We start from the raw sequence: 57,671 nt of genomic DNA on the forward strand, positions 1-57,671 counted from the left end.
CAATCGATGGGCTGCCGAGTTCTTGATCCCCGCAGCAGAGCTCGCCCGGTTCATTCGTTCCGGAGACTTTTCTGACGATGCGGTCGTGGAGTTTGCAAGCGAGCAGGGAATTGCGCCTGGCATTGTGGTGGGGCAACTCCAGAAGAGAGAGCATCTCACATACAGGCAGTTGAACAATCTTAAGCAGCGGTTTGTTTGGGAAGAGTGACGCCTGTTGCGGTGACTGCAAAAGCGTTCGCGCAGCCTCTATTCGCCCAGCTTAGATAGAAAGTCCGAACAGCGAACGTTTCTTCTGCCAAATTCCCGCTAGCGAGGTGGTGCTCTGCAATGTGAAGCGAAGAAATATGACACAGATGAGTTAATTCGCTGCCGCAATCACACTCATCCAGGTGCGACTCCCGGCTCCAAAGGCCGTCCCCACCCACACGATAGAACCAGCCCCGGCGTGCGTTTAAAGTTCGCGATAAACGGATCAATGAATTCAGCATCACCGCTCCCCAAACCGCTCTGGCTGAGAGTGGCTTTGACGGACGAACTCTCTGAGTCGCGATGAGCTTGCTAGCGTTAGCGCCGTGCCAGCTCGCACGGCCCAACGGCATCCACTCGAAGCGGGGCCCGGGGAACAGCAACCCGACGACCCAGGATTCAAGCCCTCGGACCGCCGAGAGTCCCCTGTGCCTTGATGAGGGGCTGAGCTGTCGGGGCTGCGCGCCATGACGGGACGTTTCGAAACTCGCTGGTTTCCTTTTATTCGCGATGCTCTTGATACCCAGCTGTTGGGTTTTTAGTCGATATAGCCGGTCCCGGCAGAGCTCCGCGCGTGCGGGGCGCCCATGATGTAGGACGCGTCCCGATGGAAACGAACTGGCACCGCGTGAAGCTGGCGAGTCCCCAGCCCAGCGAGTAATCAACAAGCCACGCACAAGAGAAGCATCAGCAAACGGTATGCCGCGGCATTGCTAGGGCTTCCGGCCGTACAGCGCGGGCGGACGCGTTCGCCGAGCAAACCCCAATCGTCTGATGTGGGTAAGATCGATGATCGCGGGAAAAATCTTCGAGAGAATACCGCATTTGTGCGGACTCCCTCGGATCGAAAGTCTATCCGACTTGGTATCTTGTCTTGGAGTGGCCGACATCGAGCTCGCGCGAGAGAAAGGGCAGCTCGGTCCTCCAGATTGCGTTCGACTGCGATCTGCTCTTGGGAATTAAGGCGTGCAGTAGGGTCCAGCCACCGTCGTACGGCCGCGATCTCGTTCCGCAGGAGTGCTGGATCGACGAGTCGGCAGCCCACGACCGTCACGTCAGGAACAGTCTCGAACGTTCAGTCGGGTAGTGGCCGAGACATATCCGACATCTGGCACTGCTGGTGTGCTGATGGCACTGGCGCGAACGTAGACGAGCCGAGATCACATGTCCCCAGTGGCTGGATAAGCAGGCTGCAGCTCGGTGAGCTCGCAGGCGTGAGGTCGCAAAGCTTCAATAAAGTTGCCGGATTGCCTGACGCGGTCCGCGCGTCCGTAAGCATTGAAGCGCGCGTCCGGTGGTGACGACCTGCAGTCGACCGGTCACGAGAGTGAGGTGCGAGCATGCGGCTTTATTGCGTTCTAAGGAAATGAGTGAAGAAAAAATGCGCAAGGGGGCGCATGGAGAACATAAATCGTCGACATCACAGGTTTGATCCTCAGCATCTAAAATCTCTTGACGATTCAAGAGAATATTCGATAAATCGCGCCACTACTGTAGGTTACGTTCTCAATTTTCAGGGCGGTGTCCGATAGGAGATCTCCGGTCAATTTGTTGCGCGCCGCCCGCTATCTACCGCGCAGGCCTTCGGACGAGGGCTAGTACGAGTTTGTGGGAATCCAAGCTTATTTGCTCGCTCGGGACTATCTCCGATGACAGTAAGGGAAATCGACGCGATGACTGTGCCCGAGCAGCTCTTTACATTGCTGCGCAACCTCCGGTGGATTGCTGTCTTTTCGGTACTCATCTCAATATTGCTGTACTTGCCAGATCAGATTCAAGAGCTCTACCGGATAGCCGCTGACGACATTGGGTGGGTAACCCTCAAAGAGTTCGTCGCCGTGGGCGTGATTGCGCTAACGATCTGGGCAGCCGCTTTTCAGCTTAGCGCCGCAACCCTGCCTCATATCCCGCCCGCTAGGGGGCGCGTGGCGTTTTATATCAAAGTTGCACCCATTGTACTCGGAGGGTTGCCGATCATCGCCGCGACGGCAGGTCAACTCGCCTCGCGGCCGGCTGAAAAGATCGGTGAAGTCGAGGAGGTCGGCAGCATCTTCCGCATTCAGGACCAAGCGCTCGCCTTCGAGCGGAACATGCTGCTCATCCTTGCGCTTGCCATGTTGATCCTGCTCGCCTCGTTTGTTGTATTCGCCTGGCGGATGGGATCAAAGCATCGCTCGGCCGCACTCGCGAACCGAGCGAACATCGCCTATTTCATCCGCTATAGATTTCTCGCGCTCACGATCGGCGGCATCGCCCTGTTGACGACCGGGTTCGTTTTGTTTCCGGACAGGCTTGCACAATTCGTCGGATCGTTCGGCGTAATCGCTCTCTTTTCGATGTGCGTGGCAGGTCTCACCACCCACTTTGCACTGCTGACGATCAGGTTCAATTTTCCTTTTATACCGGTTGTGTTTGGCGGCTTGTTCCTGGTTGCCTCATTGTTCGGAGGCGATGACCACGGGCTACGCAGCGTGGCCGGAGCAACCGGCCCATCAGAAGAGATGCGCATTTCTGCAGTCGAATCATTTCGCGATTGGCTTCGGCAAAAACCGCGCCTGGCCGAGGCCGAGAGGCTCGGGGAATATCCGGTATTCATTGTGGCTGCCCAGGGCGGAGGCATCTACGCAGCCAACAATGCGGCGCGCTTTCTTGCCAGGATGCAGGATCTCTGTCCGGCATTTCGGCAGCATCTGTTTGCGATAAGCGGCGTCTCCGGAGGGAGCGTCGGCTCGGCAATCTTCGCAGCTGCGCTTCACGCCGACAATGCGCCACTTGATATGGTTGCTCTCGACGTAAAGACATGCCCGAAGATCGCCGACTTTCTGGCCGGCGTCGGCCGGGCCGAGGATATCGATGCCCCTGGGCACGTAGAACAGCGCGTTGCAAGCATCTTGGAGACTGATTTTCTCTCGCCCTTGGTTGCCGGTTTTCTATTTACCGACTTCACCCAGCTGTTTTCTCCGTTCGCTATCCCAAGTTTTGATCGCGCGCGTTTTCTGGAGTACACGCTGGAGAATGCTGCAGACAGAATGCTCAAGAACCGCAAGGGCGCTGGCGACCAATCCAATCTGCTAAAGGCCGACTTTCAGTCACATTGGACACCTTCCAACAATATGCCGGCGCTGTTGTTGAATACGACGGATGCCGGTAGCGGCAAGCGAGTTGTGATCTCGCCATTCGATATCGACCCGCTCCACGCGAAAGACAAAGACCTCTGTATTCTCTCGATGCTTGATCGTGGCGGCACAGGAGCCGATCAAACTGTCAAGAGCCACTCGCTGCGGATTCCGCTTAGTGCCGCGGCCTTTACCAGCGCTCGGTTCCCATGGATGACGCCGGCAGCGACGGTCTCCTTGCGGAACGATTGTATTACCGCCAATCCGCAGGCGCGCCTCGTGGACGGCGGATATGTCGAGAATTCCGGAATAGAGACCGCGCTCGATTTGATTGAGCGGCTCAACAGCATCAAGGGCACCTCCGACGCGCCAAAATTCCGGATTTATCTGCTGTCGCTGGTGAGCGGTCAGTTTGGAGACCACGGCTCTTTCATGTTCGGTGAGCTCATGGAGCCGGTGCGCGCGCTCTTGAGCACGCGAAGCTCTCGAGCCTATGTTGCGCTTAATCACGCCACCAATATCGATCGTCGGCCGGAGAGCGAGGTAACGCCCAGCGTGCAACGCTTTCCAACGTTCGGTCGAATAGACATAACAGGCTCGTTTTACAACCTGCCGCTTGGTTGGACGCTATCTCAGAAAACGGAAGACATCATCTCGCTAAGCAGCGGCCGCTTTTGGGATTGTGTGCCGAAGGATGACTTCGATCAATCCCGCAAGAAGCAGAGCAACGCGGATTGCTTGCAAGTGAAATTGTTTCACCTCTTGAACGGATCCGTCGCATCTGCATTTGAGGCGCTTAGGGACGCCAAGCTTGCAAAGGCTGCTTACGCCGATGAGTTGCAGAAGGAATACAGGCCCGCTTCAAAGATCAAGCCGCAGCCGTTACTTGCTTGCTATGAGAGCAAGTGGTTGCAGGAGCATGGCTATCAGAAATACCAGGATAAAGTTTCTGCGTACGAGCACCAGCTGGCGCAGTCGATCAAGGACCGTTCGCCGGCTCCTGCGCCCGTGTCGCCATATCGAAAGAGCTATATGGCTTATTTCCAGGCCGAGCAGGTCAAGGCGTTGCTGCAGGAATGGGACCGCATCGAGGAGAGCGATCCACGGATCCTGGCCTATATCCTCGGGGCAATCTCCTACGACAGCGCCGATTTTACACACAGCAGCGAAGACTTCTCTTACAGCGCGGTCTCTCAACTGCCGCGCAAATGGCGCGATCGAATAGAAAAGAACAACGCCGACCTCGCGGCCGCGAACAAATCGCCCGTCGGCATGGAGGCGTTGCTCAACCATCCGAAGGAATTGGCCAACTTTGTTCTTGGTTACGAGGGCAACCCGTTCGGAAACCAGGTGGGGACGGACGACGGTTGGCTGTTTCGTCCACGAGGAATGTATCAACTGGTGGGACGCGAGCAATATCAGGAAGCGCAGAATCAAATGCAAAAGCTCGGAGAACTGGCGGGGCTTGATCTCCTCACGCTTCCCGACGCACTGCGCGATGCGAAGATCTCAGCCAAGGTCGCCTTTGCTCACTTTCGGCTTCATCCCTATCAGAACCGAACGCTGTTTGAGTTGCTTAAGGATCCGTCGAAGGACTGGATCGCCGTGCGCGCGCTTCAAACCGACATGGAGCATGGCCCTGTCGATAGGGAGCGTGTCAATGCAAGAAGCCAGATGTTTCTCGGCTGCATTGAGGAGGCGTTACATCCGACGCAACTCAAGACATTGCAGAGCAAATTTTACGGCAGCGAGTAAGCATCCTGATCCCCGGCCGCGGGCGGGAATTATGTGACTGAAAGCGATGTAGATCGGACTTTCGAGTTTTTAGTCCTACAGGGGAATTGCTGACGATGGCAAAAGGTGAGATCCGCCGGTCAAAACTTGATCGGCTGTTTACAAGTCTGCCCGCAGCGGGGCTGATCGTCGCCGTTGCCTTGGGAGCAGGAACAGCCCGGGCCGAGACGCCATCGAAGCCGCTTTCGGCCAACGACGTGTCCATCCTGTTTCCTCCACCGAAAGCGTCACCAGACCTCGTCAATCTGATCGCGGTGTCCGATCTCACTGGCCCCACTGGGGCTCCGCAGCGGCTTTTCTCTGATGAGGATTTCGCGCGTTTTATCGCAAACGCCGAAAATCCAGAACACAAAGGCGTGCCGGACTCGGGCGCGCGCCGCATTGAGCTGCCTGATATCGTGAAAAAGATCGATGCCTGGTTCGTTGCGGGAATCCGGATCGATCCGGGAGCCCCGGGATTATCTGCTGATGTCATCGCCCAGTTTGGCCGGCAACCGCAAATCCGCCTGATCATTCAGCCGGTGACCAATGGACCCCAAGGATTCAAGGTCCATGACACTGCCGGTCATCTTATCTTCAGTTTCAACCTCGAGCCTGATTCACCTCTTGATGGTTGTGGGCCATTCCCGCGATTTAAACCTGACGATCAAGCTTTCAAGGCAATCGTTCATGACGTTGCATCTTTGCGTGATCAACTTGCGGCGGGAAAGTTCGGCAATGTCAAGGTCTCGACTGCCGGTGACATGAACGTGCACCCGGGCCTTATCGGTGCATCCGCAAAACCGTTTCGTGATGCCCTCAAAGCTTTGCTGGAAAAGCATCTCTCGCCGCAGCGTCTCAACACCATGGCTGTCATGGGAATTTCACCGCCCGAACCCTGGGTTTTCGTCTCGATGCTGAGGGTTCCGCAGGTCGGGTTGATACCAGTGCCTGGCCCGACGCTCGACGGCCTTCATGCCGCGCAGATGTTCAGCATCGTCGGCCAGACGCACGTGGTCCCGCGGCCCGTCACGAACAACCAGAATCCGACGACGTGTCGGCACGCGACGCTGCAGAATCCTCCCTTGCCGCTTGCCAATCGTAAGGGTGTTTCGACAGCCGATTTCATCGATGCGAACGTGCCAAATGGCCGCGTACTCGAGATCGTCAATGTCATTGCCGATACGAAGAAGAGTCATTTCTTCAATACGGACTGCGTGAGCTGTCACACCGAGACAGCGCAGCCGCTGGCCAGGAAAGTGCAAGGCTTCGCGGTGCGTGGGGTGAGCCGAGCCGTTCTACCGAAAGAAGACTGGAATGTTCGCAATTTCGGTTGGTTTCCCTCGTTCTTGCATGGTGGCCCAGCGGCCGCGACCATAACGCGACGCGCGGCAGCCGAGACCGCTGACGTCGTCACCTTCATCAATAGCCAATTGCTGAACAAGTAATAAGCGCATTGCTGGCTAGCGCGCTCGCGCGGCAGCAGGCGCATTTGAGATTCAAGGAGAGTTTAGGATGGGGGCACGTTCGTTCAGCTCTTGGGTGGGGGGCGTGGTGAGGCGGTGGCCTCATGTCGTCGCTCTCTTGTTCGCGATTGTGTTCGTCGTGGCGGCGCCAATAGGGATGGCGTATTTCGCGCCGGAGAAGCTTCGCGATGCGGCGCTTAAGGTCAAGAATGACGCAAATCTGGTGGCGCAATTGCTGCCCGCGACACTGCCCGCACCATCGAAAATCGATAGCGCATACTGGCTGCCGCAGAACTGGAGTGCGCGGCAGCGTTACTGGTTCCACCACACGTCCCAAGGCACGGCGACTATTCCCGTGCCCTATAGATGGTTCCTGGCTCTAGAACGTCCTGAGTTGTCGGTCCGTTACACGAGCCTGACGGATAACGAGTATCTACGACGCCTTGGTTTTATCCCAAGTCCGAGCTCAAAGGACTTCGACGCTAGCTCACCTGCGCACGGCTATCAGGAGGATGCCAAGGGCGTTAGCTCCACTTGGACAGCTAGCACGCCTGACAATGCCAATGGTTTGCCTGTGGGTTTCGCGATCCTGAAAGGGGGCGTCGACCCGACAACAGGAAGTTCCTACGAAGATCAGATCGGACTAACCTGCGCCGCCTGTCATACCGGGCATCTCGAGTACAAGAATGTCAGCATTCGCTACGATGGCGGGCCGGCGATGGTCAATCTTGGCGAGGTTGAACGGGTCATTGGGTTATCGATCGGCTATACGCTGATTTTGCCGTGGCGGTTTGAACGCTTCGCCGACCGGCTGGAAAGCATTGAAGGTCGAAGCGTCGACCGCGGGAAGCTTCGAGGTGATCTGGAGCGCGCACTTCAAAAGATCAAGAAGCAAAAGGCCGCAAACGATGGCCTTTTGACGAGGCAGGGCGTGACGAACCTCGACGAGGGTTTCGGTCGGCTTGATGCCTTGAACCGGATCGGCAACCAGGTCTTCTACACCAATTTTCTCGATCCAGCGACCGGAGAACTCCCAGATCCGCTCCTCAAGGGCAACTTCGCGCGCAACGACGCCCCCGTGAGTTTTCCGCCAATCTGGGACACGCCGTACTTCCTTTGGGCGCAGTATGACGCCTCTGTTCTCAACGAGCTTGTTCGCAATTCGGGCGAAGCGCTCGGCGTCAGCGCGAAAATCAATATGAGGGCACCCGCGCCGGGACGGCCGCTATTTGAATCATCCATCCATCTATCGGACATTGCGCGTTTCGAGGAGCTTTTGCGCGGTACCGATCCCTTTTCGTCGGCGGAGGCAAGCGGCAGGAAATTCAACGGGCTTGTCGCGCCACGATGGAAGGATGCGCAGGACAGGTTCAGAGGCGAGCCGGCCTGGGCCATTGACGAAAAACTCGTTGAGAAAGGTCGCGATCTTTATCGCTCGCACTGCTTTGAATGCCACCGAGGGCCCGTCAACGATCCCGCATTCGACGCAAAGTGGCCGGAAGATTCGTTCTGGAAGCCGGAGAACCCAGATCGCTCTGCGAAGGGCGAGAAGAATTGGGTGGAGATCGGCGGACGCCACTATTTCAACGTTGCTCAGCTGCCGGTGAACGTGATCGGCACCGATCGTCAACAATCCAATGTCCTGACGACGCGGCGTGTTCACTTACCTGCGTCACTCGGCCTCAATCCGACCGATGACCTGAACAAAGCCTGGGGATGCGGCCTTCCGGCCGATCCGGCGCCAAACCCCTTATTTGTGCTCGCGCTGATGGATGTCGTGGGCAAGACGATCGATCAATGGAACCTCGCGAACAACTCTTCCGAAAAAACCAAGCAGCAGATGTGGGGGCCGAGGAAGAATTGCCAAAACCCGCGAGCATACATTGCAGCGCGGGGGCGCCGTAACGGCAAGGACGAAGATGTCGTTGCCCTTGAACCTCAGTACCGCGCGCGTCCGCTTGACGGTATTTGGGCAACAGCTCCGTATTTGCACAACGGGTCCGTGCCGACGCTGAAGGACATGTTATTACCCGAGGGTCGGCGGCCGAGCTCTTTCTGCGTGGGCAGCCGCAAATTCGATCCTGTTGACGTCGGGCTTGTTGCGAAAGTACGAGCGAACGACGCCTGCGCGGCTGGCCTGACGGACTTCAACGTATCTTTGCTTGGGAATAGCAATCGCGGGCATTCTTTTGAGGGCAAGGAAACCGACGTAACGAAGCTGCCGCCTGGGGTCATCGGGCCAGAATTGACCGACGCCGAACGGCGGGCGCTTCTAGAGTATTTGAAGACGCTGTAAGGAGACCGTCACGCTGGAAGCTCGGCGCTCGCCGTCCTACGGCAGAACCAAGTCGATTTTCTTGGGAACGCCTCGTAAACACTTGAGGACATGTCGCTCAAGGTCCTGCGTGGGAGTTGCCGGAATTCCCTTCGGGGATCGGATGACGGCGGCGGTCCTTGATTCGATTGCGGGTCACGCCGGGCTTGGCTGATCAATTCGATCAGAAGGCTGAACTCTGGCCAGGATTAGAGCCTTAATCAGGAGGAGAGGCGTGATCTTCTTCGGTGCTGCTAACTCAGGAGGTGCTCCCGCCCTCGAGCTGGTGCAGAGTGCGCAGACATCTACTCAGAACGTGAACTGGATCGCACGCGCGGGCTAGTCTAGCGTCATCGACAGAGCTGGTCGGGTTCACGCATTGAATAGTCGCCGATGATTGATGATGCGCCACGAGCGGACATATTCAACCGCGAGGTCAGCTTAGCGCGTACAAGACCACCAGGCTATCGAACCACTTGTCCGGAGTGTGTCGGCAATCTTCGCTAAAGACACCAGACTTGATGACGCGCGACTTTCTTCATTGTATGATCATGCAACCTTAAGTGACGAGGTTTAAGAGCCATCCATTGCCGTTCACATTGGTGCAGTTGATAATATTTATGTCGTGAAAGTTGCCGTTCAGTGCAGTCTTTGCACCGCTCCATTGGAGGAGAACTTCTATGCTCAACTCCGAAACCATCGCCTGTCTCCGTCGGATTCTGGATGAAGTGTGCAAGGGGCTGTCGCGTGACGAGACCGGCATCCGAGCGCACGTCGCCTCCAAAATTCTAGAAGCCGCCTCTCGCGGCGAGACGTCCATCGAAGTTCTCAGGCAAGTTGGGCAGAACGCCTTGACCAGTGCTCCCTCGATGTGGCTACAGCAAGGTTCTCGTCGATCTTCATCCGAAAGTAGCGATGGCGGCGAACCTGCCGGCTCAACCAAACAGGATTAAGCACGCCGATCCGAATCCCATCAGCAAAGCGTCCGCGAGCTGGAGCCATTCAGGGCGTGCGTCGTCGTAGAAGGCCGATCCGGAACGGCTAAGCGCGTGAAACGGCATTGTCGTAAACGGAATCAATTAAGGGTTGGCCAGCGGATCTCGCGACGCGGGATCATTGGCAGGGATTGACCAAGCACCCCGCAAAGAACCTGGGGCGATTTGGTGCGCAGAGACTGCGACCAGCGCAAGTTCGAGTAAACTATTCTGGCTGGGGGCGGAAGCGCGCCGGAGGCTCAAGGGAAAAATATCAGGCCGTGCGATGTCGCGTTCGCGAATTAGAACCATTGAGCAACCTGTCGCGAACTGTCACTCCGGCCCGTCGAGATCGTCCGACTGCTACATGCCGCGCGGTGCTGACTTTGATCGGATCGCGCGGAGAGTGCTGGACACTCGCTAGGTCTTCGGGAAACGTGCCCCTGCAGGAAGGCTCTTGGCGATCAAGCGAAGGGGCGAGGTGATAAAATGCGGTCCGGCGGACCTGATCAGCGAGCCAACCGGAGCAGGCGAACGGAAAGCGCGAGAAGACCGGCGAAGCGTCGGCTGCTTGCATCGCAGATCCGGCTGGACCGCGGCGATTAGTTCGGACTTCGCTCTTGGTTTGTCGCATAGCTTTGCGTCATCCAGCAGCTTTGACGAACAAGTACGTCAAGACGGTTGGGTCGTCGGTCGCGCATGACGTCAGCGAGCCTGGGAAGCGCGCAACTGACAAGCGGTCAGCAATTCAGTTCGCGCCTATGCAACAAGCTGACCGTTACCCCTGCTTGTTGTTTGCGAACCATAGGTGGCTGTCTGTTTCAGTATCGAAGCTAACCAAGTCGATTTTGATGTTACTTTGGCCTCTTCCTCATGTTCGAGAGCTTCTCGCCTGCGCTGCTCTCGGTTACTACGCCGCCACTGGAACTAATTTTGCCTTGTCGTCAGCTCTGTGAAGGTGTCGGTGCGAGCGTTCCGACGCGCTATTGAGCTGTCCGATCCAAAAGGTCGTCGAGCCGCATTCGCCAAAGTACACGGCAAAACTGACGGCTGCGCCGCGACATCGTCCACTCCACCGAACTCGCTTAAGGAGCCAGCCATCTGCCGATAAGCAGGCCTCGTTCAATTTTATGAGAGTTGCCCAAATTGAACGGGACTTTGCCCCCGTCCATTCTCCATCGCGCAGAGCCAAGCTGCTAACGCCCCCGCCGGTGAGCCCCTATCTTAAGCGGGCAATGCGACCGATCTGCCAAGCGGACCAGCAAGACTCAAAGCACAATTTCGCGCGGCGCGAGCTGCTTACAAGCAGCTTTGGCTGCATATGCAAGTAAGCTTAACGGAGTTTACTGCGGCTTGTGACGAACCTTAGGTGTTGAAAGGGGCTTTGTTGCGGCGATGCGCATCTTGCACGATGGCTCGGCCGCGTGGATGCGTTGTTATCCTGCTGGTGCATTCTTTCATTGTCTTCTCTGAAATCCAGCATTTTTGGTGCGTGTGTGATGATGCTCACGCGCCTTAAGGTTATTTGACGAAAGACGGGGGATCTTAGGAGGATGGATTCTGGCTCTGATCTTGGATCGGGCACTGCCTTCAGCCTCATGCCGCCAATAAGGGCAAAAATAGCCCGCCAGAATTTGCGGCTAGCAATGTGAGCGCGAAGTCGCTGCATTGTCTCGCGGTCGCACGGTTTTCCTGCGGGGCTCTGTCTCTATTTTGTGCGGTCAACCGCCCGGAAGCTAACCGCGCTCCGTAAGGAAAATCTACGCCGCCGGACAGAGCCAAGAACGTAGGTCACAGCCCTGCAGACCTGCATTCGGTGACGAGCGCAGATTTCGCAAATCGAGGGATTGAGTCCGTTGTGATAGGCGCGATATTGCATGCCACTTGGAGCGCGTGAGCCGGGGATGATTTGCAAGGCGCCCCCTCGCACAAGATCACTGAGGATGATTTCCGGTGCGACAAAAAGGCATTTCCCTGTCATGACTGCCGGTAGAGCAAGATAACTGTGATCGTACCGCGCGCCCGCTCGTATGGCGTGGCTGTCCCTCAAGGCTGTGCTTGAGGCCCGGATCCCGTAATTGCCATAAATCATCATCTGGACGTCCTGCTTGCTGGGGACAGGGATTACCAAGTTTCCGTTCGGCGCCTCACAACATCAAATCAGTTCTCTGGCGGCGCGAAGTGCGCAATTCTTGTTCAAATTCCGACAGCGGCACAAAGCCCGTCGGGTTCAAAACACTGGTCGCCGTGAACTGCCGTTGAGCTATTCAAGCGCAATTAGGCACTTAATGCGCGCAGACGATGCTGGCACAGACGTTGCTACTAGGTGCAGCAGTACTGAAAGTGCGGTTGTCTCGCCGCCAACGATCCAGCTGGGGGCTCTCGTTTTCCAGCTGATCCGCAAAAGACATTCGACAAGCAGGCAGTCTTCTGGGCACCCGAAGTGCTCTCGACCGTACTGCCTGTGCGGGCGGCCAACTCCGTGGCGCCTAAAAGCTACCAGCTCGATTTCGGCAATCTGCCGGGTAGCGACCTTCGTCGCGCGCCGGATGGCTGGCATGCCATCGTGTCGCTCGGAGGCGCGAAGCATAGCCTTTGGCTGAGGAGACTTCCGGCGAGCGGGTCTGCTGTCGTGCTCGACCTGCCGCTCGAAGCGAATTTGGAGCTTCGCTTGCAGGCCGCACGTCGATTTTGGCTCGCCCTTGAGCATCGGCCGCTCGGAACGCATCCTCTTGCTTTGCCGGCCTGATCGAGGGCGCCCCGCAGGCCTAGCATTATCTCTTGGAACGGCAGAGCGCGGTCGATCTGTCGATCAACCTGCCGGCACCGTATGTGAGAAAGCCGCAGGCGGCGGGCGACTCTGCCGCCGGATGCCGATACATCCAGCCTTTGGGGGGCTGACGATTGAGATCGCCAGCGATGAGGCGATTCACGACCGCGATTTTCTGGCCGAGATCGCTCGCGAGATGACTTTGCACAATATCGGCCTGTCGATCGACAATCTCGGCGCCAACTGGCCGGAGCTGATGGGACTCAGGATTCCCTTCATCGAGCTGAAAGCCGACCGGCAATTCGTCGCCGGCTGAGGCAATGATCGGCTGAAACGCACGATGTGCCGTCACGTCGTCGAACTGGCGCAGGGCTACGGCGCGCGCGCCGTAGCGGAAGGCGTCAAAAAAGGGGGGCCGATCTGGTGGCGTGAGCGAGCTCGGCTTCGACCTCGCTACAAGAGTGGGTAGGTGCCAAAGCGAACTCGGGGGCCTACCGTCCGCCCGCGTTCCTCTGCCGATCATCGAGGAAACAGAAGTGAATGAAAGAACGAGAAGCCAAGATACGGACGGACCGTTATGACTGGCGGAATCAGGGTGGTTACGCAATGCACACCTCGATCAGGAGCGTTGGCGCTCTGATTTGAACGCCGCAGAAGCGACGAATGGCGGGGCGCGTGCCTACGGAAAATCAACCAGGCAAAAATCGGTCTGTGGAACGTCAACCGCTCAACGCGATCACGGCGATCGATCGACTTGCAGGATCGGATCCGGAGAGGGTTGCGCTGAGGTACGGCGCAGACGAACTCACATATGAGGCGCTACGATTAAGATCGGATGCCCTTGCAAGGACCTTGCGAGAGCAGGGCACTCAAGGGGCGGTTGTCGGTTATTGGGGGGAGCGGGACCTCGACTGGGCGACGGCGGTCGTCGCAATATTGAAAGCTGGATCAACGTACCTACCGCTCGATCCATCGTTACCGGCTTCTCGTACATCATTCATGATCGAGCAGAGCCGCTGCGCTCTGGTGATTGGCCGAGACCAGCCGGCTTCGCTGAGCCTATTGCAGGCGAGCAGCAAAGGCGCCACGCAATTTGTAGCGATAGCGGCGGCGCTGCGCCAGGGCGAGACTTCGTCTGTGGTGCCATCGCCGAGCGAGGATGGACTCGCCTACATTCTGTTTACGTCTGGTTCGACGGGCCAGCCTAAGGGCGCAATGATTGAGCGCGGCGCCCTAAACAATCATTTGGCGGCAAAGATCGGCGATCTAAGTCTCACTCGGACGGATTGCGTCGCGCAAACGGCGTCGCATTGCTTTGATATCTCGCTGTGGCAGCTTCTGGCTGGGCTTTGCGTCGGAGCCTCTAGCGCGATCATTGATGATGCAACATTGAGATCGCCATTGTCCCTCCTCCAAGCAATTCAAGGAAGCGGCGCTTCGGTTATCCAATTCGTTCCGTCGATGCTCGCAGTGTTTGTTGAGTATCTGCAGTCGCTTGCTCCGGCGGAGCGAGCTCTGGATGGTTTGCGGATTATTTCTACGGTCGGAGAACCGCTAACACCCGGATTGGCACGTGCGTGGCTTGGCTTATATCCCCGCGTCCCCATTCTCAATCACTACGGGCCGACCGAGTGCGCGGACGGCGTTACGCATCGTCTGGTTTCCGTGCCGCCTGCGCTGGCTGAGCTTTATGTACCGATCGGCAGACCGATTCACAACGTTAAGGTTTACGTCGTTGACGGACTGCGGCTGTGCAACGTTGGGGAGGTCGGCGAAATCTGTGTGAGTGGCGTTGGTGTCGCTGCCGGTTACGCCAATGACGATGTCCGCACCAAGGATGCCTTTGGGCCAAACCCGTTCTCAAACGATCCGTCGTTCCGGCGCCTATACCGGACAGGTGATCTTGGGCGCCTTCGTTCCGACGGCCTTTTGGAATGTCTCGGTCGACGGGATCGTCAGGTCAAAATTCGCGGGCACAGAATCGAGCTGGGAGAAATCGAAGCTCGTTTGTCCGCTCATCCCTCGGTGCATGGCGCTGCCGCAGTCGCCTCCGTCTGCGCAGGCGTAAAGCTCACGGCGCGAGATATAGCCCGAGGTGAGGCGGAAGCCGGACCGCGGCGAATTATCGCGTATGTGTCAGCTCCAGCTGAACTGGCGGAAAGCGAGCTCCAGAACTTCCTTGCCGAGGCGCTTCCCAGCTACATGCTCCCAGAAAGAATCATCCACGTTGACGGTATTCCACTGACCAGGAACGGAAAGGTCGATTTTGGAGCGTTGCCCGACCCGACCAGTGTTCGTCCTCCATTGCCAACGCCATTCGAGGAGCCGCAAACAGACCTCGAAGCCCGACTGCGTAAAATCTGGTCCGCCATTTTGCGTATTGAGAAGATTGGTGTGAATGACCAGTTCATAAGCCTCGGCGGAGACTCGCTGCGGGCAATGCTCATATTGGGACAGTTGCAGACTCTGCTCGGAGTGAAAGCGGATTTCAGGATGGTCCTGAATGGAACGATTCGGTCTCTTGCCGCTTCGATCGCGGCTCCAGCCGAGTCCAAGCCCTGCACAGCCCTGACGTACGGAAGGCTCAGCCGATCGCCTCTGACGCGAGTTCAGGAGCACCTATGGTTTCTCTCCCAGCTCGATCCATCTGCCAGGAACTACATCATTCAAGGCGGCCTGCGAATTAGGGGAAGCATCGATCTAGCTCGGTGGAATCGCGCCTGGACCGATGTCGTTCATTCCCACCAGGCACTTTCGGCCCGCTTTATCGACGAAGACGGTCCGGCTCAATGTTTTGATGCTCCGCCATGTACCAGTCTCGCATTGACTGATGCATCTCACCTCACGTCGCAGGAAGCTGAGGAGCTCATCGAACAGCTCCGGCGAACGGAGCTGAACGACAGTTTTGATCTCCGGCAAGGCCACTTGTTTCGCGCGCGCATGGTCCGGCTTGGTCCCGACAACCATCTCATATTGATCACCGCTCATGAAATCATCGTCGATGCCTGGTCCATCTCTGTGCTGCTCAGAGATCTTCAGCAAAGATACGTAGATGCCGTGGCGTTTGGCCCAGAGAACCGTGCGTCACTCTCGAGCTACGCGATGTGGGAAACACAACACGTTCCGCCAGAGGTGCTGGAGAGCCAACGTCACTATTGGCGCCGTCAGATTGGTGATGATCCACCGGTGCTTTCGCTTGGAAGGGCGCGCCCGCAAACAAATTCATACCGCGGCGGCTCGCATCCAGTACTTCTTGGCAGCGATCTATCCAGTCGGGTAAGAGAATTCGCGCGCCAAAATAGCTGCACCACGTCGACAACACTGCTGGCGTGCTTCCAGCTGCTGCTACGAATGTATAGCGGTCAGGACGATATTATCGTCGGCATGCCACACGCTGTACGGGATCAACGTGGCAGCGCCGACATCATCGGCTTTTTCCTGAATATGCTGCCGATCCGTGCCGCGATCGATGCCGGTCAGTCCTTTGCTGCTCATGCCACGCGCATCCAGGGCCTGGTCAGCGATGCCATCGCAAATTCGGCCTATCCATTCGGATGGATGGTCAGGGACACAAGGTTATGTCGCGAACCGGGTCGATCACCGATCTTCCAGGTCATGTTCAACATGTACTCCGAGGCCGCCGAACCCGCTGGTCGGGACGAGTTGACTCTGACATTCCGCGAGTACGACACAGGCTATGTCAAATTCGACCTAACATTGTACGCGCAAGATCACGACGATGAAATTGCGCTCCAGCTGGCGTATGCGGAAGACATATTTTCGAGTGATTTAGTTGTTCGCATGGCCAACAATCTGCGCTGTCTGATTGCCGCCTGCGTTGACAAACCGCTTGCGCCTATCGAGGAGCTGAGCTGCCTCAGCGCGTCAGACGTCACCCTACTGAACTCGCTGGAGGGGGGCAGGCAGCCATATGAGGCTGAATGTCTGCTTGTTGAAGCCTTCGAGCAGATCAGTGTCTCCAGTCACAGCAAGGTAGCATATTTTGGCGAGTTCGGGGAGGTCACATTCGGCCAGCTGCGTGAGCGCGTAGCAGCTATCAGGTCCTTCCTGCGGGATTTGGACGTGGGCGCTGGCGATATGGTCGCCATGCTGGTCGACCGGTCGCCTGACGTTGCCGCTGTTATGCTGGCGGCGCGAGCTTTGCATTCTATGGTCGTGCCGATACCGCCGGATTATCCGCCTGATCGGATCCAACATATCCTGCGAGATAGTCAGGCAAAGGTGTTGGTTCACGCAAATACCACGGAGACTGGCTTTGACATACCTTCGATTTGTCTATTGACGTTAGACAGGTGCAGGGCGCTGACGGATAATTTCGAATCCAGCGACTCACCCTCAGATCACCAAATTGCGAGCCTTATATACACGTCGTCCTCAACAGGGCGGGCGAAGGGGGTTCTTATTCCGGAATCGGCCATTCTCAATCGGCTGAACTGGATGTGGCGACGCTTTCCCTTCGATAGTACCGACGTGATGATTGTCCAGAAGTCCGCTTTCCTTGTTGCGTCCGCTTGGGAGTATTTTGGTGGGCTTCTGAGAGGTGTGCCCACGCTGATCCTCGCCCAAGGGCAGGTGCTAGATCCGGATCTCTTGTTGTGCAGTTTGGCAAAACATCGTGTGACACGCTTTTTTGCCTCTCCGCCACTCCTGTCCGGTATGATCGGGTCCCAGGAACGGCAACCGCAAAGGACCGCCTTGAGATTGGTCACAAGCAGCGCCGAACCGATGCCTTCCTCGCTGCCCGCTCGCTGGCGCGGGTCTTTTCCAGGCGTGCCCTTGTGGAACTTCTATGGTGCGACGGAATGTGCGTCCAATGCAGCCGTGCACGAAACATCGGATGCCGATGACAACTCGGCGCTTGTGCCGGTGGGGCGGCCAATCGACAACGTCAAACTCTACTTGCTCGATTCACGATTGAAGAGAGTGCCTGTTGGAGCCCCCGGCGAACTGTGCACCGCGGGCCGCTGTCTCAGCGCTGGGTATTGGCGGGATCAAGATCGGACTGACCGATGCTTCGTGCCGAATCCGTATGATGGCGGACAATATAATGTGCTTTATCGAAGTGGGGACATCGCACGCATCTCAACCAGCGGCCTTCTCGAGATTTGCGGCCGATCGGACAACCAGATCAAGGTAAGGGGCTTTCGCATCGAGCCGGAGGAGATCGAAGTTGCCCTTGAGTCTCATCCGGCAATCGCAAAGGCCGCGGTCTTCGCAGAAGGCATCGATGAGGATCGCCGCTTGACGGCGAGCGTGGTGCCCGCTCGGGAGAATCTAAGCACTGGAGAGATTCTCGCCCACCTGCGCAACAGATTGCCATCTCCCATGGTTCCCACAGCCTTCAGGTTGGTTGACAGTGTTCCCCTGACGACAAGCGGAAAGATAGACCGTGCTCGCCTTTCCTCCGTTCCTTACCGCGAAATAGAAACTAGTCCATCTGCTGAGCCCCGCACCAAAAACGAGCGAGTTCTTGCTCGGATCTGGGAAGATCTATTAGGCGCCAAGGGGGTAGGAATCGACAGCAGTTTCTTTGATATCGGCGGCGATTCTCTTCTAAGCGTACGTTGCGTCACGCTGGCGCGCAAAGCCGGGCTGAATCTCACCGTCAACCAGCTTTATCGAACACCGACCATCAGGGAGTTGGCGGCCGGGGAAGCGGAGGCGGCACCCCACAACGTGGCTTCCGCTGACGGCTTACTGCCTGTGCCCCCCGTAATATCGTTTTGGAATTCTCTTGTCGGCTTTGACGAGCATTTTAACATCGGCGATCTGTTCTTCTTGCGCGGTGGGATCCTGAACATCAAGATCCTGGACCGCGCTCTCGCCCATGTCATCGAGAGGCACGAAGGCCTCAGGCTCCGCGTTGCCCGAACCAAAAATGGACTACGGCTGGGGATTGGGCCTTGTCCGGCCGAGCGTATCGTGGAGGAGATCGATCTCGCCCGGATGACCGGCCCAGACCAGCGCAGGACAATCGAGAGCGTCTCGGCAAGACGTCAACACATGTTTCGGTTTGACGGCCACATGCCTCTTGTTCACGTCACGGCCTTCCGTACTTCGGAAAGCGGCGATTACTATCTGCTGGTGCTGATGCATCATTTCGTAGCGGATGGGATGGGCTATCGGCTATTTCTGGAAGCATTGGAGGGCGCATACCAAGATCTTGCTGCAGGCCACGATGTGAATAGTCCCGAGACCGTACAAAGGCTCTCTCCCTGGTTGAAGCGCCTCGAGCACTACGCGAACAGCGAAGCGCCAGACGAACTCAAGCACTGGGAGGACATCGACTACGACCAATTCAACTTGCGTGTGAGCGACGCGTCATCGCGCGGCACGAGTGTTGCAGAAGGAAGCGCGAGAGAGCTTCACGATGCAAGTGTCGGAGGTCGTCGGGAGGCTGCGAACGGCCGTTCGCTAGATCAGGCCAAGTACCATCTTGAGATCGACGGGGAAGCAACAGCGGGTCTCCTCAGTATTGGAGCCAAATCAGCGCATTGTCAGGACTTTGATGTGTTTCTTGCTGCCCTGTCCGGTGCGTTTGGCGCCCTATTCGGCAACTATTCGCTCTGGATTGATAGCCTGACCTCGACACGAGGTCGGCTGTTTGACGATTTCGATTCATCTCAGATCATTGGCCTTATCAGCGAGCTCGTTCCGCTTTCATTGAATGTCACAGGAAGGGAGTCGCGTTCCGACCGTGCTCGTTTAATATACCGGCAGCGCAATGCGCTGCCGCGTGGGGGAATAGGCTTTCGGGCGCTGAAATTCCTAAACCGAGATCCAGCCATGCGGTGTCGGCTCGATCGCCTGCCACTGCCCAGAATTGGGGTGAATTATCGCGCTCGTTTGCAGCGCCATTTCCCACGCCGTTTTCTAGACACAGGCCCTTACCCACTTTGGATCGGCGAACACATGCATCAAGCGGCGGCGATCCACGTCTTCTGGTTCGATGTCGGATATCAATCCGGCGATCTACAGATCGACGCTACGTATGATCCCAGCATCGTCGATTATGAGGTGACACGCCATCTTTGCACGGTCTTGCAACAGGAGCTGTTGCAGACGATCAATGAATTCGTAGCGCTGAGGACGTTGTGAATCATGGATGACCGGAATGCGAAGCTCGTCGTTAAAAGCGATCGCGATGCGATGCCGAAGAAAAGCCGGCACGTGGATCTATCGGACCAAAAGCTCCCGAGCCTTCTCCTTCGGCTTGCCATTCCATCTGTTATCGGGTTGTCGATCAACGCGTTACAGCAGCTCCTCAACGCTATCTTTGTTGGCTCACTTGGTGCGCAGGCGATCGCAGCCGTGAGCATGACTATGCCGATCATTATCCTGCTCGCGGCGGCGGGAGAGGGGATCGGTGTGGGTACTGCATCGTTCATATCTCGTCATCTTGGTGCTGGTAATGAGTTGGAGGCTAGTCGAGGTGCGAGTACGGCACTCGCGCTCGCCGCTCCGATCGGTGTGATCATGACGGTCGGACTGCTTCTGAGCCTACGAGGCATCTTCGTCGCACTCGGGGCAAGTCCAACCATCCTTCCCATCGCGCTCGACTACGCCACGATCCTTTTGCCGGGGTCCACTTTGATGCTCCTAAATATTGTCAGCGGCTTCATCGCAAGAGCTGAAGGCAACACACTATTCAGTATGTGGACGATGCTGAGCGCTTTCATATTGAACGCCTTGCTTGATCCCATTTTTATATTCTTACTAGACTTGGGTGTGCGAGGCGCGGCCCTCGCAACGCTCCTATCTCAGATCGCTGCGATAAGCCTCTACATCGGATATTTTACCAAGGGGTGGGGCACTGTCTTCGTCAGAATCTCTCAGGTCTCGTTGCGGGTAGATCGCATCAGAGAGCTCGCGCTCATTGGGGCGCCGGCGACCGCGACAAGTATCTTATCTGCTCTTGCCGGTATGTTCTTGTACGGAGCCGCTGCCCGATTCGGTGACGAGTTCGTCGCGGCGGTGGGAATAGCTGTAAGAATCCTGACAATCGGGGCGCTACCTATCACGGGTTTTTGTATCGGCTCTCAAGCTGTCCTGGGGTTCGGTTGGGGCGCCCGCGACCTTGCCCGTGTACTGAGGGTCGCGAAGTTCATGCTGTCTATCACGGTTGCGCTTTCCTTTGCGTATTCCGCAGCCGTTATGCTTTTTGTCCGGCCGTTGGTCAGGTTGTTCAGCGATAGCGATAAGGTCACCGAAATTGCCGTCTCGACCTGCATCATCTTTCATCTGTTTTTTGGACTCTTCGGTATTCAGAGTTTCGTGACGACAATGCTTCAGTCGCTCGGCAGAGCACGCCTCAGCGCGGTCGTGTCTTTCGCGAGGCAAGGATATCTCTTCATACCGGCCGTACTGTTATTCCCTGTCATATCGGGCTTTAGCGGAGTGTTGGCCAGTCAAGCCATCGCTGAGCTGGGCGCCGGAATGATCGCGCTGTTTGTCATGTTCCGCCAGTTCGCTGAGCTCAGACAAGGGGACCGGCACATTCAGCCTGGAATCGAAAGTGCTCTTTCATCTGATAAGGAGATCATCGGAGCCGGCATTTAATCTGCATGGCCGGCGAGGAGATGGCTCCAAAATTAGTGTGATGAGCAAGAGCGAGTCGCTATGTATCGGTCTTTATCGCTGCGATCGCGACGAAGGCAAAGCCGAATGTTGCACGCGCGAACGTCGTGCGCGGGTGGCGCAGCGCGGCGAGGTCGACGTCGCGCCTGGTCTTGGCGAGCACTCGATCTCAAGCCAAGGATAAGAGAGAGCGATCATGAGGAAGCTACATCCGTGGCTTATGATCTGAAATCCGACCGCCCTTCAGTGTCGTGTCGCTCATAGTGAGGCAAGATAGCCAGCCGGAATTTGCGGCTTGCAGTCTGAGAACGCAAAGACGCCTTCGGAGCGATATTCCTGGCCGTGGGCGCTCTGTTTCGATTGTGTGCTCAACTACCGCGAAGCCAAGCGGCAGGCACGCCGTAAGGAAGATCTACGTCTCGGGGTAGAACGAGAGTAAGCGTCGGTGAGAACGACGCTTACGAACGAAAGACACGGCATCACAGGGACGACCTGCATTCGTGCCGAGTGCAAATTTTGAAAATCGAGGGATTAAGTCCGTTGTTTAAGCTGCATCGGAAGTTGCAGCCTTCTTACTTTGCGCTTCTCCCGCTAGTCCAAGGCATGACAGTAAGTGATCAGCTGAAGAAACGTCGCGCATTGAACAACTCCAAGTCGCAAAAATATGATTAGGAGCCCGTTGAAGTAGTTTATTGTATGTTATACATCTTTAGATAGATTTTGTTTCGAGGCGGTGGGTCCTATCCGCTTCGCGAGTGCATGCCGCGAACCAGTTCTAATCTTCATCGTGCGCATGAGGCCTTGCGGGATGAATGAGGTACGACACAGTCGTTGTTCGAGGATTTTCCAACCATGAGTTCTGGGACGAGGCGAACGTTGCACGAGCTCAAAAAGAAAGCTGGTTTCGTTTCATGGACTGGACATGGATTGCGTCTATGATTTGCACTGTTGATTAGGCTGCAAAAAACGATCTGGTGGCCTCATATGCGAGTGTCCTTCGACGAGAACGCGCCGTGTCGACACGCAGAGGGAGTGGGATTCTAAGGTGCTGGTGGTGTGTATCGGAATTCAGTCGCCTAATTGAACGGCGCGGTGACACGCGCTCAGAAAATGCGGGTGTGTAGGCATCAAGATCGTTTTGCCGGGTTTGTCGCCAGACGCGACCACCACTGAGCTTGTTTAGACATCCACAGAAGGAGGCGCCGTTATGAGTGCAACAATGGCTGTTGAAAATGTTATTCCGCGAGTAGACATCGTCAAGCGCGCGGACCGGCTTGGTGCCGAAATCAAGAATATCGCGCTGTCGGACGATTTGCCTGACGATATCATCGTAGCGTTCAACCGGCTTCTGCTCGAGCATAAGGTCATCTTCTTCCGTGATCAGGGACATCTCGACGATGCACAGCAGCAGCGTTTTGTTCTCCGGCTCGGCTCGCTGATACCGAATCCCACAATGGCGGACACAACGGGCGGTTTAACGATCCAGGAACTGTCTGATCGCGCCTGCGGTCATCTCAACGAGATGAACGATGAGCGGGTCCCCGCAGCCATTTCGGTGCTGCGGCTCGCAGCCGTCCCGCCTTTTTGGCGGCGACATTGCTTGGCCGAGCAGGGCGGCCGCTTATCTTGATCTTCCCGATCCCCTGCGGATGCTCGCAGATAACCTCTGGGCTATGAGCTTCGTCGCATCTGATCTCAGTGCGACCGAGAGGGCCACCGAAGCCAACAAGCGGCCTTGGTGCGGCGTATCCACTGGAACGATCTACGAAACGACACATCCGATTGTTCGTGTTCATCCCGAGACCGGCGAACGTATGCTATCGCTCGGTCGCGCCGTGAACAACTTCGTCGGCCTGCAGCGCTATCCTAGCCAAAGACTGTTTGAACGGCTGCAATCCTATCTCATTGCGCCCCGGAACACCCTATGCTGGAACTGGAAATCAGGCGACGTCGTAATCTGGGACAATCGCGCGACGGAGCCGTACCCTGTCAACAAAATCGGCAGTCCTCACTGGGCCCTGGGCCAGCTCGCGATTGACGCCCGCGTACAGCACGTGAAGAGGCCAAAATCAAGGGCTGCAAAGGCTGCCTGACATTGTCCGCTTCTCTCGGATTTCGTAAGACGCCTGGAGACTAAGGCTAAGTTGCGGCCCTGGAATGTCGAGCGGAGCCGGCCTTCTTGTGCACCCGACCGGCTAACGCGCGCAGTTGCCACCTGCTCAACGTCTTCCAGGCCCATTAGCATTAATCTTCAGGCAGCCTCTCTGCTCGCCGGTCAAACCGATGGCGATGCATTTTTGATGATCTGATGCAACCGTTGGCTCTCGCCCAGCGAGCAGCATCCCCTTCATCATCTCGGGATAGTCAGGCCCGGCCTAGCTCACATCCAATTCAGAACATATTCGCCACCATGTGGCGACGCGTCGGGTGGCCGGTTTCGCCCCTGCAAGGGCACCACACCTTCCCGATCTTCGGCCAGCGGGAAGGTCCCCATCCTCAAGCCGCACGTTTACGGCGAGCGGCGCAAGCCCTCATTTTGAAGATGCTCGGCCTTACGACGGCTGACCCGGGGGGGCGCTAGGCGGAACCCTGCTGGGACGACATCGGCTGGCGCAGGAGAGCGGAATCGTCGGCTGTAGATCGAAGGGAGCACGCGCGCCGCTCCGGCTCGCTCCCTCCCGTCCTTACTTGAAACATGGCACCCACAATTATGTCCTGTTCCGACAGGGGGGCGCCGGTTTGCGTCCTCTAGGCATCGGCTTGGGGGGCATCGCACCCCTGGCCGGCTCAGCGAACAATTCGGACAAGTGAATACCCAAGGTCACGGCGATACGGTCCAGGAGATCAATGGTCGGGTTCTCTTTCTTCTGCTCAATGCGCCCCATGTATGAGCGGTCGATCCCGGCATCATAGGCCAATTGCTCTTGCGGAATGCCGCGCTCTACGCGGATCCGGCGCACATTCCAGGCCACAAGCGCACGAGCGTTCATGCGCAGAGGCAGCCATTCCGATGATTATGAAACCACTGGTTATAGCCAGACTATTACGATAAGCTCGCACGAGCAGTGGCCGTCCTCCCCAATTGCTTCGAGGAATCAGCGCGTGCCGTCTTCTCGTTGACCCTCATAAGCGTTCTCGTGGGGCAATAGCTTGCCGTTAGCGGCAGAGAGGGAATCGCGCTCAGAGGTAGCCTGCGGCGTTTTCGCGGGACCCCGACTATATAGGACGAATGTTCGAATGTGGCTCGAAAGGGAAACGAATATTCTCCAGTTCGCTGGTTCTGGTTATTGCCTTTCACGAGTGCGACCGGGCCTGTCATCACGGACCACCAAGCCTTCCGCCAGGAACAGCAAGGACAACCTAGTTTCAGGGCACATCTGCAATCCCTTCCAGTATGGATTGCGATGAAAAAGGGAAAGCGCTGGATAGAGCCGCCAGGTCAATGTGAGCCAATATGCGATTGCCATCTCAGCGCGAAAAGGAGGTCGGTGTACGACCAATGGGCAGGTACCAAAACGACCTCAAAGTAGTTATCGTTGCTCTGATTTCGCTAGATTTTTCAGCTGGGTAGGAGTTTCAGGCAGTGCCAGCCGAGCCGAAGATCGCAGAATTGGCGCCCAGCGTCGACGAGCTCACGTCTTATGACAAGGAGCACGCTGTTGCCTATATGCGACTTCTTGATGCGGAAGCGGATAAGGCAGATTGGCGCGAAATCGCGCGAATTGTGCTTGGGCTTGATCCCACCGCTGAACCGGATCGTGCGCGACGCACATTCGAAAGTCATCTGACGCGGGCCAAGTGGCTAGCGCGCCACGGCTATCGCGATCTGCTACGTAGCGGTTGGCCAAAACAATGATCAGCGCGGATGTCAGGGGCGCCGGAATGCGTCACGATCGCAAAAGTTGATCATTCCATCGATTAAGTGCGTGCCAGGCGCGTACACGATAAGCAAGCACCGGAAAGAGCCACAATCATCGGATGCATTTTGCCGCGTCTGAAGATTTTGCGGGAAAGGTGCGATGCCGGATACTGACTGGAGATCTGAGGAAGCGTACAGAGGTCTAAAGACGGCAGATGCTGCGGACCTGGCCTGGGAGTGGCTGCGCCGGGATCGCGACTACCAAGACGATTATAAGCGGTTATCCCGCCGCGAACGTTCAAGCGCAGCGGCGGGCGAGTTCCGACGCAAGTGGGGGCTCTCGTTTCCCTGCTGATCCGCAAAAGACTTTCGACAAGCAAGCAGTCTTTTGGGCACCTGAGGTGCTGCCGACCGTACTGGCTGTGCGGGCGGTCAACCGCATTGCGCCCAAAAGTGATCAGCTCGATTTCGACAATCTGGCGGGCGGCGAGCTTCGCCGTGCGCCTGATGGATGGCATGCGATCGTGCCGCTCGGGGGCACGAAGCATCGCCTGTGGCTAAGAGAGCTTCCGGTGAGCGGATATTCTGTCGATCTGCCGCTCGATGCCGATTTCGAGCTTCGGTTGGAGGCCGCGCGTCGATTTTGGCTTGCCCTTGAGCGTCGGGCGCTCGGAATGCCTCCTCTTGCTTTGCCTGCTTTGAAGCAGCGTCGGCTGATCCTTGCGCTGCGCGCAGTGGATGGATGGCAGGAAGGAAATAGTTACCGCCAAATCGCGCAAGGCCTGTTTGGAAGCCATCGTATTGCCGAGCGCGCCTGGAAAACAGACGATTTGCGCAGCCGAACTATTCGACTTGTTAAGCTAGGGCGGCGCCTCATGCGCCTTCGCTGGCGAGCATTGCTCGACAGACGCAGGGGCAGGGATGACAAGTAGTGGGTTGCGGCGATAAATGGCCTACCTTCCGTTCTGCCAGCCAATTCTTCTGCTGCCTGGCCCGCTGGTGGACAGGATAAAATCTTTGCCCTCCGATATCTCATTGTTGCCGTCTTGATTGCTCCAACAGAGGGGCGTTATCTCCGTAGGCTTTGCGGATTATGCTTGAATAGTTTTCTTGAGTTGAGCGCTCTCGACTTGAACATCGATTTCCCCCTGCAGCGGATTGAGGGACCTCAGGCAGCCTGCGCAAGTGCTACCTTCTTGCAAAGACGAGCCAGCCAACGGCAAAAAGAACGTGCGATCTCGGGGTGCGCGCCGCGATCTACGGCATAGGCGCGATAATGCATGCCACTTGGAACGCGGGTGCCAGGGATGACTTGCAAAGCGCCCCCTCGCACTAGGTCACTGACGATGATTTCCGGCGCGACAAGAAGGCATTTTCCTGTCATGACGGCCGGCAGAGCAAGATAGTTGTGATCATACCGCGCGCCCGCTCGTATGTCGCTTGAAGAGAGGTTCATGGCCCTCAGCCATGTCGGCAGGATGTCGGGGCGGGATGTGATGTTCAGTATAGGGGTTGAGCGAACAATCGAGAGCTCTTTGCCCCCGACGAGATTTGGCGGGCCGACGCACACCAGCTCCTCTTTGTAGATTTCCCAACTGTCGGCGGGCTCAATGACGGAAAGATCCCGTGTAATCAAAATATCGAAATCATCCGAAGATCTCGGCGGCGCCAGGGAGCTGACGATGTCCACGATAACGCCACCCGCTTCGGAAGAGAAAGCCTGCAGATTTGGAATAAGAAGAGAGAAAGCAAAGGTCGATAGTGACGTGCGGACCACAATCCGATTCGCTCCTGCGCCTGCACGGCGTCGCATTCTCTTCGCGGTGAAGCTGACTGTTTCGAGCGGCTCAGACACTGCGTTTGCGAATAGCCTCCCGAACTCGGTCAAATCACTGCCCCGTCCACGCCGCTCGATGAGATCAGCACCCAGGTAATCCCGCAGTACAGCCAAATACCGGCTGACCGAACTTTGCGTTGTTCCCAAAGTGGTGGCCGCGCGCGTGACGCTGCCTTCACGGGCAACGGTCACAAACGCGCGGATGGCATTTAAAGGAACTTCCTCGTCTTGAGTCGCCATTGTCTGCTCCGGCGCCAGAATGAACATCCATCACATTATTCGATGCCCATAGCCGGATCGCCGCGTATATGGGGCGGTCACGCATGAAATCCTCGTGGGAGCGTGATACCTGCGCCAGTACCGCACAAGATCTGCGTCTCAGCTGGTGTTTGTCAGGGGCTAAGTCCTTTTGCCGCGTGCCGGCTTCGGCTTGCGACCTTTAGGTAAGGTTGCCGGTGGCGGCGCGCCCTTGGATGGCCGAACAAACAGCTCGGAGACAGCTACGCCGAGCGTCTCGGCAAGGCGATCGAGAAGATCGATTGTCGGGTTCGCTTGTTGCCGCTCAAGTCCGCTCATGTAGGAGCGATCAATTCCTGCATCGTAAGCCAATTGCTCTTGCGGAATACCGCGCTGGACGCGGATCCGGCGCACATTGTAAGCCACAAGCGCACGAGCTCTCATGCGCGAAAGCAGCCATTTCGATGGTCATCAAACCACTGGCTATAACCTACCTAAAACATGACCAAATTGGAGGTATTCGCTCGAATTATTCGATGCGTTTCACTTTCCCGGACGCTAGTGGCGCGGGCCGTAAGAGCGCTTAAATCGACCGTCTAAGTTGCGGCGGCGCGGCATCGGGCGCTGGCGTTTCACAGCGACATCTACCCGAGAATCGACGGCGTTACCTGGTCACACAGGTCGACTGGAACGTTTCGACGATCCAGGACGGCCTCGTCTACGTGCACAATCAGGGCGCCGAGCGCCCGTTGCCAAAAGGCTTGGGCACGGTGGTCCGAGGAACACGACCCTCTTGCGGGAGCGTGGTTGATAATCTTCTCCTGGCCGACATCTTCGGAAGACCTTGGACAGGTCCAAAGGGGCAGCCTGCGCGCTGCCAATTCGAGACGAAAGAGCAAGCCGTCTTTCTCGCGGCGAAACCGGTCCGACCCTGAAGGTGACCCCGGAGGCTCACGACACCGACGTTTTCTCGTCCCAAGTTGGTACAATATTTCTCCCAGTCACTTGCGCCGGCGTTACACCCACGAGTTCTTCATAGAGACGAGGATCAGTCGCGCCCTCGGTGTTGATCAGGAAGACCCGTGCATTCTGTCCAAGGCCGGTCATGGACCGCGATGTCTGGTCCGAGGCAATCTTCAGCAGTCCTGCCAGACCTGCCCCGCCACTTTCCCCAGCAACGACAGCTGGATCGCCATCCACAGGGTTTGCCAAGCGCTTCATGACGCTGATAGCGTCCTCGTCGTCCATCGTCATGAAGGAATCGGCAGCGCGCGAAAGGATGCGCCATGCGACGAGGGACGGATCGTAGCATTCAAGCATCGCCATCACTGTTGACGCCCCATGCTTCACCTTAATGGGAGGGCCAGCTCGAGCGCTTTCAAACAGGCAGGCCGCGCGCGAAGGCTCGACGACGGTGAAGAACGGCCTGTTATCAGCAGCCAGAACCCAGAAATGTCCTGCAATTGCAGCAGCGGCCCCACCCACGCCGGCTTGAACGAACACGTGGGACTCGGCGTGCCGATGAAGCAGGCTCGAGGCAAAGAGGCGGTAATTGCAGCAGATGCCGTCATCGGAACTGCTCTCGGTCGAGTGCTACAGCTCTGGATTCTGCTGTCGAAGAGCCTGCGCGATGTTCTATCCGTGACATCAAGCTAGGCGATTCCTGACAGTTACTACGTTCGATTCCGGTTATAGTCACTGAGCAAGGACTCGTTGGCGGTACGGTCAGGTACATCGTCCTTCCACCGAACGGAGCCAAACGGGCGCTCTAGCATGCGCCGGATGCGCACGGGCTCTGGACCGACGTGAAAGGACGTAGCTTGACGATCTAGCGCGCGTTCTGAATGCGTCGAGCGGTTGCGTTGACGTAGATAATCAAGCCACGTCGGGCAATGGTAGCGTTCTGTCCACAGTTCAGGATCAGCGATATCGCGAGCAATGGACCAGCCATACGCACCATTCCGCTTTCGGAACAGCTGCACATCTTGCATTACGTTGTGAAAGGCCCGCGCATTCTCTTGTGCCACGCGGTATTCGATTTCAATCACAACCGGTCCACTGCGATGGGTTAGCGCAAGCCGAACCTCAGGATGCGCGAGCGCTTCAGCATCCTCGCTTTGCAGGTTTATGCGAGGCATACGCAGCCAAAGCCCCAATAGTGGAGAAATTAACATCAGCACTGCTGATATCAAAAGCGCCGTCTCGACACCGGCGGCATCGGTCAAACGACCCCAGCCCCAGCTACCGACAGCAATGCCTCCTGAGCTTGCTGCTTGGTAGGCTGCGAGCGAGCGTCCCGCGACCCAGCGCGGCGCCGACAGCTGCACGCCAATGTTGAAGAGGGCCCAGGAGATCATCCATACGCCCCCCGCAAGGACAAGAGCGGCTGACGTTAGAAACAGCTCGTGGCTCAACGCCACTGCGAGAAGCGCCCCACTCATTGACACTGCGCAGGCGCGAATTGCTGCTTCACCGCTCAGGCGCTTCCGTACTTCGGGTACATATAGCGCTCCAATTACCGCGCCAAGTCCGAACGCGCTGAGAGCTATCCCGTAGGTCTGAGCGCCGCCTCCAAGGAGATCACGGGCGACCAGCGGCATTAGCGCGATGATGGCGCCTCCGATCACGCCGGTGATCATAGAGCGAATCAGCACGATTTTGATCGAGGGCGAGTTAGCGATGTAGCGGAGCCCCGAAACGATGGCGCGGTTTAGTTTTTCGGGCGGAAGATATGACGGTTCGGAAATTCGCTTCCACAAGAACAGTGCAACAAGCAATGGCAGATATAGCAACGCATTTAGCGCAAACGAAGCGACTGCGCCGGCTGCCGCAACCACCATGCCGCCGATCGCCGGTCCCACGCTGCGCGCGATGTTGTAGCTGATACTGTTCAGCGCGACCGCAGCTGGAAGTGCTTCCGCCGGCACTTGCTCGCTAACTGAGGATTGCCAGGCAGGATCCATCAGAGCGACACCGCTGCCGATTACAAAACATAGGATCAGCAACGAGTCTGGCGTGACCATCCCTAGCCAGGTAAGTGCCGTCAGCGCGGTCGCACCAGCGAGCGACATGCCGAGCGCGACAAGCATCACGATCCGCCGGTCATACATATCCGCAATTGCGCCTGCGGGCATCGAAATCAGCATAACCGGTAGCAAAAGCGCGGTCTGAACGAGCGCGACTTTATCCGCCGACGTTGTCATCTGTGTCATTGCCCACGCTGCGCCGACGCTCCGGATCAGGGCGCCCAGGTTGGTAAGCAGACTCGCGAGCCAGATGCGCCGAAAGGTGAGGTGGCGGAAGGGCGCTGTGATACCTTCAGTGCTAATTGTTCGAGGCTTGAGAGGGGTCATCTAGCTTGCTGCCTTACCCCGGACGGTTCGGCGAATGAGGATGAAGAAGGGCTGGTGGCAAACGGGAGGTCCGGCGTCATTCGACTTGCGCTGTTTAGATGTAAGAGAAACGTCAAAATAGTCAGCTTCACGCCAAGAGTTCCGCCTCTCACGATCCCGATCCTGACGAGTGAACCTTGCTCTTTCCCTGCAAGTGCGCGCTTTCTCGACGCCTAGTATTGATTCCAAAAGTTGATTTCCTCGTGACAGGCGCCGCCGAGCGCGCCGCGGCGCCTTTGGCGCGCAGGTGAAGCGCAGCCGGTCTTCTTAGATCTGCACGGCGATGTGAACGCATATAGGTGAGGCCATACTCTGAAAGGTTTGAAAATTTCACCGCGCGTAGCCGCTTAGAGCACAAATTGGGAGGAAACTTGCAGCGTTTTACTCGCACTGCGCGACGAAAAAGGGCGCTAGCGAGGCGGGCTGGCCAAGCCGACATCTCTCGTTGGTGAGCGTTTGCAAGTTCATCGGACCGAGTCATTCAGCTCGCGCCACGAGCGCCCCCGATGAGCGGTTGGTGTGGTAGCCTGGAGGTGACGCCACTCAGTCGAAAGTTGCGCGCACCAATGCGCGAAGACCTGCGCTCGTTTCGTAACCGGTATCGCTACACGATGCCCCGACTTAGTAATGGAGCAGGTAAGCCGGGTCTGGTAGTGAGACCCTCTCTTCAATCCTCGGATGGAGCCTCAATTGGAATAGCGAATCCGGCTTTTACCCGATCCATGACCACCATGGTCTTGAAGCCCTTGATATCGGGGTTCTCACGAAAAAATCGCCGCGTGAACTGCTCATAGTCGTCCATGGTGCGTGCGGTTATGTATAGGACAAAGTCAGCATCGCCTGTCACGTAAAACCCATTGACGACTTCAACGGATGATTTGATCGCCTTTTTGAATCTGTCGATTATATCCGAGCGCTCCCGCTCCAATGTCACGAGCACAAGCATCTGAATAGGTCTTCCGACCGCCTTGGCCGAAACGATCGAAACGTCCGCCTCGATAATGCCGTCCGAGCGAAGCCTCTTTAGCCTGCGTTGGCACGCGGTAGCCGAAAGCCCGGCCAGTTCGCCAATTGTCTCGGATGTGAGACGGTTATTCTTTTGCACGATCTCCAGGATGTGAGCGTCGATTCGGTCGTACCTCATAACAGGCTCCAGGCTAAAGAGGAAATTCTGCAAAAGATCACGTCTTTCCGCAGAAAAACATCTCAGATCAGACAAATGTCTTCGAAAAACACCTTTATGACATCAGTATCGTCGATCTAACGGCAATTACAAGAAATATGCTGCATGGCTTGCAAAAACGCCCTTCGAAACGCCCTTCGTCCCGTATGCAGACTTCTCCAAGATGAGCGTCAGCTGGGCGCACAGCAATTGGCGTCGCTCCGCAGCGGTCGCAAGTCGACGCGACTTGAGCTCGGCGATGCATCTCGGTGTTTCGGGACGACGTGTCGTTGGATCGGGTCGGTTTTACGCTCGGGTGAGCGGCGCGGAACGGCTTTGGTGCGCCTGATTCGCTCCGCGCAAAGCTGCGTCCTATGCAACGGCACTTCACGGTGTGTACCGCATGTGCCTTGCTAAGAAACGACGTCGCTCATGCAGCCCCATCTGGTCGGCGTCAATTCGGGAACGGTCGCAACAACTGCGTCATACGAAGGCTATTGGAAGCAACGTGCCAAGTGGTCCACAGGATCTTACCTAAACAATGAATTGCGGGAACCAAGTCGCCCGGTACTGAGGGGCGCATTATCCTTCGAAGGCGACTGCAAATCCCGCTTCGGCGCTGTCACAAGCGACATGCTCCCGCCCCGATATCGGCGGGAGCATGGACCAGGACCCACTCAACAGGATCAGGGCACGGATGCGCTCAGCCGAGTATTGCTGCGCTCTGTCGTAATGACATCAGCGATCATTTCAGCTGTGACAGCGGATAATGTCCAGCCGAGATGGCCATGGCCGGTGTTGTAGAAAACACTCGGGCGTTTGCCTCGGCCAACCCTCGGCATCATGCTAGGTGTCATAGGGCGCAAGCCCGCCCATGGCACCACCTGCGCGGTGGACACATCCGGAAACGATCGCTCTACCCACCGTATCAGGGGCTTAATTCGGTCCCAGCGGATGTCGCGGTTTTCGCCATTAAACTCGGCGGTCCCCGCGACCCGGAAGCGATCTTCTCCTAACCGGCTGGTCACGATCTTGGTGGCCTCGTCCAGCAGGCTGACACGAGGCGCAGCCTTTTGGCTCGTTTCGTCTCCCAGCTCTACCGTGATGGAGTACCCCTTGACGGGATAAATGTTTATGCTGTCCCCCAGCATTGAAGCAATGCGGCGGCTGCCGACCCCCGCGCAAACCACTGCGCGTTCGGCATTGAGTTCTTCCTTCAACGAACCTCGTTTCCAGTGTACGACCACACCGTCTCGGTCGCACCGCATGCCGCAGATCTCTGCATCAAAGACGAAGCGTACGCCCCCTCGCTCGCAAGCCGCAGCGAGGCCGCGCGTGAACTTGTGAATGTCGCCGGTTGAGTCAGACGGGGTAAAGAAGCCACCATAATACTGATCGCGCAGAGCTGGCTCTATTGCAAGCATTTCAGAAGGCGTCACCGGACGGCGATCCAATCCGCCCTTGAGCAGCAACTGATTCACGCGAGAGGCCGCATCGAAGTCGGGCTTGCTCGAATAAACGTGCAAAATTCCTCGCCGCTCCAAGTCGAAATCGATGCTCTCCCGATCGGCTAGCTCAAAAAGATGCTTGCGAGCAGCTATCGCTAGCTTCGTCGTTTCGATCGTGTTGTGGCGGTAGTTTCGAATCTGGCTTACGAACTCTGCCAGCCAAGTATATTTGTGAAAACTGGGGCTTGGGTTCAGCAACAATGGTGCGTCTTTGCGCAGCATCCACCTCAAGCCTTTTACGATCGTTCCGACGTTATTCCAGACCTCGGCATTGCTTGCCGATAATTGGCCGCCGTTCGCAAACGAAGTGTCCATCGCCGGATAGCGCTGGCGATCAAAGACTGTAACCGAATAGCCGCGGCGGGCCAAGGCATAGGCAGCGTAACTCCGGTGATACCGGACCCGATTATGATGATCGTGCTCATCGTATGCTCCAGGACAGGATTGAACGAACGGTGAATGGCTTCGCCATGTCTCCGTCCCCAAATCTGTCCGTGCACCTGAGAGCTTTGTCCGCAAATCCTCGTGGATCACGGTCCCCTTCGGTGGGTGCTGACCGGCACCTCTCTCCAGATCGTCCTCGGTGTGCGGTCCTGGGCCTGAGAGTTTCCTTGGGGAGTTGCTCCGTCGGCGGTGATACGCCTTTGCAGGCTTATCGCGCTCTCCCGCACATCATCATCAGACACGATAACACTCTCAGACGTACTCACTACCTGTCAAGCCGTGATGAATCGTCCGACCCAAAAATCGGCGGCGTAAGCGACAACTCGATGTTTGCCCTAGCTCCCCACCCAGATTAGCAGGTGGTTTGTTGCCTAGTACTATGCTGATCTCGCCTTTTGATGATTGCATTCGCTGGATGTCCCAGTGCTTTCCAGCGAGCTATGCGCGGCCGGCACAGAAATGCTGCGGGATCCTCAAAAGAACGCACAATATTTGCGTTGCGACGCTCTAATAAATACGCGGTGGTGTAGGATCCTACAAAGCTGTGCCTTTCATGCATCTCTTTCAAAGTCGAGCCATAATGGAGGCCTGCCCGCCTGAGGCGGTCGCTCTGTTCGATGAGGGGCTCTTCACACCACTTGCGTCGAAGTGTCTGGCATATGGCGGCAGGATTCGCTCTTGTTCGTCGCGCAGGCAGTTTAAGTTCGCTGCTGGTCCGGCGATCCGCGGCCGCGATTTTCAATTCGCGCGATTTCCAACCGCTGCTCCGCCAAACATGCCGGCCGACAACAGGACTCAGTTTGCGAGTGGTGCTGCTGTGACGCTATTCGTGCTCGAGTTAATCGCCTTCCGCGCGCACGCTCTCGCGGTGCAAGCTCGGAATTCGGTTCAAAGAGCAGGGTGTTTTGCGAGAAAGTCGAAAAGACGACGGCGCCAAGTTGAAGATAGACGTCCTACGCTCTCGATCGGCTTTGAACTCGGCGGAGGACCTCGATGAGACACGCCGTCCTTGTCTTCTGCGTCGATCGAGAAAAGGACCCGGTCGCGGGGCGCGTTCTGGATGCTCTCAAGGAGGAATGCGATCTTGTTGCAACGAGTTTCGAAGTCGATGGGCACTCCGTACTCGAAGTCGCTGGCTTGCATGACGCCAGAATTTCGATCGTGGTCACGAACGAGGTCGTAAGTAACGACTATGCGCGCTACGCGCCAATGTTTAATGATCGCTTCGGTGATGCTGACGTTATTGGCATCGTGAACTGGCACGGGGGCGCCAATGCGCCAAACGCGATCTTCTCGGTTCAAACGACCGGCGATCTGGGCACGGGGACCTTCAGCGCGGTCGACCCCCGGATTACGCGGGGACTTCTTCTAGCGATCGAAGCCGAGCGGGTCACTTCCGGTCTTGACTCCCATCGCACCTACCTGGAAGCGACTCATTGGTCGGGCGTCAAGGCTGGTGATGCTGGTACCCGTCTCGCTGACCTGCGACCTTCGGCTGTCGATGTCGAGATCGGGAGCTCGCCCGAAGATTCGGCAAATCCTCCTGCGGCCCAAGTGCTGGCGCGATCGCTACTGCGAATTTTCGATCGCATTGAGGAACCGGTACACTCCGTGCTCTGCATCGGAGGCGTTCACTTCGAGCCAAGCTTCACGAACGCGGTATTGCAGTCGCGCGATCGACCCCCGATCGCGGCTAGTCACGTCCTACCAAACCATTGGCTCGTGTCGGATGGCTATGACCAGGAAAGCCGTTTGGTCGACCTACGAGCTTGCCTGCATTCGATTGTAGGCGGGATCCAAAGCATCGTGTACCACGACAAGCTAAAAGCCTTTCAAGGGAGTTGCTCGCCTGCTCGCAGAGGAGCTCGGTGTTCCGATGCTTTCGCACAAAAAAACTGCGCGCGGCTCTTCCGAAGGATATTGTCGAATGAGTGCGCGAAGGCAGCCATCTGCTGTCGGACCAGCATCTAAATTGTCGGTCGTCCTGCGATTGACGTGTTTGTCTGGAGAAGAGCGATGAACGGTATGGGGATGGGTTCGATTAGGACCATTCAGTATGATCCGTTTCCCCGGATCGAATACGAGGGCCGGGTCGAGCGCGCGCGGCGTTTGATGAAGGAGCATGCCATTGACGCGGTTCTGGCGACGTCCGAACACAATCTGCGATATTTCATTGGTGAGCCTAGCACGACACCGCAGCAGACGACGCGGCCGCGATTTCTTCTCATTCTCTCGTCAGGCGAAGCCGTTGCAGTCGTTCCAGACGGGATCGACCAGTTTTATAGAGAAACAACCTGGGTAAAAAATTGCCGGAGCTGGCCTAGTCCAAATCCGAAAGATGAGGGTGTGTCCGCCCTTGCCCGAGCCTTGTGTGAATTTCTGCCGGCGCACGCTAGGATCGGTGTAGAGCTTGGCGCGGAGAGTAGGCTTGGCTTCCCTGCAGGAGATTTCTTGCGTGTAGCCGACGCGATCAAGCCTCGAACGTTCGTCGACGCATCGGATCCGATTTTCACGCCCCTGCGTATGATCAAGTCTCCTCTAGAGATTGACAGAATTCGAACTGTATGCGGGCTTGTTTCGGAAGCATTCGACAATTTGGCATCAAAACTGCGTCTGGGTATGACGGAACGAGAGGTGTGTCGCCAGTTCGAGTTCGAATGCTTTGGTCGCGGTGTCGAGAAGACGAGTAAGATAGTAGGTGTATCTGGCCGCGGGGGGTATACGCGTCCCTACGGTGTTCCGAGCGACAAATTTTTGTCGGATGGAGACGTGCTGTTTATTGATGCTGGCTGCCTGTTCGACTTTTATTGGAGCGATTTCGATCGGCACTTTGCTTTCGGTGCGCCTGATCCGCACACGCAGGATGCCTATCAAATCGTTTGGGAGGCCACCGAAGCGGGAATTGCCGCCTCTAAACCTGGCATTCCGATCTGTGAAGTCTGGAGTGCGATGTCAACCGTACTAACTGGCTCAAACAATCGCGGTAAAGCCACCAATATCGGCAGAATGGGACACTCCATGGGTTTATGGATGCCGGAGTTACCATCGGTGCAACCGGACGATAAGACGATACTAAAGCCAGGCATGATCATTAATATTGAACCGAGCACCTCATATCCCTCGTATTTCGACGGATCACCGAAGCTGATGCTGCACGAAGAGGTGGTCGTCGTGACCGACACTGGCTCGCAGTTGCTCACTTCTCGTGCTCCGCGGAAAATGCCTGTGGTCGCCAAATAAAAAAACGAAAAGCTCGTAGCGGAAGGAGGAGCATGCCCGACTCTCGCCGTAAGCCTGAGCGACCACGACGTCTCCTTGGCGTGTTCGGTCTATAGCCCGATGGCCAGATGAGAGCGTCGGATCTCAGCAATCCGGCGCGAGAAATTATGGGAAGTTGGAGTTCACGAGGAGAAGTGCAGAAGCCAAAACGGACGCGCCCGATAAATGCGGCGCCCACACCGCTTACTCAATTTCCAAAAGTCAGATTGCGAGCGACTGCAGCAGAAAGTGCGCGGGTCTTCAGGAATAGCGCGCGGAAACTCCGCCGCACACTGCAGCATCTATATCGTATTGAATTCCTACCTTGAGGCCTGACATGCATAGTGTTGAAGAATTTCGTGATCTGCAGGGTGAAGTCACCGCGTGGCGCCGTTTCCTTCACGAAAACCCGGAACTCGACTTTCAGGTACACAACACGGCGAGGTTCGTCGCCGAGAAGCTCGCCTCGTTCGGTATCAATCACATTGAAACGGGGATAGCTGAAACGGGCATCGTTGCATTGATTCAAGGGAAAGGTGGTGACGGTCCCACCATTGGATTGAGGGCGGACATGGATGCGCTGCCGATCCTTGAGGCTTCAAACAAGCCGTGGTCCTCGAAAGTACCGGGTAAAATGCACGCATGCGGGCACGATGGTCATACGGCCATGTTGTTGGGCGCTGCGAAATATCTTGCCAGGACGCGCAATTTCAGGGGCTGCGTTGCTTTGATTTTTCAGCCCGCGGAAGAAGTCGAGCTCCCCTCGGGCGGCCTAAAAATGGTCCAGGAAGGAATCATGGACCGTTTCAGCATCTCCAAGGTCTTTGGGATGCATAACGCGCCTGGCACCGAGGTCGGCAAGTTCGGCATTTGCGATGGGCCGATCATGGCCTCGCAGGACGATTTTGACATTGTCGTGAAGGGGCGGGGCGGCCATGCGGCCAAGCCGCATGAGACCATCGATCCAGTCGTGATTGCGGCACAGATCATCGTCGGCCTGCAAAGTCTGGTCTCGCGCAACACGAATCCAATCGACTCGCTTGTAATCTCCGTGACCAAGTTGAACGCCTCTAACGCCTACAACATCATCGCCGATCAGGTCGAAATGGCTGGCACTGTCAGAACTCACGTGCCTGGCCTACGAGACTTCGCTGAACGCCAGATCATGGCAGCGGCCCAAGGCATCGCGCGCGGATTTGGGGCCGATATCGAGTTCAAACACCGTCGATCGGTCCCGGTGACCTTCAACCACACCGAGGAGACCAACCTGGCGATCAGGGCTGCACGCAGTCTGGTCGGGGCCGCTTCTGTGGGCGAGAACATCAAACCGCGTATGGGGGCCGAGGACTTTGCCTACATGCTCGAGGCGCGGCCGGGCGCTATGATCTTCATTGGAAACGGGCCGACCGCCGGTGTGCACAACCCGGCGTACGATTTTAACGACGAAGCTCTGCCTTATGGCATCGGTTATTGGGTGAATTTGGTTGAGACATCGTTGGCTATCTGAATCGCCCGTTTGAATCGCAATGCTCTTCGCCAGCCGCACGCCAAGCGGATGGCACGGTTGAGGCGGCCAAAATACGGTTGGCGCGGCTGGATGAACCAAGGTGCGCTTTTCTGGAAAAAAGCGCCGGAGCGTAATCGGGTAGCGAGCACGATTTCTACCTATAGCTGAGGTGCGGCTCCGCCTTGACGTATTTGGGCTGTGTCGGCGAGGTGACTCTGCGTCCGTGAATTGATCTCTCACTAACACTGCTCTTAGCTCCTGGGCGAGGAGCGTTAGACTCCGTGTGGGGGAGACAGCCAGTTAACGTCCGTCTTTGCTGATCGGAATGCAGCAATCACTTTTTCTATATCGTCCGCACGATGGGCGGCACTTACCTGCATGCGAATCCGCGCGACACCTTCCGGTACAACAGGATATGAGAACGGAACGACGAGAATGTCGTGCGCACGTAAAAACTCAGCAATCTGGACCGCGACCGCCGCATCACCGGTCATCACGGGCACAATTGGGTGATCGCTGCCTAAAACTTGAAATCCCAGGTCGCTCAATCCCTGGCGTAGCTGACGAGTGCGAGCAGAGAGATTTTGCCTGAGATCGTCTGCTCTTTCTGCCAAGTCGATTGCAGCCAATGAAGCCTCACAGATCGCCGGCATCAGTGAGTTTGAAAAGAGGTATGGACGCGCACGCTGTCGCAACCAGGAAATGATCTCACCACGGCCTGATACGTATCCCCCAGATGCGCCGCCAAGTGCTTTGCCGAGCGTCCCGGTCAGAATATCAATCTGGTCTTCCAGCCCGTCCCGAGCTGGCGTTCCACGCCCTTCTGGGCCGATAAACCCCACGGCGTGAGAGTCATCGACCATGACCAAGGCGCCGTAACGTTTTGCTAGCTCGCAGATGCCTGAAAGATTCGCGGCAGCGCCATCCATGGAAAATACGCCATCGGTCACAACGAGCACTGTTCGGCAGTGACGTGCCTCGCGTAGAGCGTGCTCTAATTCGTTCATATCATTGTTGGCATAGCGAAAGCGCTTCGCTTTGCAGAGGCGAATTCCATCTATGATACTCGCATGATTCAAGCTGTCGCTGATCACGGCATCGTCAGCGTCGAGTAGAGCCTCGAACAGCCCGGCATTCGCATCAAAGCACGAACCGAATAGGATCGTGTCTTCCGTCCGAAGATAGCTGGAAAGCCTGTTTTCAAGCGCTCGATGAACCGAGTGCGTCCCACAAATGAATCGTACGGACGACATTCCAAAGCCATGCCGTTCGAGACCTTCATGCGCGGCTCGCACTAGGGCTGAATGATTGGCCAGACCGAGATAGTTGTTGGCGCACATGTTCAGGAGGTCGCGCTCGCCAAGTGCGCGCAGGTGAATATGCGTCGACTGCGGAGAGGCGATCTCTTGTTCAACCTTCAGGAGTTTGCGCGATGATAGCTCATCGAGATTGTCACGAAGTCGCTGACCAAATTGCGAGCGCAAGGTTCTTTTCCGATCAGGGATAAATGATAGCGGTCGACCATGCGGGATCCGCGTGCTTTTGCCAGTAGAGATCCATGAGCCGGCGGGTGATGGATCCGACCTGCCCTTTAGAGATCGTCGTATCGTCGATGCGCGTCACCGGCATAATGCCGCCGGCAGTGGAGGTGATGAACACCTCGTCGGCCTTCTTGATATCGTCACGACTGATGTCGGCAGCGGTGGCGGCTAGCCCAATCTGAGCACAAAGATCGAACACGGTTCGGCGCGTGATACCGGGCAACACCCCAAAAGCCGGCGTTCTCAACGATCCATCCTTTACAAGGAACACATTGAAGCCGGGCCCTTCGGCAATATGCCCGTTCGTGTCTAGGATCAGCGCCGTCTCGGCGCCCTTGTCGTAGGCGTCGAAAAGACCCTTTATGAGATCAAGCCAATGGTAGTTTTTGATCGTCGGATCGACTGAACCAGGCGGGATGCGAACAGTCTCGCTAATCGCGACGTGCAAACCTCTTTCCAGTTGTTCCTTGTTGGCAACCGAACCGTAAGGTACTGCAAACGCGATAAATCGGTTCTCTGCTTGGCGGGGATCGCGGCTGAATGTTGGTGATGAACCGCGCGTGCAGATCACCTCGACGTAAGCCGATTTATGACCCGACAAAGCGACGCACTGCTTGAGGATCGACGCGATTGTCTCGCGATCGTAAGGCAGCTTCATTCGAAGACGTTCGACGCCTGCCAGAAATCGGTCAAGGTGCAGATCCAACCGGAAGAACCGGCCTTTCCAGACGTGCACCGTGTCGTACGTTGCGTCCGAGTGCAACAGACCCCAATCGAGCACCGAGATCTTCGCCTCGGACATCGGCAGGTACTGCCCATCCATGAAAGCTATGCCATGAGGGTAGCGCCGTTTGTCGATGTGATGCTGATCGATTGTGGAAAGCACGGGTGAGAGGTCTGTCATCGGAGTTAATGAAGCTTGGAGGGATTGAGATAAGTTGGGGAAACAAGAATCTCGTGCATGGTGCTCCATCAAGGATGTCGAGGATCGGAAATGCGGGCCCAGCGGACCTAGTCGCGTTGGATGTTAACAGCCCCACGAGCCGCATTCCTCCGATCTGGCACCTCGCCTGGCCTAAATTCTGCGTCTGAATGGAATAAAAGCTTTCACACGCGCCAGACGCGATTAAAGTGGGCCACGTTCACGTGGATACGCCCGCCGTCCGACGACGAAGATCTGGAGAATTTCGCGGCACAGAATGTGTGCGGCACATCGAATGGCGTGGTGCGGTGACGAGTCATTGGACGTGCTGCTTCGCACAATGCGAGCCAGATGGATCGGTGGCCCGGCATCGTGCGAAGTACAAATTTCATGCGACCCCATCGTGTGGTGTGAAGGGGCTCTGAGGGGGGTAAGTTCGCACTAGGTCGTGTACTCAAATTCGTCTAGCGGATCAGGGCGGACCATGATTCAAGCTACCGAACATCGGGGCTGGGATCATGCGCTACGACCTCACGGATTTCGAGTGGAGTGTTATCGAACCCCTTCTCCCGAAGGACCGTCGAGGTCGCAGGCCAGGCAACAACCGCCGCGTTCTCAACGGCATTTTCTGGGTTCTGCGCGCGGGAGCGCCGTGGCGCGATCTGCCCGAGCGCTACGGGCCTTATACGACCGCTTACAATCGTTTCAACCGCTGGCGCAAAGCCGGCATCAGGGACCGGCTGATGGATGCGGTCGTCAACGCACACGATGGCAAGGTGCAGATGATCGACAGTTCGATCGTGCGGGTCCATCAGCATGCTTCCGGGGTGAAAAAAAGAGTGGAGATCGTTGTGTGGGCCGAAGCCGAGGCGGCCTCACCACCAAAATCCACGCGCGCGTCGACGCGAAAGGCCGCCCGGTCCGCCTCATGATCACCCCCGGCGAGGCCCACGACGTGACGTGCGCCGAGGCCCTGCTCGACGGACTCGATGCGCGCGCCGTCGTCATCGCCGACAAAGGCTACGATGCCGATCGTGTTCGTGCCCACATCCGTGATCAAGATGCGATCCCCAACATTCCCAACAAATCCAACCGGAAGAAGAGGTTCCGGTGGAAGAAGGCCATCTATCGCGAGCGCAACCACGTTGAGCGCTTCTTCAACAACCTGAAGCAGTTTCGACGCATCGCCACCCGCTACGACAAGCTCGGCGCGACGTTCTTCGCTTTCGTTCAACTCGCTTCCGTGCGAATTTGGCTTCGATCAATTGAGTCCACACCCTAGTCGGCCGGGAACAGGCTTTGAGGATCGACGCGTGCTCATGAAAGCAAATGGCTGAACTATGCGGAGGTCCGGGTAAACTGGCCATCAGCAGTGCCAAGCTCGCAAGCTTTGTCGCTCAAATGAAAGAGAAGGGGTGAAGCGTTGATGGGTACGAAATGGATGAAGCTAACCAACGCACAGGGGCTGATGGCAGCAGGATCGTCCTGAGCAAGAAATCGGTCGTCGAATTTGTAATCCTGTAAGCAGGTTCATGCGCTACGGCCGGTGCAAGCGTCACATCACGCACAGATATGCGGACGCGATCGGGGGCTGTCTCATAGGCACACTGTCGCTCCCACCCCCGCGACACCGGGAGACAAAACTCTGAGCGTCCGCTACTCATGAAGCCCAACGACTGTCGGGCGCCCATTTCGGGTCTCAACTAACGCCGCCGAAAGCCCGGCACCATCGGGGCATCCATCAACGAGCGAATGTTTGCGTTCCGTTTCGTGTATATCCTGCCGGCTCCGCGCGAACGAGCTGCGTCCCAAGTTTCTTTGTCTTCTCTTGGTGCTCCTCGTTTTCATGACCGGTCCGGTCCAATGTCGATGCTTGCCACGGGAGCGCCCTTCCGCAGATTTGAGCTATCCCGGTCTTTTTTCCAAACTCGGATAGATCTCGGTTGGTTTCCATGATGAGTCGCCGCAAATGAGAATGCGTCAACTTCTGCTGATAAATCGCAGGAATTCTGCTTGGTGACCGGTCATATTGGTGAACCTCAGCTTCGTGGGCCCGGTACGATGTATTTCAGCGCATTGCGGATACGAGGGGAGAATATTTCCGGATCGGGCGCCTATAGGTGAGTAGCGCCCAGCGGCGTGCGTTCCGCCCGTTGCGGTGATCTGCGAGCAGCTTCCGCGTGCGGAGCCGGTCCCGTGTAGCCGATGGTGAGATCTCGATAGAGTTCGGAGTGCGCGAGACGCTTGCGCTCAAATTCATGCATGAGAGTAGAAGGTCAAAATGAAGAATTCAAAGTTCATTTCTGGGAAGCTGCCGCGGACGGTTGGGTTGTTGGGGGGGGGGACGATCGGCGGCGGGTGGGCCGCACGATTTGCTCTTAACGGAGTAGATGTGCGGCTATATGATCCAGCTCCTGGTGCTCTCGAGCACGTTCAAAACACTTTGGACCATGCGCGCCGGATATACCGGCGGCTGACGCAGGTCCCGCTGCCAAAGGAAGGCTCTCTGACGCTTGCCAATTCGGTCCCTGACGCAGTGCGCGATGTGGATCTCGTGCAGGAGTCTGCGCCGGAGCGCTTGGAGCTCAAGCAGGAGCTGCTCGCGACCGCCAGTCGTGCGGCGCGACCTGACGCACTGTTCTGCTCCTCGACGTCGGGTCTTCGTCCGACGTTGCTGCAGGCGAAAATAGAGCATCCCGAGCGTCTGCTCGTTGCGCACCCCTTCAATCCGCTATACTTGCTACCACTAGTTGAACTATGCGCCGGACAGCAGACGGCACCCGAGGCAATGGCGCGGGCCGACGAGATTTTCCGAACGATCGGTATGCACCCGCTCGTGGTCCGCAAGGAGGTGGATGGATTTATCGCTAACCGGATGCAGGAAGCGATGTGGCGCGAGGCGCTGTGGCTGGTACACGAGGGTTGGGCGACTGTACAGGAGGTTGACGACGCGGTCCGCTACTCCTTCGGTTTGCGCCGAGCGGTGGTCGGTCCCTTCCGGATGAGCGGCGGGGCGGCTGGAATCCGCCGCTACCTGGAGCAATGGGGGCCCATGCTAAAATGGCCATGGACGAAGCTCACCGATGTGCCAGAGCTCACGGAGGAGTTTCTGGACACGCTGGCCGAGCAATCAGACGCGCAAGTGAAAACTGACAATTTTACAGCCTCCGAGATCGTGGAGAAGCGTGACGAGGCACTTGTGGCCGTGCTCCAGGGGCTGCGCGATCAGGGATTTGGCGCCGGCGAGACGCTGGCGCGCTGGGAGCAGGGGCTGCGTGACCGTGTCGGGGAGGCGGGCTAGAAATCGCCTCCTCGCAGGCTAGCAGTGGACATAGCGTGTATGAGGAAGGGTGCTCACGAGTTCCTGCTAGTTGGAGGCGGCCGTACGCAAGAATGGATCAGCGCGAACCACCACGATCCCGATCGCGAAGTAGATAGCGGCGTCGGGAAGCTGGATTAATGCGCGTAGTGTATGCCTAAACGAAAATATTGCGTTCATCTTAATTGCCGAAGATGGTTCGTTCTGGCGAATGCGTTGGCTTCAGCGTTGGGCAAGTCATCGTGATGAACTGACGAGAGCGTAATTCAGGTGAACACTCTACGGGCTTGCAAGGTCGGCGCAATGGTGAAGGCTAGACTCGATGCCTTCGCGTCGTGTCCGTTGCGATGGGCGAGGCGGATCGAACTGAGCCCACATCTGCCGCAGGCGGAGGATGTTGGTAAGGGTGGTCCCAAGCGAGCTTACCCTCTGCCCACGGCCCTCGCGGATGCGGAAATCGTGATCCTTTCCGTCCAAATCACGTTTATAGGTCTGCGTGTGGCCGAAGCTTTCTGCTCAGCGCGCTCGAAGCGCGATCTGTTGCGCCTTGGACGAGCTGAGGGGCTTGAAGGCGTTGGCGATGTCCGGAACACGAGCTGTCGGCCTTTCTTGCCGATGTTATCGGGAAAGCTACCGCTGAGAAATGGCCTTCGAGCTTCAATGAAGTCGATGGCGGTGCCGCAGTTTACGAGAGTATCGTTGCCATACGATCGGGACATTCGAAAATTGCGGTTGGTTCTCCAGGAGCCGAACAGGAGAGCTACTCTTTCTCAACATTTCGCGACCATCCCGGCGGGCATACGCAGGTTGATCATTACACGCTCGATAATCGGAAAAATCGTGCGCCACCTCCCGCGGAGAAGTACGTCGCTTCGACGCGAAGAGTTCCGTCGGCGCTGCAACGCCGCGAAGCCGAAATTCACACGTGGTCTTGCCCGATCGTCGGAAGTGAAAGCTGGAGGTATTTTGCCCAGCTGGAGAGCAGACCAACGCACGCGTGCAGCGGATACGAACACCCATTCATCTGAGATGCGAGATGAAACGTGGCAATCCACCGAATCCGATCAGTGAGACACGCACGACTAGGTGCATGGCACCTCTGAACTTCTGCAAGAAAAAAGCACAAACGGGAACTGAAGCGGCTCACGTTCGGATCCAAGAAGAGAAATTCACGAAGGGATTGTTGTGATGGGCGGTGAACAACAAGCAGCCGGCACGTCAGAGACAACACGAGACGCAGCCGCGCAGGACCTTTGTCGCCGGCCTCTCCAAGGGATCCATGTCGTGGACCTCACCCACGTTTTGGCGGGCCCACTCTGCACGACGATCATGGCGGACTTGGGAGCAAATGTCGTGAAGGTTGAAAGGCTTGGTGCAGGCGATATCTCGCGCCAAGTGGAGCCTTTCCACGAGGGGGAGAGCCACTACTTTGCCGCTCTAAATCGCAACAAGCGTAGCCTGGCCCTCGATCTGAAGCGGAGTGGGGCGAGGCACGCACTTGAAAAACTGGTGCAGCGAGCGGACGTTCTAGTCGAGAACTTTCGTCCAGGGACGCTGGACTCGCTCGGTTTCGGTTACGATCGTCTTTTGGAGCTAAATCCTGGACTTGTGATCTGTTCTATCTCGGGTTTTGGACAGACTGGGCCACTTCGAGACTACAAAGCATTCGACCTAGTAGCGCAAGCGATTACGGGGGTGATGAGTCTGACCAGAGAACCGGGGAGACCGCCCCTCCGCATTCTTATCGGCGATATTTTTACTGGCATTTACGGCGCCGTGGCCGTCGCTTCAGCCTTGGTCGGTCGCATCAAATCCGGCAAAGGGTGCGTGATTGACCTAAGCTTATTCGAAACTCTCCTTACTACCTTCCCGTTCTTTGCCGGCCGCTATTTGGCGGATGGTGAACTCCCCCCGCCAATAGACGCTTGTCCCAACGCGGTCCCGTATGGTGTCTTTCCCGCCGCCGATGGCGACCTCGTCATCGCGGTTTATGGCGATCATATGTGGCCATCACTATGCCGCGCTCTCGAGCTGCCAGAACTCGCTGCAGATGCAGAGCTGAATACAAATGCTGCCCGTGTCAAACGTTCGAGGGAAATCGAAACTGCTCTTGTCGAGCGATTAATGGCGAAGACGGTTGCGCAGTGGTGCGAAATACTGGCGGCCGCGGGAATTCCGAACGCTCCGATCCTTAACATCGGTGCTGCACTGGAGCATCCACACACGCGCGCTCGGGGTATGATCGTCGAGTTCGAGCATCAAAAATGCGGGACTATCAGAACCGTTGGCAGCGCCATTCACATCAACGGCGAGCCAATCCCAGGATCTACAACACCCGGACCGATGCTTGGAGAGCATACCGAACAAGTACTCGCAGAGCTCGGTTACGACCCCGCAATGATTGCGGACCTTCGAGACGAGGGTGCAATCGGATAATGATGTTACAAAAGCCGGGCAAAGCGTTTACGTTCGTTCAGAGTCGAGAGATGCTTATCGCGTGCTCCGCACCGACCATCTCCACAGATCGAAGCTGAGGAAGGTTCAATGGATCTCACCTTCACAGAAGGAGAGCGGGCGTTCCGTGACGAGGTTCGTCAGTTTCTCCGCGACAACGTGCCGCCGGAGACTCAGCGCAAACTCGTGGAAGGCCGACGGTTGTCGAAAGACGAGATGATCGCCGGAGCGCGTGTCCTCAACAAAAAGGGCATCCCGTACTGGCCCAAGGAGTACGGCGGAGCGGGCTGGACGCCCGCGCAACAGTATATCTTCGAAGAAGAGGTACAAGCATTTACCGCGCAAACCATGTACGATTTCGGCGTGTCTCTCATCGGACCGGTGATCTATACTTTCGGCAACGACGCCCAGAAGAAATACTACTTACCTCGAATCATCAACGTAGACGATTGGTGGTGCCAGGGCTTCTCGGAGCCTGGCGCGGGTTCCGATCTCGCCTCCCTCCGGACACGGGCCGTGCGCAATGGCGACCACTACGTCGTTAACGGCCAAAAGACGTGGACCACACTGGCACAACATGCCGACTGGATATTCTGTCTGGTGCGGACCAATCCCGATGCGAAGAAGCAGCTAGGCATTTCCTTCCTCCTCATCGACATGAAGTCACCAGGTGTCACCGTCCGTCCGATACAGTTGATCGATGGGGACTATGAGGTCAACGAAGTCTTTTTTGACAACGTTCGCGTCCCGGCCGAGAATCTCGTCGGCGAGGAGAATAAGGGCTGGGAATACGCCAAGATGCTGCTCGGCAACGAGCGCTTCGGCGGTGCCTGGGTCGGCGCTTCCAAGGAGCGCATCCGCCGCATCAGGCACCTTGCCGCGCGATCTCAAATTGGCGGTGAGCGGCTAATCGACCAGGTAACCTTCCACCAGAAGGTCCTTGAAATCGAGGTCCAACTGAAGGCGCTAGAAGTGACCCAGCTTCGGGTCGTCGCTAATGCATCAAAGAAGAATAGTATGCGGGACCCTGTGAGCTCCATCCTCAAGCTAAAGGGCGCGGAAATCCAGCAAGCGACTGCGGAGCTCCTTATGCATGTGATCGGACCTTATGCTCTCCCCCATTTCTCGGAAGAGGAGTTCGAGGACCGTAATCAGGCCCCCATCGGTCCTGATTGGCCCCCGATGATCGCGTCCACTTACTTCTATAGCCGCGCGGCGTCGATCTATTCGGGATCTCGAGAAATTCAGAAGAATATCATAGCGAAAGCGATCCTCGGGCTCTAGCACTTCGAAGGCCGTTCGCACTGCACCCGATCCAGGAGAATTTCTACAGTGAATCTTGATCTGTCGGAAGAACAACGGCTTCTCAAGGACAGCGTAGAGCGACTGCTGCTTGAGAGCTACCGACTGAACAATCGCCGCACTTATCAAGCGGGCGAGCGAGGCTTCAGTGATGAAATGTGGTCGCGGTATGCCGAGCTCGGGCTTCTGGCGTTGCCGTTCTCTGAAGAGTTCGGTGGCTTCGGCGGTGGTGCGGTCGAGACCATGATTGTAATGGAGGCCTTCGGCAAGGCGCTCATTCTGGAGCCCTATTTCGCGACGGTGGTCCTTGCCGGTGGTGTGGTTCGACTTGGAGCAAATGAATCGCAAAAGGCGAAGCTGATCCCAGCAATCGCCGAAGGCCGGACAAAAATGGCCTTCGCGTATGCGGAGCCGCAGTCACGCTACGACCTCTTCCACGTTGAGACGCAGGCGAAGAATGACCGCGACGGGTGGGTTCTAAGCGGCACAAAGGGCCTGGTCCTTCACGGCGAGGCGGCCGACAAGATAGTCGTATCAGCGCGTACGGCAGGCGACACACGGGACAAGAAAGGAATTGGGCTCTTTCTTGTCGATGCCCACGCGCCGGGTCTCAGAAGTCGTGGGTATCCGACACAGGATGGTCTGCGTGCCGCCGAGATCACGCTCGAGAAAGTGCGCGTTGAGGAAGTCGATGTCATTGGCGATCCGGCGGGCGCGTTCCCGGTCATTTCTCGAGTCGCAGAGGAAGCGATCGCAGCACTTTGCGCAGAAGCCGTCGGTTCCTTTGGCGAGATGCTAGCCATCACCGTCGACTACCTCAAAACGCGCGAGCAGTTCGGCAAAAAGATTGGTAGCTTCCAGGCGCTGCAGCACCGGGCGGCCGACATGTTTGTTGAATTGGAGCAGTCCCGCTCGATGGCGATGTATGCCGCGATATTGGCAAGCGAAGGCAACGCGACCGAGTGCAAGCGCGCGATTTCGGCGGCAAAGATCCAGATCGGTCGGTCGGCAAAGGTGATCGGTCATGAATCGATCCAGCTTCATGGCGGCATCGGCATGACGACGGAATACAGTATCGGCCACTACTTCAAGCACGTCATCATGCTGGACGCTCTGTTTGGCGATACCGACTATCACCTGAGCCGCCTTGCGAAGCTCGGAGGACTCAGCAAAGAACAGGCGAACTGAAATACCAGTCGGCAAGGTCAAGTGAGTACCAGAGCTCGTCGGTCACTCGCCCGCCTTTGCCTTCGGATGAACGGCCGGCACTCAGCGCCGCAGCTATCGGTGATGGGCGGGTTGTGATGACCGCGGCCCGGAACGGCCGCATCTACGATGCGATCAGGAATTCCGGCGAGCACTTTGAGAGCATATGTCGCCGCGCAGCTGAACGCGCCTTTCTGGATACTTCCCAAAGGCGCTCAGCGGCGGGACAGTGCCAACAATTCTATCGCCATCGCCTGCCCAAGGTGAAAGCGGCCTAACGCGCTAGGTTCCTAACGTCCCGGCCAACAAGGATGCGATTGCTCTTAGCGATTCAGTGATCCTGGTAGACCTTCCGACCGTGTCCGAACACATGGGCAAAGCTCTGCGTATCGAAGACGCCTTCTGTGTCGACAGGGGTGCCGAGCGGTGCAAGCGCATTACCGGCTGGATAGCGAAGTAGCACCGATTGAAGGAGCGGCGACACGAGCCGGACGATAAATCGATGCGATAGTGACTCGCCCACCGGCGGCCCCGCCAGCGCGCCACTACGGATCAACCCGCAGCGGGATCGAACCTTGGGTGCAAGCGATTGTGTTTCTGCACGTGAAATCGACTTCAGCGTCTTGTGCAACTTCGGCTCACACCCAATCATTTTCACCTCGAGCACGAGCTCAGGGACCCACGAATTAATCCTCGAGACATCCCGTTTTCGAAGTAGGTCTGAAGCGCGCACACATCGCGTGAGGGTTGCTAAAGTGGATCGGTGGTTGATTAGCGCCCTAAATCTTCGCCCCAGCTCGATCACGCGCACAATTCCGGCTGGCTCAGCCGCAAAATCGGTGAACTTGGTTTCATGCCGTCCCCTATAAACGACGCGGTGCGTACGGCCGCTGTCCGGATTGAGCTGCGGTGGCGCAGCGGACGCGCGTCCTCAATGAAGATCGACGCATTGATGAGGGGCGAGATCAAGTTTTCCGAACTTCCTACAGGCGAGAATGCTTCTAAGTTGTCGCGCAACAAACGTCACTGGGAACTGGGAGGAGATATGAAAAGGCGTACATTTCTAAAGTTGTCGATGGCGGCTGCAGGCGGTGCTCTGGCCGCTCCCTATGTCCATGCGCAATCGAAGAAGTTCGCGGGCGTTACGTTGCGCATGAACGGCTTTGGTGGAAAGTGGGACGCTGCGCTCTTGAAGGCGGCCGCTCCGCTCGAGGAGAAACATGGACTCAAGGTCCAAATGGATACAGGCACCCAATCAGCGCAGTTGATCAAACTTCTCGCCCAAAAAGACGATCCTCCGTTTGATGTGTTTCAGGGTGATAGCCCTTACATGATCGAGTTGGCTAGGAATGGCATGATCGAGGGGATTAAGGTCTCCGATGTCCCCAACATCAAACGAATACTTCCTGGGTTTCGTGAATTTGGCGACTATGGTGTGCCATTCAGCTTGACGAGTATGGGGCCGGCGTACAATCCAAAATTCGTCAAACCAGCGCTGACGTCGTACTCGGATTTGGCGCGGCCTGACTTGAGGGGGCGCGTGGTTGTTTTCCCTGCCACTTCAAGTCCCGGCAGTTTGTTTCTTCTTGGTCTCGCAGAAGAAAATGGTGGCTCGATCTCAAACATGGAGCCGGCATACAAGATCCTTGAGGCGGCAAAATCGAATATTGTTGCTCTGGCACAATCGACAACTCCCCAGATGCAAATGTACCAAGCAGAAGAAGTCTACGCCGGCGTATTCTGGAAGTACGGTACCTACCAGTTGAACAGCAAGGGCTTTCCCATCGAATTCGTTGTCCCGCCTGTAGGTATCTACTCCGTGACGACATATCTAAATGTTGTGAAAGGCACGAAGTTTTCGGAAGCCGCGCATGCCCTAGCAGAGCAGTTCCTTTCGGACGAAGGCATGCTCGCCATAGCGGACGGAACGCGCTCTGACATAGCGACCGACTTCAAATTGCCTGAAGAGCTTCGCAACAACGTCGTGTTCGCTTCGCCTGAGCGGATTGCCCAGAAGAAAAAGATCGACTGGAAAACATGGGAAGAAGGCCACAGTGATCGCATCGAGCGGTTCAACAGGATCATTCGCGGCTAGTCGTTGGAAATGAGAAACTTGGGGCGAGGATCGGGTGTTCAGGTGCTGCCCGTATCAGCCCTGCCCCAAAAGTGCACGGGAACGGCGTCCACTTCTCGCGTCCTTTCGGTTCGCGCATGGGGCCATGTTACCAGGCTGCTCAATGAGCTGAGTCGTTGCCACAGAAATAGAACGCGTAGTTCTCGATGCTGCCAATCACGTACGAGAATTCAGGCGGTCAATAGAACAAACCCTTGATGAGCAGATGATCTCTTTGCGAGGGGCGCGATCATGCGACCTAAAGGTGAATACGTTCTCCATTAAGCTTTGCGAGTAAGTTCAACGTGAGTTCGTGCTTACACAAAAGGACCTCGTGCATCGTGATGCCCGCGATGTGGGTCCGGGGCGCGGATCGGCCGCAGAAGCTCCCGTCGAATCAAACGCAGCGTGCTAACCGCGACGCTGCCCATTGACGCGCATTTGCGAAACAGAGGGGACTGCAGGATTGAAAGTATTCTCTAAACTCTTTGAAAGCAACGTGGCAAGGTGCCTACTAAGTCGTCGCAACACGACGATAGTGCTTTTGTTGGCACCAATGGTCTTAGTTCTAGTCGGATTTCTCGTGGTGCCTTTGTTTGGATTACTGCGATCGAGCTTTCTGCCCGGAAACCGGCTTCTCGAAGGAACTGGCTTCAGTCTGAAGCAATATCTCATCTTCTTTTCGGACTCCTATTATTCGTCAATGTTGTTGGAAACCGTCGTGGACGGACTAGTTGTTACGCTAATCTGCCTAGCAATTGGGTTTCCGACCGGATACTCCCTCGCTCGTCTGCCGCCTTTCGCACGCCGGTGGAGAATGCTTATCGTAATCTTGCCGCTGACGCTCAGTCTCGTGGTCGTGGTCTTCGGCTGGATGATCGTACTCGGGCGCAACGGGCTCCTTAACGCGTTTCTTGTAAATGTCGGCATTCTATCCACGCCGAAAACATTTCTTTTTAGTCGGCCAGCCGTCGTGGTCGTTTTGGTGCAGCAGTTCCTTCCATTCATGATCTTGTCCATCATGAGTGTGGTTGCGCAGATCGATCCTGTACTGGAACAGGCCGCTGCAAATCTGCGCTCCAATCGCTTCACCACATTCCGCAAGGTTATCATTCCACTTGCGCTTCCAGGCATTATCGTTGGGTTCAATCTCGTATTCGTATTGTCGATATCAGCATTCGTCACCCCTCGGATCATCGGCGGAAGTCGAGTTGCCATGATTGGAAGCCTGATTTACGAGCGCATGATGGCGGAGCTAAATTGGCCATCCGGGGCAGCAATGGCTGTGGTGTTGTTCATCTGTGGGCTTGGCTTTACAGCGGCTCTCAATGCCCTGGCTACCTCGCAGTTCATCGTTGGGAGGCGGCGCCGTGAAGTCTGATCTTACCGACTATGTGATGCGTGTCGCGGGAGCCGCGATTCGCGCGCTGGTCTACACGATGTTAGCTATTCCCGCGATTCTGGTCATTGTGTCGTCTTTCACTAGCAGCGACACGATGGAGTTTCCTCCAACGGGGTTCTCCCTGCGATGGTATCGAACGGCGCTCGAAAGCGATCGCTTCATGGGGGCGCTTTGGACCAGTACATACGTGGCTGTGCTCGTAGCAGTGATCGCGCTGGTCGTTGGCTTCGCCGGTGCGTTTGCGATAAATCGATTTTCCTTCCGCGGAAAAGCCGTTCTGTTAGGGTTGGCATTCTCACCACTGATCGTACCCGCCGTGGTACTTGGAATCGGGTTGTTACAGCTCTTCGTGTGGCTCAATCTTGCCCGAACGGTCTATCCCTTGCTCATTGGTCATCTGGTTCTCGCGATTCCGTATGTTGTGCGGACGGTACTCGCGAGCCTTGCCCTGCACAATGTTCAACTCGAAGAGGCGGCAATGAATTTGCGGGCTACCCCGCTGCGGGTTATTCGGCGTGTCACTCTGCCGCTTATTTTGCCCGGATTGCTGTCAGCGGCGATCTTTGCCTTTGTTACATCGTTCGGAAACGTGACCGTGTCGTCATTCCTCACCTACGGTGGCCATGCGACTCTGCCGGTACGGATCTTCGCTTACATGGATAATAGTTACGACCCGCTACTGGCGGCAGTGTCGAGCATCATGATTGTAGTGACACTGGTCATCATCGTGATAATCGAACGGCTGATTGGCGCTGAGAGATTAGCGTAAGGGGAACGACTTTGTCCAAAGAGCGAGACAGGAACGGAAGCGAAAGTGATGACTTTGTCGTCGAGTTGCGCTCGGTGTCAAAATACTATGGCGAAGTGGCGGCTGTAGCAAATACGTCTCTTGACGTGCGGCGTGGCGAGCTCCTTTGCCTACTCGGGCCGTCTGGTTGCGGTAAGACGACGACGCTGCGGATCGTAGCTGGCTTTGTTGAGCCAACCTCCGGTACCGTGAGCATCAACGGGGTCGATATGACCCACCAGCCGCCTTATAGGCGAGACACTGGGATGGTTTTTCAGAGCTATGCGTTGTTTCCGCATATGACGATCGCCGAAAACATCGCATTTGGATTGGAAAACCTAAAATGGCCACGCAAAGAGCGGGAAAAGCGTGTAGAGGAGATGCTCAAGCTCGTTGAGCTGCCGCATTTGGCCAAACGACTGCCGAGCCAACTGTCTGGCGGGCAGCAACAACGGATTGCGCTTGCGCGCGCCCTTGCAATGCGCCCAGCCTTGCTTCTTCTCGATGAACCTTTTTCTAACTTGGATGCACAGCTGCGGGTCCGTGTGCGGGAAGAGCTGCGGGAGGTCGTGCGTAGGGTGGGAGTCACAACCCTGTTCGTGACTCATGACCAGGAGGAGGCGCTCACGATGTCGGACCGCATCGTGGTCATGAACGCTGGTCAGGTTGAACAGATTGGTACTCCCGGTGAAATCTATGAGGCGCCAGCGACGGCATTCGTCGCAAAGTTCATTGGTTGGTGTTCTCTGCTGAAAGGAGCCGTCGGATCGGATGGCGCCTTCACGTCGTCCGCTGGATTGCGTCTTCCGGGTAATTGGACCGCAGGACCTGGAACCGCGGTTATACGACCCGAGCACGTCAGGCTTTCGTCGGATGACGCAGCTGCGACCTCTCACCGGGCTCGAGTCCTTCAGACGCACTACTATGGCGGCGCGACCCGGGTCGTGCTCGACGTTCATGGAGAACAACTCACTATGCAGGAGCGCTTCTCGTTTGGGCGATACCCGAAAGCTGGGGATCTGCTTGATATCAGTATCAATGCACGCGATGTGCGGATCATTGCGGCGAATGAAACGCCTTCGAATAGCGCGTCAGTTTAGGTCTGAGCCAGTGTCTAATTCTACAGCTGACAAGCGCGACTGGGTCGTTGCTGGTGATGGGAGGAGAATAAAGAGTGGCTGAAGTCGTGACTACGCGACGCGAGGGTGCGATCCTGGAGGTCACGCTCGACCGACCAAAGGCGAATGCCATCGACCGGAGCACATCTGTTCTGATGGGGCAGATATTCGAGACCTTCCGCGATCATCCGGAGCTACGGGTTGCGATCCTGAAGAGCGCCGGCGATAAGTTCTTCTGTGCCGGGTGGGACCTCAAGGTGGCGGCGGACCGCGACGAGGTTAACGCTTACTACGGTGTCGGTGGGTTCGGCGGGCTGGAGAGACTGCGCGATCTCAACAAGCCCGTGATTGCCTGTGTCAATGGTATAGCGGTCGGCGGCGGCTTCGAGCTGGCCCTTTCCTGCGATCTGATCTATGCTTCTGACCATTCCTCGTTCGCTCTGCCGGAGATCATGGCCGGGCAGCTTGCGGCCAGCGCAGCGATAAAGCTGCCCAAGCGAATCCCGCACCATATTGCGCGTGAGCTTCTGCTAACGGGGCGCTGGATGGATGCCGCCGAGGCGCATCGTTGGGGGCTGATCAACGAAGTTCTGCCAAGGGAAAAGCTTGAGCAGCGGGCCTGGGAGGTTGCAAGGCAGCTCGCGGCTGGCTCGCCGCTCGTCATTGCTGCGGTAGAGGAGACGATGCGCGTAGCGGAGGCGCTCAGCTACCAGGACGCTATTACCCGGGTGAGCAGCCGCCATCTTGCGACCGTCGACAAGCTTTACGGCTCGGACGATCGCATGGAAGGCGCCCGAGCATTCTCAGAAAAGCGCGCGCCGGTCTGGAGGGGAAGGTAGGCGAGCTGGCCGAGCCGCGAGTCCGCCGAACACGGCCTCAACATTCCGTCTTCATGCTGAAATACGAAGTGATGCCAGGCATGAACCTTATTCAGGAAAACGGAAGTACCTGAAGCATCCTCGCGCTTACCTGCTGCCCGGCCACGCCGGAGGCATTCGTGCTACAAAGATGCCGATTGTCTTAGGGGGCTCTTCAACGGCAGGCTTTGACATGCATCAGGTAAGTGCCCACGGCTGAGCCGCGGTTCGTCAACCACGGCTTGGACCAGCATTTGCTCACTGAAGAATGAATCGTGCCGGCCTGGAGTAAGCATCGGACAGTTTATTGGACCTGCGCGGCAGGCGCCCATTCAAGGGCTGGGGGCCGACGAAAACCTGCATCGGCACACGCATCCTCCTCCGGTGAGCCCGCGCGGCCAACGCATGGAAAGGACCCGATGATCTCGTAGGCGCGAAACGTCGCAATCCCCTCGCGAAACACACGATTCCGACCAAAATTTCGCTGAATTCGAAGAAATCCAGCCTCCAGGGCTACTATAGTCGATTTGTCCCACCTTACCCATTTGGTTATCTTCATGGCATCGTATCGTACAGGCTGTCTTGGAATCCTTGACTTCGACCGCGAGCCGGGCTGGGTAAGGCCCACACCGCCTCCCGGTTCGCTGATGAGTCCGGACACTTACGGTTTTCCCGTCGCCATCGAAAGCGTCAAAGGGTCTACGGTGAATCGCACGATGAGTGGCGATCTCACACTCGTCCCAGCCTACATCGCCGCCGCACGCAAGCTGGTCGAACGAGGTGCGGTGGCTATCGGTTCCAACTGCGGTTTCGCGATCCGCTATCAAGGCACCGTAGCGGCTGCCGTGGATGTCCCTGTGATGCTGTCGACCCTGGTTCTTCTGCCGGCTCTGCTCCGCCAGTTGCCCGCGAGCGCCCAGATCGGCGTTGTCACGTCGGATTCGACACTCTTCGCTGAAGATCTCCTTGGCATCACCGATCGAGCCGAGCGCGCAAGGGTTGTCGTTGTTGGCGTCGAAGGCGGCAACCTGTCCCGGAATTCGGCGATGAACCGGTCGACAGAGCTCGGTGAGATCGAGGAGGATGTCGAGGGCTGCGTCAAGCAGTTGCTTGACGCAAATCCGAAGGTTGGCGCGCTGCTGTTCACCTGCACCCTTTTCCCGGCGATCACACCTGCGATACGTCGCAAGTTCCGGCGACCGATCTACGACATCTCGACCGCGTGCAGACTTGCGCTCGAATCTGCTGTTTCTACAGGACTCGTACACGCGCCGAAAGAATAGCTTCCGTGGGGTTGGTAGGAGCGGTGGACCGCATGACCTTCATTTATCGCTGCCCGGTTCGGGCGTCCTGGCTCGATATCAATGGGCATATGAATGTCGTTCCGTACTTCGAGGTGTTTTTCGAGGCATGCACTCTGGCCTGCCGAGATCTTGGACTGGGGCTGACCTATTTCGAGCAGGGCCAATCTCTTTTCGCGGGAGATCTCCACATAACCTACGTCCGGGAGGTTCGTGCAGGCAGTACCCTCACCGTCAAGACGCGAATCATCGACTTTGACGCCAAGCGCTTTGTGCTTCATCAGGAGATGATCGATGACCGCGATGGTGCGCTTGCGGCGACAGCGGAGCACATACAGCTCAACGTCGGCGTCGGGAGCCGAAAAGTCGAGCCGTTCCGTGCCGAGATTTTTGAGGCGCTGCGCAAGGCCCGGCGGGATCACGGCGAAAGCGTGCCGCGGAACGTCGGTCGCGCCGCGACCCTCAACGCCGGCGCACCCGAGCGATGACCGGTCCAAACACTTTTTTCTCAATTCCGTTTCGGGGACAGTCCCAACGGTACCAATAGAGGAGTCCCTGATGTCCCGAAAAGTCATTCTGACCTGCGCAATCACTGGCGGAAATGCGGCAGTCGTTGCAAAGCATCCGCACATCCCCAAGACTCCTTCGCAAATTGCGGAAGCGGCCATCGAAGCAGCGAAAGCGGGGGCTGCCGTCGTTCACATCCACGTCCGGGAGGAGGACGGGTCGCCTTCGAACCGTCTGGAGCTCTATGAGCAGGTCGTAAAGAAGCTGCGCGACTCGTCCACCGATGTCATCATCAACCTGACATGCGGAATGGATGGGAGCATCACGCTAGACTCCCTCGACCCGCCGACCCTCGGTAAGACCACTAGTCTCAAGAGCCCG

General features: G+C 56.9%; 39 protein-coding genes, 1 pseudogene and 2 riboswitches (2 of these 42 cut by a window edge). Of the genes and pseudogenes, 29 read left to right on the top strand and 11 right to left on the bottom strand.

The window, feature by feature from the left end:
- The 8 genes from XH84_RS10750 to XH84_RS10795 form a co-directional block, all read left to right on the top strand.
- Positions 1-208, top strand: partial view of a HigA family addiction module antitoxin gene (locus XH84_RS10750; RefSeq protein WP_164937352.1) — the end only. The gene continues 875 nt to the left of window position 1, outside the view; 208 of the gene's 1,083 nt are visible here — the last part of the coding sequence; its start codon lies off the left edge, out of view; it ends in the stop codon at positions 206-208.
- A gap of 1,711 nt (positions 209-1,919) precedes the next feature.
- Positions 1,920-5,117: a hypothetical protein gene (locus tag XH84_RS10755; RefSeq protein ID WP_245471684.1), complete on the top strand. Its 3,198-nt coding sequence runs from the start codon at positions 1,920-1,922 to the stop codon at positions 5,115-5,117.
- Positions 5,118-5,212: 95 nt separating this feature from the next.
- Positions 5,213-6,583, top strand: a complete 1,371-nt coding sequence (locus tag XH84_RS10760) for a hypothetical protein (RefSeq protein ID WP_245471685.1) — start codon at positions 5,213-5,215, stop codon at positions 6,581-6,583.
- A gap of 67 nt (positions 6,584-6,650) precedes the next feature.
- Entirely contained in the window at positions 6,651-8,897 is a 2,247-nt protein-coding gene (locus XH84_RS10765) for a di-heme-cytochrome C peroxidase (RefSeq protein ID WP_245471686.1), read from the top strand.
- Between the two features lie 698 nt (positions 8,898-9,595).
- A complete protein-coding gene (locus XH84_RS10770; RefSeq protein ID WP_347338870.1) occupies positions 9,596-9,868 on the top strand; it encodes a hypothetical protein in 273 nt (90 codons plus the stop codon).
- A gap of 2,723 nt (positions 9,869-12,591) precedes the next feature.
- Positions 12,592-12,975, top strand: coding sequence for an EAL domain-containing protein (locus XH84_RS10785; protein ID WP_245471687.1), 384 nt, complete (start codon positions 12,592-12,594; stop codon positions 12,973-12,975).
- Positions 12,976-13,322: 347 nt separating this feature from the next.
- Entirely contained in the window at positions 13,323-19,778 is a 6,456-nt protein-coding gene (locus tag XH84_RS10790) for a non-ribosomal peptide synthetase (protein ID WP_128948232.1), read from the top strand.
- 3 nt (positions 19,779-19,781) lie between these two features.
- Positions 19,782-21,239, top strand: coding sequence for an MATE family efflux transporter (locus XH84_RS10795; RefSeq protein ID WP_128948233.1), 1,458 nt, complete (start codon positions 19,782-19,784; stop codon positions 21,237-21,239).
- A 58-nt stretch (positions 21,240-21,297) separates the two neighbouring features.
- On the opposite strand, the gene XH84_RS41360 is transcribed toward XH84_RS10795, so the two are convergent.
- Complete coding sequence (locus XH84_RS41360) at positions 21,298-21,420, bottom strand: hypothetical protein (RefSeq protein WP_283811938.1); 123 nt, start codon at positions 21,418-21,420, stop codon at positions 21,298-21,300.
- A 1,056-nt stretch (positions 21,421-22,476) separates the two neighbouring features.
- On the opposite strand from XH84_RS41360, the gene XH84_RS41365 reads away from it, so the two are divergent.
- Positions 22,477-22,887, top strand: a complete 411-nt coding sequence (locus XH84_RS41365; protein WP_283811939.1) for a TauD/TfdA dioxygenase family protein — start codon at positions 22,477-22,479, stop codon at positions 22,885-22,887.
- On the top strand, positions 22,787-23,350 hold the full coding sequence (locus XH84_RS41370; protein WP_283811940.1) for a TauD/TfdA dioxygenase family protein: 564 nt from the start codon (positions 22,787-22,789) through the stop codon (positions 23,348-23,350). Before XH84_RS41365 ends, XH84_RS41370 begins: the two co-directional genes overlap by 101 nt.
- A gap of 615 nt (positions 23,351-23,965) precedes the next feature.
- Here XH84_RS41370 and XH84_RS10805 read toward each other — a convergent pair.
- Positions 23,966-24,247 (bottom strand): helix-turn-helix domain-containing protein, encoded by a 282-nt coding sequence (locus XH84_RS10805; RefSeq protein ID WP_128948234.1) that lies wholly within the window; start codon positions 24,245-24,247, stop codon positions 23,966-23,968.
- A 593-nt stretch (positions 24,248-24,840) separates the two neighbouring features.
- On the opposite strand from XH84_RS10805, the gene XH84_RS10810 reads away from it, so the two are divergent.
- From XH84_RS10810 to XH84_RS10820, 3 genes are all read left to right on the top strand, one after another.
- Positions 24,841-25,113: a DNA -binding domain-containing protein gene (locus tag XH84_RS10810; RefSeq protein WP_128948235.1), complete on the top strand. Its 273-nt coding sequence runs from the start codon at positions 24,841-24,843 to the stop codon at positions 25,111-25,113.
- A gap of 163 nt (positions 25,114-25,276) precedes the next feature.
- Positions 25,277-25,471 carry a transcriptional regulator domain-containing protein gene (locus tag XH84_RS40675; RefSeq protein ID WP_128948236.1) on the top strand — a complete coding sequence of 65 codons (195 nt, stop codon included), beginning with the start codon at positions 25,277-25,279 and terminating at the stop codon, positions 25,469-25,471.
- Positions 25,472-25,688: 217 nt separating this feature from the next.
- Entirely contained in the window at positions 25,689-26,048 is a 360-nt protein-coding gene (locus XH84_RS10820) for a DUF2285 domain-containing protein (RefSeq protein WP_430641891.1), read from the top strand.
- 236 nt (positions 26,049-26,284) lie between these two features.
- Here XH84_RS10820 and XH84_RS10825 read toward each other — a convergent pair whose 3' ends face one another.
- From XH84_RS10825 to XH84_RS10850, 6 genes and pseudogenes are all read right to left on the bottom strand, one after another.
- A complete protein-coding gene (locus XH84_RS10825) occupies positions 26,285-27,193 on the bottom strand; it encodes a LysR family transcriptional regulator (protein WP_164937354.1) in 909 nt (302 codons plus the stop codon).
- Positions 27,194-27,352: 159 nt separating this feature from the next.
- On the bottom strand, positions 27,353-27,634 hold the full coding sequence (locus XH84_RS10830) for a helix-turn-helix domain-containing protein (protein WP_035730210.1): 282 nt from the start codon (positions 27,632-27,634) through the stop codon (positions 27,353-27,355).
- Between the two features lie 507 nt (positions 27,635-28,141).
- Positions 28,142-28,693 carry a pyridoxal-phosphate dependent enzyme gene (locus XH84_RS10835; RefSeq protein WP_347338871.1) on the bottom strand — a complete coding sequence of 184 codons (552 nt, stop codon included), beginning with the start codon at positions 28,691-28,693 and terminating at the stop codon, positions 28,142-28,144.
- A 170-nt stretch (positions 28,694-28,863) separates the two neighbouring features.
- Positions 28,864-30,543 (bottom strand): MFS transporter, encoded by a 1,680-nt coding sequence (locus XH84_RS10840; RefSeq protein ID WP_128948240.1) that lies wholly within the window; start codon positions 30,541-30,543, stop codon positions 28,864-28,866.
- A gap of 706 nt (positions 30,544-31,249) precedes the next feature.
- Positions 31,250-31,726 carry an Lrp/AsnC family transcriptional regulator gene (locus XH84_RS10845; protein WP_036012073.1) on the bottom strand — a complete coding sequence of 159 codons (477 nt, stop codon included), beginning with the start codon at positions 31,724-31,726 and terminating at the stop codon, positions 31,250-31,252.
- Positions 31,727-32,430: 704 nt separating this feature from the next.
- A pseudogene (locus XH84_RS10850) lies at positions 32,431-33,677 on the bottom strand (D-amino acid dehydrogenase).
- 61 nt (positions 33,678-33,738) lie between these two features.
- Positions 33,739-33,827, bottom strand: a riboswitch (glycine riboswitch).
- Between the two features lie 3 nt (positions 33,828-33,830).
- A riboswitch (glycine riboswitch) is annotated at positions 33,831-33,930 on the bottom strand.
- Between the two features lie 759 nt (positions 33,931-34,689).
- On the opposite strand from XH84_RS10850, the gene XH84_RS10855 reads away from it, so the two are divergent.
- The 3 genes from XH84_RS10855 to XH84_RS10865 all read left to right on the top strand — a co-directional run bounded on the left by XH84_RS10855 (position 34,690) and on the right by XH84_RS10865 (position 38,461).
- Positions 34,690-35,667 carry a D-aminoacyl-tRNA deacylase gene (locus XH84_RS10855; protein WP_208757064.1) on the top strand — a complete coding sequence of 326 codons (978 nt, stop codon included), beginning with the start codon at positions 34,690-34,692 and terminating at the stop codon, positions 35,665-35,667.
- Positions 35,668-35,712: 45 nt separating this feature from the next.
- Positions 35,713-36,936, top strand: a complete 1,224-nt coding sequence (locus XH84_RS10860) for a M24 family metallopeptidase (RefSeq protein WP_128948241.1) — start codon at positions 35,713-35,715, stop codon at positions 36,934-36,936.
- Between the two features lie 355 nt (positions 36,937-37,291).
- Positions 37,292-38,461 (top strand): M20 aminoacylase family protein, encoded by a 1,170-nt coding sequence (locus XH84_RS10865; protein ID WP_128948242.1) that lies wholly within the window; start codon positions 37,292-37,294, stop codon positions 38,459-38,461.
- A 272-nt stretch (positions 38,462-38,733) separates the two neighbouring features.
- Here XH84_RS10865 and XH84_RS10870 read toward each other — a convergent pair whose 3' ends face one another.
- On the bottom strand, positions 38,734-39,945 hold the full coding sequence (locus XH84_RS10870) for a glycine C-acetyltransferase (RefSeq protein ID WP_128948243.1): 1,212 nt from the start codon (positions 39,943-39,945) through the stop codon (positions 38,734-38,736).
- Between the two features lie 13 nt (positions 39,946-39,958).
- On the bottom strand, positions 39,959-40,906 hold the full coding sequence (locus XH84_RS10875) for an aminotransferase class IV (protein WP_245471688.1): 948 nt from the start codon (positions 40,904-40,906) through the stop codon (positions 39,959-39,961).
- A gap of 536 nt (positions 40,907-41,442) precedes the next feature.
- Here XH84_RS10875 and XH84_RS10880 point away from each other — a divergent pair.
- From XH84_RS10880 to XH84_RS10900, 5 genes are all read left to right on the top strand, one after another.
- Positions 41,443-42,206 (top strand): IS5 family transposase gene (locus XH84_RS10880; RefSeq protein ID WP_128948244.1). Its coding sequence is split into 2 segments (ribosomal slippage): positions 41,443-41,754 and positions 41,757-42,206, totalling 762 coding nucleotides; the frame shifts between segments, so codons are not numbered across the junction.
- A 999-nt stretch (positions 42,207-43,205) separates the two neighbouring features.
- Positions 43,206-44,225, top strand: a complete 1,020-nt coding sequence (locus XH84_RS10885; protein WP_245471689.1) for a 3-hydroxyacyl-CoA dehydrogenase NAD-binding domain-containing protein — start codon at positions 43,206-43,208, stop codon at positions 44,223-44,225.
- Positions 44,226-45,431: 1,206 nt separating this feature from the next.
- Positions 45,432-46,679 carry a CaiB/BaiF CoA transferase family protein gene (locus XH84_RS10890; RefSeq protein WP_128948245.1) on the top strand — a complete coding sequence of 416 codons (1,248 nt, stop codon included), beginning with the start codon at positions 45,432-45,434 and terminating at the stop codon, positions 46,677-46,679.
- 108 nt (positions 46,680-46,787) lie between these two features.
- The gene (locus XH84_RS10895) at positions 46,788-47,981 is read left to right on the top strand and encodes an acyl-CoA dehydrogenase family protein (protein WP_128948246.1); all 1,194 of its coding nucleotides are present in this window, start codon (positions 46,788-46,790) and stop codon (positions 47,979-47,981) included.
- 48 nt (positions 47,982-48,029) lie between these two features.
- On the top strand, positions 48,030-49,187 hold the full coding sequence (locus XH84_RS10900; protein WP_128948247.1) for an acyl-CoA dehydrogenase family protein: 1,158 nt from the start codon (positions 48,030-48,032) through the stop codon (positions 49,185-49,187).
- Positions 49,188-49,536: 349 nt separating this feature from the next.
- Here the strand turns inward: XH84_RS10900 and XH84_RS10905 are convergent, their stop codons facing one another.
- Positions 49,537-49,836: a hypothetical protein gene (locus XH84_RS10905; protein ID WP_128948248.1), complete on the bottom strand. Its 300-nt coding sequence runs from the start codon at positions 49,834-49,836 to the stop codon at positions 49,537-49,539.
- A 303-nt stretch (positions 49,837-50,139) separates the two neighbouring features.
- Here XH84_RS10905 and XH84_RS10910 point away from each other — a divergent pair, with 303 nt between their 5' ends.
- The 8 genes from XH84_RS10910 to XH84_RS10945 all read left to right on the top strand — a co-directional run.
- The gene (locus XH84_RS10910; RefSeq protein ID WP_164937356.1) at positions 50,140-51,300 is read left to right on the top strand and encodes an extracellular solute-binding protein; all 1,161 of its coding nucleotides are present in this window, start codon (positions 50,140-50,142) and stop codon (positions 51,298-51,300) included.
- Between the two features lie 484 nt (positions 51,301-51,784).
- Positions 51,785-52,699, top strand: coding sequence for an ABC transporter permease (locus XH84_RS10915; protein ID WP_128948250.1), 915 nt, complete (start codon positions 51,785-51,787; stop codon positions 52,697-52,699).
- The gene (locus XH84_RS10920) at positions 52,689-53,489 is read left to right on the top strand and encodes an ABC transporter permease (RefSeq protein WP_164937357.1); all 801 of its coding nucleotides are present in this window, start codon (positions 52,689-52,691) and stop codon (positions 53,487-53,489) included. Before XH84_RS10915 ends, XH84_RS10920 begins: the two co-directional genes overlap by 11 nt.
- A gap of 95 nt (positions 53,490-53,584) precedes the next feature.
- Positions 53,585-54,607: an ABC transporter ATP-binding protein gene (locus tag XH84_RS10925; protein ID WP_283811943.1), complete on the top strand. Its 1,023-nt coding sequence runs from the start codon at positions 53,585-53,587 to the stop codon at positions 54,605-54,607.
- Positions 54,608-54,681: 74 nt separating this feature from the next.
- Positions 54,682-55,464, top strand: coding sequence for a carnitinyl-CoA dehydratase (locus tag XH84_RS10930; RefSeq protein WP_128948253.1), 783 nt, complete (start codon positions 54,682-54,684; stop codon positions 55,462-55,464).
- A gap of 575 nt (positions 55,465-56,039) precedes the next feature.
- A complete protein-coding gene (locus XH84_RS10935) occupies positions 56,040-56,765 on the top strand; it encodes an aspartate/glutamate racemase family protein (protein ID WP_128948254.1) in 726 nt (241 codons plus the stop codon).
- A 32-nt stretch (positions 56,766-56,797) separates the two neighbouring features.
- A complete protein-coding gene (locus tag XH84_RS10940; RefSeq protein WP_128948255.1) occupies positions 56,798-57,271 on the top strand; it encodes an acyl-CoA thioesterase in 474 nt (157 codons plus the stop codon).
- Between the two features lie 70 nt (positions 57,272-57,341).
- A protein-coding gene (locus XH84_RS10945) for a beta-keto acid cleavage family enzyme (RefSeq protein ID WP_128948256.1) crosses the window boundary here: on the top strand, positions 57,342-57,671 show its 5' end (the start). Its footprint extends 552 nt past the window's final position; the window shows 330 of its 882 coding nt (coding positions 1-330); it begins with the start codon at positions 57,342-57,344; its stop codon lies beyond the right edge, outside the window.

This window comes from Bradyrhizobium nanningense (genome assembly GCF_004114535.1).
GTDB classification, from domain to species: domain Bacteria; phylum Pseudomonadota; class Alphaproteobacteria; order Rhizobiales; family Xanthobacteraceae; genus Bradyrhizobium; species Bradyrhizobium nanningense.

Bases quoted from the DNA above. Each gene is read 5' to 3' on its own strand.
- XH84_RS10755 (WP_245471684.1), top strand. From the start codon at position 1,920: ATGACTGTGCCCGAGCAGCTCTTTACATTGCTGCGCAACCTCCGGTGG.
- XH84_RS10760 (WP_245471685.1), top strand. From the start codon at position 5,213: ATGGCAAAAGGTGAGATCCGCCGGTCAAAACTTGATCGGCTGTTTACA.
- XH84_RS10765 (WP_245471686.1), top strand. From the start codon at position 6,651: ATGGGGGCACGTTCGTTCAGCTCTTGGGTGGGGGGCGTGGTGAGGCGG.
- XH84_RS10770 (WP_347338870.1), top strand. From the start codon at position 9,596: ATGCTCAACTCCGAAACCATCGCCTGTCTCCGTCGGATTCTGGATGAA.
- XH84_RS10790 (WP_128948232.1), top strand. From the start codon at position 13,323: ATGGCGGGGCGCGTGCCTACGGAAAATCAACCAGGCAAAAATCGGTCT.
- XH84_RS10795 (WP_128948233.1), top strand. From the start codon at position 19,782: ATGGATGACCGGAATGCGAAGCTCGTCGTTAAAAGCGATCGCGATGCG.
- XH84_RS41365 (WP_283811939.1), top strand. From the start codon at position 22,477: ATGGCTGTTGAAAATGTTATTCCGCGAGTAGACATCGTCAAGCGCGCG.
- XH84_RS41370 (WP_283811940.1), top strand. From the start codon at position 22,787: ATGAGCGGGTCCCCGCAGCCATTTCGGTGCTGCGGCTCGCAGCCGTCC.
- XH84_RS10805 (WP_128948234.1), bottom strand. From the start codon at position 24,247: ATGAACGCTCGTGCGCTTGTGGCCTGGAATGTGCGCCGGATCCGCGTA.
- XH84_RS40675 (WP_128948236.1), top strand. From the start codon at position 25,277: ATGCCGGATACTGACTGGAGATCTGAGGAAGCGTACAGAGGTCTAAAG.
- XH84_RS10825 (WP_164937354.1), bottom strand. From the start codon at position 27,193: ATGGCGACTCAAGACGAGGAAGTTCCTTTAAATGCCATCCGCGCGTTT.
- XH84_RS10830 (WP_035730210.1), bottom strand. From the start codon at position 27,634: ATGAGAGCTCGTGCGCTTGTGGCTTACAATGTGCGCCGGATCCGCGTC.
- XH84_RS10840 (WP_128948240.1), bottom strand. From the start codon at position 30,543: ATGACCCCTCTCAAGCCTCGAACAATTAGCACTGAAGGTATCACAGCG.
- XH84_RS10845 (WP_036012073.1), bottom strand. From the start codon at position 31,726: ATGAGGTACGACCGAATCGACGCTCACATCCTGGAGATCGTGCAAAAG.
- XH84_RS10855 (WP_208757064.1), top strand. From the start codon at position 34,690: ATGAGACACGCCGTCCTTGTCTTCTGCGTCGATCGAGAAAAGGACCCG.
- XH84_RS10860 (WP_128948241.1), top strand. From the start codon at position 35,713: ATGAACGGTATGGGGATGGGTTCGATTAGGACCATTCAGTATGATCCG.
- XH84_RS10865 (WP_128948242.1), top strand. From the start codon at position 37,292: ATGCATAGTGTTGAAGAATTTCGTGATCTGCAGGGTGAAGTCACCGCG.
- XH84_RS10875 (WP_245471688.1), bottom strand. From the start codon at position 40,906: ATGACAGACCTCTCACCCGTGCTTTCCACAATCGATCAGCATCACATC.
- XH84_RS10885 (WP_245471689.1), top strand. From the start codon at position 43,206: ATGAAGAATTCAAAGTTCATTTCTGGGAAGCTGCCGCGGACGGTTGGG.
- XH84_RS10890 (WP_128948245.1), top strand. From the start codon at position 45,432: ATGGGCGGTGAACAACAAGCAGCCGGCACGTCAGAGACAACACGAGAC.
- XH84_RS10895 (WP_128948246.1), top strand. From the start codon at position 46,788: ATGGATCTCACCTTCACAGAAGGAGAGCGGGCGTTCCGTGACGAGGTT.
- XH84_RS10910 (WP_164937356.1), top strand. From the start codon at position 50,140: ATGAAGATCGACGCATTGATGAGGGGCGAGATCAAGTTTTCCGAACTT.
- XH84_RS10935 (WP_128948254.1), top strand. From the start codon at position 56,040: ATGGCATCGTATCGTACAGGCTGTCTTGGAATCCTTGACTTCGACCGC.
- XH84_RS10940 (WP_128948255.1), top strand. From the start codon at position 56,798: ATGACCTTCATTTATCGCTGCCCGGTTCGGGCGTCCTGGCTCGATATC.